At 51.8% G+C, this 57,671-nt stretch carries 57 protein-coding genes and 1 pseudogene (2 of these 58 only partly in view); 34 read left to right on the top strand and 24 right to left on the bottom strand.

All coding sequences use genetic code 11. The annotated features are described in order from the left end of the window. Positions 1-1,684, top strand: partial view of a thiamine pyrophosphate-binding protein gene (locus AMM48_RS07765; protein ID WP_071240262.1) — the 3' portion only. Its footprint begins 107 nt before the window's first position; only the last 1,684 of its 1,791 coding nucleotides appear in the window; the start codon falls outside the window, past its left edge; its stop codon occupies positions 1,682-1,684. A gap of 22 nt (positions 1,685-1,706) precedes the next feature. Then, entirely contained in the window at positions 1,707-2,312 is a 606-nt protein-coding gene (locus AMM48_RS07770; RefSeq protein ID WP_198413509.1) for a MarR family transcriptional regulator, read from the top strand. Between the two features lie 9 nt (positions 2,313-2,321). Here AMM48_RS07770 and AMM48_RS07775 read toward each other — a convergent pair whose 3' ends face one another. Genes AMM48_RS07775 through AMM48_RS07795 form a run of 5 tightly spaced genes read right to left on the bottom strand, consistent with a single transcriptional unit; the run spans position 2,322 to position 6,791 of the window. Continuing rightward, positions 2,322-2,762 carry a hypothetical protein gene (locus AMM48_RS07775; protein WP_071240260.1) on the bottom strand — a complete coding sequence of 147 codons (441 nt, stop codon included), beginning with the start codon at positions 2,760-2,762 and terminating at the stop codon, positions 2,322-2,324. Between the two features lie 4 nt (positions 2,763-2,766). After that, the gene (gene nadC / locus AMM48_RS07780) at positions 2,767-3,615 is read right to left on the bottom strand and encodes a carboxylating nicotinate-nucleotide diphosphorylase (RefSeq protein WP_198413514.1); all 849 of its coding nucleotides are present in this window, start codon (positions 3,613-3,615) and stop codon (positions 2,767-2,769) included. A gap of 29 nt (positions 3,616-3,644) precedes the next feature. After that, positions 3,645-4,637, bottom strand: coding sequence for an ABC transporter substrate-binding protein (locus tag AMM48_RS07785; protein WP_175484487.1), 993 nt, complete (start codon positions 4,635-4,637; stop codon positions 3,645-3,647). Next, positions 4,634-5,857: a Gfo/Idh/MocA family oxidoreductase gene (locus AMM48_RS07790; protein ID WP_244271161.1), complete on the bottom strand. Its 1,224-nt coding sequence runs from the start codon at positions 5,855-5,857 to the stop codon at positions 4,634-4,636. The genes AMM48_RS07785 and AMM48_RS07790 overlap by 4 nt, the downstream gene beginning before the upstream one ends. Then, positions 5,841-6,791: a PDR/VanB family oxidoreductase gene (locus AMM48_RS07795; RefSeq protein ID WP_071240258.1), complete on the bottom strand. Its 951-nt coding sequence runs from the start codon at positions 6,789-6,791 to the stop codon at positions 5,841-5,843. Before AMM48_RS07795 ends, AMM48_RS07790 begins: the two co-directional genes overlap by 17 nt. 134 nt (positions 6,792-6,925) lie before the next feature. On the opposite strand from AMM48_RS07795, the gene AMM48_RS07800 reads away from it, so the two are divergent. The 5 genes from AMM48_RS07800 to AMM48_RS07820 all read left to right on the top strand — a co-directional run bounded on the left by AMM48_RS07800 (position 6,926) and on the right by AMM48_RS07820 (position 14,955). Continuing rightward, entirely contained in the window at positions 6,926-8,203 is a 1,278-nt protein-coding gene (locus AMM48_RS07800; protein WP_071240257.1) for a Rieske 2Fe-2S domain-containing protein, read from the top strand. A 183-nt stretch (positions 8,204-8,386) separates the two neighbouring features. Then, positions 8,387-9,865: an aldehyde dehydrogenase family protein gene (locus tag AMM48_RS07805; RefSeq protein WP_071240287.1), complete on the top strand. Its 1,479-nt coding sequence runs from the start codon at positions 8,387-8,389 to the stop codon at positions 9,863-9,865. 88 nt (positions 9,866-9,953) lie between these two features. Further along, positions 9,954-10,937 (top strand): TAXI family TRAP transporter solute-binding subunit, encoded by a 984-nt coding sequence (locus AMM48_RS07810; protein WP_063086240.1) that lies wholly within the window; start codon positions 9,954-9,956, stop codon positions 10,935-10,937. Then, on the top strand, positions 10,934-12,856 hold the full coding sequence (locus AMM48_RS07815; protein WP_071240256.1) for a TRAP transporter fused permease subunit: 1,923 nt from the start codon (positions 10,934-10,936) through the stop codon (positions 12,854-12,856). The genes AMM48_RS07810 and AMM48_RS07815 overlap by 4 nt, the downstream gene beginning before the upstream one ends. Positions 12,857-13,284: 428 nt before the next feature. Then, positions 13,285-14,955 carry a HAMP domain-containing methyl-accepting chemotaxis protein gene (locus AMM48_RS07820; RefSeq protein ID WP_175484486.1) on the top strand — a complete coding sequence of 557 codons (1,671 nt, stop codon included), beginning with the start codon at positions 13,285-13,287 and terminating at the stop codon, positions 14,953-14,955. A gap of 1,133 nt (positions 14,956-16,088) precedes the next feature. Here AMM48_RS07820 and AMM48_RS07825 read toward each other — a convergent pair. From AMM48_RS07825 to AMM48_RS07835, 3 genes are all read right to left on the bottom strand, one after another. Continuing rightward, positions 16,089-18,251: a dynamin family protein gene (locus AMM48_RS07825; protein ID WP_071240255.1), complete on the bottom strand. Its 2,163-nt coding sequence runs from the start codon at positions 18,249-18,251 to the stop codon at positions 16,089-16,091. A gap of 1,248 nt (positions 18,252-19,499) precedes the next feature. Continuing rightward, entirely contained in the window at positions 19,500-19,928 is a 429-nt protein-coding gene (locus tag AMM48_RS07830) for a hypothetical protein (protein WP_071240254.1), read from the bottom strand. A gap of 267 nt (positions 19,929-20,195) precedes the next feature. Next, positions 20,196-20,564 (bottom strand): helix-turn-helix transcriptional regulator, encoded by a 369-nt coding sequence (locus tag AMM48_RS07835; protein WP_071240253.1) that lies wholly within the window; start codon positions 20,562-20,564, stop codon positions 20,196-20,198. A 172-nt stretch (positions 20,565-20,736) separates the two neighbouring features. Here AMM48_RS07835 and AMM48_RS07840 point away from each other — a divergent pair, with 172 nt between their 5' ends. The 6 genes from AMM48_RS07840 to AMM48_RS07865 all read left to right on the top strand — a co-directional run bounded on the left by AMM48_RS07840 (position 20,737) and on the right by AMM48_RS07865 (position 26,244). After that, positions 20,737-21,372: a thermonuclease family protein gene (locus tag AMM48_RS07840; protein ID WP_071240252.1), complete on the top strand. Its 636-nt coding sequence runs from the start codon at positions 20,737-20,739 to the stop codon at positions 21,370-21,372. A 1-nt stretch (position 21,373) separates the two neighbouring features. After that, entirely contained in the window at positions 21,374-22,894 is a 1,521-nt protein-coding gene (gene hxsB / locus AMM48_RS07845) for a His-Xaa-Ser system radical SAM maturase HxsB (RefSeq protein WP_083379361.1), read from the top strand. Beyond that, a complete protein-coding gene (hxsC, locus tag AMM48_RS07850; protein ID WP_071240251.1) occupies positions 22,894-24,084 on the top strand; it encodes a His-Xaa-Ser system radical SAM maturase HxsC in 1,191 nt (396 codons plus the stop codon). The genes hxsB and hxsC overlap by 1 nt, the downstream gene beginning before the upstream one ends. Continuing rightward, positions 24,084-24,692, top strand: coding sequence for a His-Xaa-Ser repeat protein HxsA (hxsA, locus tag AMM48_RS07855; RefSeq protein ID WP_071240250.1), 609 nt, complete (start codon positions 24,084-24,086; stop codon positions 24,690-24,692). The genes hxsC and hxsA overlap by 1 nt, the downstream gene beginning before the upstream one ends. 16 nt (positions 24,693-24,708) lie before the next feature. Next, on the top strand, positions 24,709-25,104 hold the full coding sequence (locus tag AMM48_RS07860; protein WP_071240249.1) for a helix-turn-helix transcriptional regulator: 396 nt from the start codon (positions 24,709-24,711) through the stop codon (positions 25,102-25,104). Between the two features lie 564 nt (positions 25,105-25,668). Then, the gene (locus AMM48_RS07865) at positions 25,669-26,244 is read left to right on the top strand and encodes a hypothetical protein (protein WP_071240248.1); all 576 of its coding nucleotides are present in this window, start codon (positions 25,669-25,671) and stop codon (positions 26,242-26,244) included. 174 nt (positions 26,245-26,418) lie between these two features. On the opposite strand, the pseudogene AMM48_RS07870 reads toward AMM48_RS07865, so the two are convergent. The 4 genes and pseudogenes from AMM48_RS07870 to AMM48_RS07885 all read right to left on the bottom strand — a co-directional run. Then, positions 26,419-27,282, bottom strand: a pseudogene (locus AMM48_RS07870) (ATP-binding protein); the annotation flags it as partial. A gap of 118 nt (positions 27,283-27,400) precedes the next feature. Then, a complete protein-coding gene (locus AMM48_RS07875) occupies positions 27,401-27,808 on the bottom strand; it encodes a VOC family protein (protein ID WP_102783583.1) in 408 nt (135 codons plus the stop codon). Positions 27,809-27,846: 38 nt separating this feature from the next. Continuing rightward, positions 27,847-28,284: an SgcJ/EcaC family oxidoreductase gene (locus AMM48_RS07880; RefSeq protein WP_102783584.1), complete on the bottom strand. Its 438-nt coding sequence runs from the start codon at positions 28,282-28,284 to the stop codon at positions 27,847-27,849. Between the two features lie 39 nt (positions 28,285-28,323). Next, a complete protein-coding gene (locus tag AMM48_RS07885) occupies positions 28,324-28,800 on the bottom strand; it encodes a VOC family protein (protein ID WP_102783585.1) in 477 nt (158 codons plus the stop codon). Between the two features lie 120 nt (positions 28,801-28,920). Here AMM48_RS07885 and AMM48_RS07890 point away from each other — a divergent pair, with 120 nt between their 5' ends. Beyond that, positions 28,921-29,412, top strand: a complete 492-nt coding sequence (locus tag AMM48_RS07890; protein WP_102783586.1) for a MarR family winged helix-turn-helix transcriptional regulator — start codon at positions 28,921-28,923, stop codon at positions 29,410-29,412. Positions 29,413-29,424: 12 nt separating this feature from the next. Here the strand turns inward: AMM48_RS07890 and AMM48_RS07895 are convergent, their stop codons facing one another. The 4 genes from AMM48_RS07895 to AMM48_RS07910 all read right to left on the bottom strand — a co-directional run bounded on the left by AMM48_RS07895 (position 29,425) and on the right by AMM48_RS07910 (position 32,548). Next, positions 29,425-29,919: a GNAT family N-acetyltransferase gene (locus tag AMM48_RS07895; RefSeq protein ID WP_181951558.1), complete on the bottom strand. Its 495-nt coding sequence runs from the start codon at positions 29,917-29,919 to the stop codon at positions 29,425-29,427. A gap of 116 nt (positions 29,920-30,035) precedes the next feature. Then, complete coding sequence (locus AMM48_RS07900) at positions 30,036-30,269, bottom strand: hypothetical protein (protein ID WP_022733669.1); 234 nt, start codon at positions 30,267-30,269, stop codon at positions 30,036-30,038. Between the two features lie 87 nt (positions 30,270-30,356). Continuing rightward, the gene (locus AMM48_RS07905) at positions 30,357-30,998 is read right to left on the bottom strand and encodes a glutathione S-transferase (protein ID WP_102783587.1); all 642 of its coding nucleotides are present in this window, start codon (positions 30,996-30,998) and stop codon (positions 30,357-30,359) included. Positions 30,999-31,042: 44 nt separating this feature from the next. Further along, entirely contained in the window at positions 31,043-32,548 is a 1,506-nt protein-coding gene (locus AMM48_RS07910) for an alkaline phosphatase D family protein (RefSeq protein WP_102783588.1), read from the bottom strand. Between the two features lie 254 nt (positions 32,549-32,802). Between AMM48_RS07910 and AMM48_RS07915 the strand changes: the two genes are divergently transcribed. Continuing rightward, a complete protein-coding gene (locus AMM48_RS07915) occupies positions 32,803-33,108 on the top strand; it encodes a cupin domain-containing protein (RefSeq protein WP_102783589.1) in 306 nt (101 codons plus the stop codon). Between the two features lie 63 nt (positions 33,109-33,171). Here AMM48_RS07915 and gshB read toward each other — a convergent pair whose 3' ends face one another. After that, the gene (gshB, locus tag AMM48_RS07920) at positions 33,172-34,116 is read right to left on the bottom strand and encodes a glutathione synthase (protein ID WP_022733665.1); all 945 of its coding nucleotides are present in this window, start codon (positions 34,114-34,116) and stop codon (positions 33,172-33,174) included. Between the two features lie 237 nt (positions 34,117-34,353). Here gshB and AMM48_RS07925 point away from each other — a divergent pair, with 237 nt between their 5' ends. The 7 genes from AMM48_RS07925 (at position 34,354) to AMM48_RS07955 (ending at position 41,088) form a co-directional block, all read left to right on the top strand. Then, a complete protein-coding gene (locus tag AMM48_RS07925) occupies positions 34,354-35,049 on the top strand; it encodes an outer membrane lipoprotein carrier protein LolA (protein ID WP_102783590.1) in 696 nt (231 codons plus the stop codon). 504 nt (positions 35,050-35,553) lie between these two features. After that, positions 35,554-36,234 (top strand): EI24 domain-containing protein, encoded by a 681-nt coding sequence (locus AMM48_RS07930; RefSeq protein WP_022733663.1) that lies wholly within the window; start codon positions 35,554-35,556, stop codon positions 36,232-36,234. A 310-nt stretch (positions 36,235-36,544) separates the two neighbouring features. Continuing rightward, complete coding sequence (locus tag AMM48_RS07935; protein WP_240626376.1) at positions 36,545-37,042, top strand: polymer-forming cytoskeletal protein; 498 nt, start codon at positions 36,545-36,547, stop codon at positions 37,040-37,042. Between the two features lie 64 nt (positions 37,043-37,106). Beyond that, entirely contained in the window at positions 37,107-37,625 is a 519-nt protein-coding gene (locus AMM48_RS07940; RefSeq protein ID WP_146030392.1) for a hypothetical protein, read from the top strand. 259 nt (positions 37,626-37,884) lie between these two features. Next, positions 37,885-38,448 (top strand): invasion associated locus B family protein, encoded by a 564-nt coding sequence (locus AMM48_RS07945; RefSeq protein ID WP_022733660.1) that lies wholly within the window; start codon positions 37,885-37,887, stop codon positions 38,446-38,448. A 294-nt stretch (positions 38,449-38,742) separates the two neighbouring features. Next, positions 38,743-40,011 (top strand): 23S rRNA (adenine(2503)-C(2))-methyltransferase RlmN, encoded by a 1,269-nt coding sequence (rlmN, locus tag AMM48_RS07950; protein WP_102783593.1) that lies wholly within the window; start codon positions 38,743-38,745, stop codon positions 40,009-40,011. Positions 40,012-40,197: 186 nt separating this feature from the next. Then, positions 40,198-41,088, top strand: a complete 891-nt coding sequence (locus AMM48_RS07955) for an EamA family transporter (protein ID WP_102783594.1) — start codon at positions 40,198-40,200, stop codon at positions 41,086-41,088. A gap of 36 nt (positions 41,089-41,124) precedes the next feature. Here the strand turns inward: AMM48_RS07955 and AMM48_RS07960 are convergent, their stop codons facing one another. From AMM48_RS07960 to AMM48_RS07970, 3 genes are all read right to left on the bottom strand, one after another. Next, positions 41,125-41,502, bottom strand: coding sequence for a Dabb family protein (locus AMM48_RS07960; RefSeq protein WP_102783595.1), 378 nt, complete (start codon positions 41,500-41,502; stop codon positions 41,125-41,127). Positions 41,503-41,526: 24 nt separating this feature from the next. Further along, the gene (locus AMM48_RS07965) at positions 41,527-42,717 is read right to left on the bottom strand and encodes a murein transglycosylase A (protein ID WP_244271162.1); all 1,191 of its coding nucleotides are present in this window, start codon (positions 42,715-42,717) and stop codon (positions 41,527-41,529) included. Between the two features lie 338 nt (positions 42,718-43,055). Next, entirely contained in the window at positions 43,056-43,760 is a 705-nt protein-coding gene (locus tag AMM48_RS07970; protein ID WP_022733654.1) for a Tim44/TimA family putative adaptor protein, read from the bottom strand. A gap of 353 nt (positions 43,761-44,113) precedes the next feature. Here AMM48_RS07970 and AMM48_RS07975 point away from each other — a divergent pair, with 353 nt between their 5' ends. Together AMM48_RS07975 and secB are read left to right on the top strand one after the other, a co-directional pair. After that, the gene (locus tag AMM48_RS07975) at positions 44,114-44,710 is read left to right on the top strand and encodes an FxsA family protein (protein ID WP_102783597.1); all 597 of its coding nucleotides are present in this window, start codon (positions 44,114-44,116) and stop codon (positions 44,708-44,710) included. A gap of 322 nt (positions 44,711-45,032) precedes the next feature. Further along, positions 45,033-45,524 (top strand): protein-export chaperone SecB, encoded by a 492-nt coding sequence (gene secB / locus AMM48_RS07980; RefSeq protein ID WP_022733652.1) that lies wholly within the window; start codon positions 45,033-45,035, stop codon positions 45,522-45,524. Between the two features lie 112 nt (positions 45,525-45,636). On the opposite strand, the gene hemJ is transcribed toward secB, so the two are convergent. The 3 genes from hemJ to hemE form a co-directional block, all read right to left on the bottom strand. Beyond that, entirely contained in the window at positions 45,637-46,065 is a 429-nt protein-coding gene (hemJ, locus tag AMM48_RS07985) for a protoporphyrinogen oxidase HemJ (protein WP_102783598.1), read from the bottom strand. 126 nt (positions 46,066-46,191) lie between these two features. Further along, positions 46,192-47,301 (bottom strand): ferrochelatase, encoded by a 1,110-nt coding sequence (hemH, locus tag AMM48_RS07990; protein ID WP_102783599.1) that lies wholly within the window; start codon positions 47,299-47,301, stop codon positions 46,192-46,194. A 237-nt stretch (positions 47,302-47,538) separates the two neighbouring features. Further along, a complete protein-coding gene (gene hemE, locus AMM48_RS07995; protein ID WP_101301426.1) occupies positions 47,539-48,573 on the bottom strand; it encodes a uroporphyrinogen decarboxylase in 1,035 nt (344 codons plus the stop codon). A 686-nt stretch (positions 48,574-49,259) separates the two neighbouring features. On the opposite strand from hemE, the gene AMM48_RS08000 reads away from it, so the two are divergent. The 9 genes from AMM48_RS08000 (at position 49,260) to rho (ending at position 56,888) form a co-directional block, all read left to right on the top strand. Next, entirely contained in the window at positions 49,260-50,084 is an 825-nt protein-coding gene (locus AMM48_RS08000; RefSeq protein ID WP_022733648.1) for a pyruvate, water dikinase regulatory protein, read from the top strand. Positions 50,085-50,149: 65 nt separating this feature from the next. Next, positions 50,150-50,749, top strand: coding sequence for a Maf family protein (locus tag AMM48_RS08005; protein WP_022733647.1), 600 nt, complete (start codon positions 50,150-50,152; stop codon positions 50,747-50,749). 50 nt (positions 50,750-50,799) lie between these two features. Continuing rightward, positions 50,800-51,666, top strand: a complete 867-nt coding sequence (locus AMM48_RS08010; protein ID WP_102783600.1) for a shikimate dehydrogenase — start codon at positions 50,800-50,802, stop codon at positions 51,664-51,666. Positions 51,667-51,696: 30 nt separating this feature from the next. Beyond that, complete coding sequence (gene coaE / locus AMM48_RS08015) at positions 51,697-52,269, top strand: dephospho-CoA kinase (RefSeq protein ID WP_279627479.1); 573 nt, start codon at positions 51,697-51,699, stop codon at positions 52,267-52,269. 30 nt (positions 52,270-52,299) lie between these two features. Continuing rightward, the gene (gene dnaQ / locus AMM48_RS08020; RefSeq protein ID WP_102783602.1) at positions 52,300-53,004 is read left to right on the top strand and encodes a DNA polymerase III subunit epsilon; all 705 of its coding nucleotides are present in this window, start codon (positions 52,300-52,302) and stop codon (positions 53,002-53,004) included. Position 53,005: 1 nt separating this feature from the next. Next, positions 53,006-53,941 carry a transporter substrate-binding domain-containing protein gene (locus AMM48_RS08025; protein WP_102783603.1) on the top strand — a complete coding sequence of 312 codons (936 nt, stop codon included), beginning with the start codon at positions 53,006-53,008 and terminating at the stop codon, positions 53,939-53,941. A 269-nt stretch (positions 53,942-54,210) separates the two neighbouring features. Continuing rightward, positions 54,211-54,858, top strand: a complete 648-nt coding sequence (locus AMM48_RS08030; protein WP_102783820.1) for a Smr/MutS family protein — start codon at positions 54,211-54,213, stop codon at positions 54,856-54,858. Next, entirely contained in the window at positions 54,855-55,214 is a 360-nt protein-coding gene (locus AMM48_RS08035; protein ID WP_101301437.1) for a helix-turn-helix domain-containing protein, read from the top strand. The genes AMM48_RS08030 and AMM48_RS08035 overlap by 4 nt, the downstream gene beginning before the upstream one ends. A gap of 411 nt (positions 55,215-55,625) precedes the next feature. Further along, entirely contained in the window at positions 55,626-56,888 is a 1,263-nt protein-coding gene (rho, locus tag AMM48_RS08040) for a transcription termination factor Rho (RefSeq protein ID WP_022733640.1), read from the top strand. Positions 56,889-57,107: 219 nt separating this feature from the next. Here rho and AMM48_RS08045 read toward each other — a convergent pair whose 3' ends face one another. Then, positions 57,108-57,413, bottom strand: coding sequence for a hypothetical protein (locus tag AMM48_RS08045; protein ID WP_102783604.1), 306 nt, complete (start codon positions 57,411-57,413; stop codon positions 57,108-57,110). 148 nt (positions 57,414-57,561) lie between these two features. Between AMM48_RS08045 and AMM48_RS08050 the strand changes: the two genes are divergently transcribed. Next, positions 57,562-57,671, top strand: partial view of an HD domain-containing protein gene (locus tag AMM48_RS08050; protein WP_102783605.1) — the start only. It continues 454 nt past the right edge of the window; only the first 110 of its 564 coding nucleotides appear in the window; the start codon lies at positions 57,562-57,564; the stop codon falls past the right edge of the window.

The raw sequence follows: 57,671 nt of genomic DNA on the forward strand, positions 1-57,671 counted from the left end.
TCCCGGATCCAGTTTCCGTGGTTTACATGACAGTCTGGTAAACCATCTGGGCAATAAAGACCCCAGAATGCTTCTTTGTCTGCATGAAGAACACACTGTCGCGATTGCGCACGGATGGGCGAAAGTCACCGGACGTCCGATGGCCGCAATTGTCCATGCCAATGTCGGCTTGATGCATGCAACAATGTCGATCTATAACGCCTGGTGTGATCGCGTCCCCGTGTTGGTGTTTGGCGCAACCGGTCCGGTTGACGCAGCTGAGCGTCGACCATGGATTGACTGGATCCATACATCTCGGGATCAGGCGGCCTTGGTGCGCCCGTATGTTAAATGGGATGATCAGCCCGCCTCCCTTCCTGCCTCGCTTGAAGCCATGATCCGTGGTGCGACAATTGCAAAAACCGCACCGATGGCGCCAGTTTATGTTTGTTTTGATGTCTCGGTTCAGGAAGAAGAAGTCACCGACCCGGTCAAGTTGCCAGATGTCAGTCGCTTTGCACTGCCTGCCCCGACTGTCCCTTCACGCGAAACCTTGGTCGAACTGCACACATTGCTGCAAACCTCAAAATCGCCCGTATTCCTGATGGGGCGGGTGTCACGTTCTGCTGAAGACTGGGCGCGCCGTGTGGCACTGGCCGAAGAATTTAATGCACGCGTTTTGACCGATATTAAACTTGGCGCAGCCTTCCCGACGGACCATGCGCTGCATACTGGCGCGCCGGGTTTCTTTATGTCACCAGATGGCGCGAAGGTTTTGAATGAGGCAGACCTTATTGTCAGTTTTGACTGGGTCGATGTTGCCGGAACGCTCAAACAGGCAGGACCAGTGGCCGAAGCAGCGAAGCTTGTTCAGGTGTCTGTGGACCATCAGCTTCATAACGGTTGGAGTATGGACCATCAGGCCGCTGTGCGGGCCGACTTGCATATCGCATCAGAACCCGATGTTGTGATCAAAGCGCTTTGCGAGGAAACTGGCATAGAGGCTGGGTCCCCCCCGGAAAACCTGCCCGCAAAATGCATTGGCACAGTGTCCGATGAGAGTGCGCCATTGGATGTCGATAGTCTTGCTGCTGCGATGGGTGAGGCCCTGTCAGATGATGTGGTGTCGCTGGTTCGCCTGCCCCTCAGCTGGGGCGGCGATTCGTGGCATTTCCGTCACCCGCTTGATTATCTTGGCTATGACGGCGGTGCTGGCATTGCGTCTGGTCCGGGCATGCTGGTGGGGGCTGCACTTGCGCTGCGTGACACCGACCGACTGCCGGTTGCTGTATTGGGCGATGGCGATTTTTTGATGGGTGTTTCGGCCTTCTGGACTGCGGCACGCTATGGCATTCCGTTCCTTGCGATCATTGCCAACAATCGATCCTTCTATAATGATGAAATCCATCAGGAAAAGGTCGCAATCAGCCGTGATCGGCCGGTCGAAAACAAATGGATCGGGCAGCATATTGGCGGGCCGGATATTGATCTGGCAGCAATGGCACGCGCACAGGGGGTCACTGCATTTGGTCCGGTCAGCACCGCAGCGGAACTGAAATACGTGATCAAAGAAGGGCTGGCAGCGGTCAAGGCCGGTCAGCCTGTTGTCATTGATGCGCGCATAACCCCCGGTTACACAAAGGCAATGTCTGCTGGCATGACGCGCACTGCCGAAGAAACGGCAGAAGCTGACGAAGGTCAATAAGATGTTTGCCGTTTGAGCGTGCTTGGCAGTCATCCTGTCAAGCACGTTTGACTTCGGTCTGGGACGACTGTATCAGTCAATCCGAAAACATTTTCAATTGGCTTTTAAGGGCATCTTTCGATCGATGGCGGATAAAGAAAATAAAGTTCCCAACTCGCGAGAGCGTTTTGCGCACATTATCCGACTTGCAACGCGCGGTTTTAACCGGTCCCTGCAAATTCGGCTGTCATCGCATCATGTCACATTCGGACAGTGGATCTTTTTGCGTATCCTCTGGGATCAGGAAGGTCTGACCCAACGAGAGCTGGCCGAAGAAGCCGGCTTGACCGAGCCAACCACCCACACCGCTCTTCAGCGCTTGGAAAGCCTTGGTTTCCTCGAAAAGCGTACCCTTGCAGGTAACCGCCGCAAACAGCATGTCTTTTTGACCAAACGTGGCAAGGAATTGCGTATTGAGCTTGAGCCGCTTGCAATCGAGGTCAACGAAGTTGCATTGGCCGGGCTCAGCCCTAATGAGTTGGAGATCCTCCGCAAAGGGATGCTGACCATCCTCGAAAACCTTGAGGAAGATGAGAGAAAAGCGGGTGAGGAAGGACGTAAAGTCCCCCCGACCCGCATTCCAACCTAAGATCTTCAATCAGGCTGCTGAGAGCTTTTCGATCAATGTGTCTGCCGTTGTGATTTCGCGCATCGGCATTCCATCGCTCGAGGCATCCGGTTCCGCATCATACCGCAAACCTTCCCCATCCCAGAACCACCAGTAAACAACATTGCCTTGTTTGTCCCGGATAGGAGTTCTAAATGTCGGAAAGGTGCTGTCGGTACTGGGGATTTTCGTGCTGCCGATTTTTTCCCCCGCTAGCGTGCCTTTTTCAATGACAGAGAACAGCGGCAACATGCAGGTGAAGGCCGTTATTCCCGCCGCAAGCTGCGCGATATCATCCGGGCGTTTGTTGTGCCGCCCGGGCAGAGCACGAACGACTTCTGGATAGGCGGGATGGTTATGGGTGACTTGAAGATACCCAAACCCGTTTGGAAGTTTGACTTCGATAATATCGCCTGGTTGAAATTGGTTCATTTTCTTATCCCAGTGTTACGTCGAGGCCGATATCAAGGGTCGGTGCCGATATGGTGATTTTCGAGCTTGAGATATAATCAACCCCGGTTTCAGCAACGTCCTTGATGGTGTCGATATTGATGCCACCGGATGCTTCGATCCGCGCACGGCCGGCATTAAGGGCAACGGCATCTTTCAGACCGTTGATGCCGAAATTATCAACCAGCACCGTTGATGCGCCCGCTGCAAGGGCTTCTTCAAGTTGTGTCAACGTGTCGACTTCGACCTCGATCACGACAAGATGGCCGACATAATTGCGGGCAGCTTCAATTGCCTTGGTGATAGATCCGCAAACGGCAATGTGATTGTCCTTGATCAGGACGGCATCATCGAGACCAAAGCGATGGTTGGCGCCGCCCCCACAGCGCACCGCATATTTTTCAAATGCGCGCAGGCCCGGTGTGGTTTTCCGCGTGCAGCAGATTCGTGCTTTTGTATGAGCAATTAGATCGGCGAACTTTGCGGTTGTCGTTGCGATGCCTGACAGATGGCACAGGTAGTTTAGCGCGACACGTTCCGATGACAGGATGGCCCGCGCATTGCCGGTAACCCGGGCGATTTCATCACCCGGGGTCAGAAAGTCACCATCCTTCTTGAAGACCTCAAACTCCAGCCCCGCACCAGCCATTGCAAATGAACTACGCGCGAAATCCACGCCACACAAGCGTCCGGCTTCACGGGAGACCAAAGATACTTTTGCACTGAGATCCGGACCAATTGTTGCATCTGTGGTCAGGTCACCCGCACGCCCAAGATCCTCCTTAAGGGCGGCGCGAACGCCTTCCTCGATCAGGAGGTGGGGTAATGATGGCATGACTGCAGATGTTTTTGCGATGGTATTGGTCATAGGCTGAAGACCTCACGCGTGGAGGGGTGGAAAAGCTCGTCGATCGAAAGTTTGCGCGGTGAAAGTCCCTGGCGGTAGTGATAGTCAAGGAACGTCTCTATGACTTTGCGGTTTGGCGCAACGCCATATGGCCACAGATCATCACCCAGAAGGTTTTTCGCACGATCAAGTGTATCTTCGACGAACGGCATGGTGACCTTTGTCGCAGATGTATCGCTCAGCGCGTCAAGTGCCATTTTCTTTGACTGCGAGAACGCCTTGAGCAACGCACCGGGAAGCCACGGATGTTGCTCGGTCAAGCTTTTGCGGACACCCAACACATGCATGATCGGGAAGATCGACGTACGTTTGTAGTGGTCTTCTGCCGCAGAGATGCTGTCAGAGAACAAACGCCCGACATGCGGATGGCCTTCATTGAAGCATTTTGGCCAACGCGGGCCAATGAAGCCGTCAATTTCGCCATCTGCCAGCATCTGGTTTAGCGTCGCCCCCTCTGGCGCTTGGGTCATTTTGACATCATCAGGCAGATCAACCTTGATCTTTTCCGGACGGCCCGGCGTATCCATGCCGCCGCGTACCCAGTGGATGTCTGATGGCTTTACCCCATAGTCGTCTTCAAGAATCCCACGCACCCAGACATTGGCCGTCAGCTGATATTCCGCAATACCGATACGGCGTCCCTTGAGGTCTTCGGGGCTTTTGATGCCTTTGTCCGTTCGGATGTAAACTGATGTGTGGCGGAAAGCGCGCGACAGGAAGACCGGAATTGCCACATAGTGGGATTCATCACGCGCGAGCTTTACGCAATAGGACGAAAATGAAAGTTCGCTGACGTCGAAATCTTCGTTACGAAACGCCCGGAAGAACATTTCTTCAGGGGATAGCAGCATTGATACCGGATCCACGCCATCGATTTTGACACGTCCATCAAAAATCGGTCTGGTGCGATCATAGTCTCCGTAGGCGAGGGAAAGTGTCAGGTTACTCACGAGTTTCCTCCAATGTTTGTTTCTTTTGTCTGAATTTGATGGACCAGCTTGACCGGTGAGACGGTTTCTGCGGATTGCATAATGGCGTGGCAGGCTTCAAGCGTAGCAAGCCCCCAACGTCCGGTTTGTGACGGCGATACGTTATGCCGGACGGCGTTGATCAAGGCTGAATTGACACCGGCTCTTGGCCCCATCTCAAGCGGTGCGGGGATGAATTTCTGTTCGAAATGGCCGTACAACCAGACCCCGTTTGGCGTGATCCGAAGATCACCGCCGTCACATGACACAATGATCGGGCCAAAATGTTCGTGGTTTGGTGCTGGTGGTCGCGCCGGGGTTTCGCCATATGTTCGACCGGATTTCAGTGCGGCCTCTTCTTCAGGGTTTGAAACCTTGGCCAAAGCTTTGCGGGATTGGCCATAGTTTTCCGGATCTTTTGGATAGCCAAGTTCACCAACCCAGCCCTGCCAAACATCGGAATCAAAATGCGCGTAGCCCGAATAGGTCAACGAGGCAAAGGCACCGCCTTCAAATGTTGCCAATGCGCTATATGCACCTTCGGTTGGGCGGGCTGGATCCCAGTTTCCGGTTGCAGCAGTAATGGTATTCATCATCCCGCCACCCAGAAGGCGCACAATATCAAGCTGGTGGACAGCCTGACTGAAAATCACTCCGCCACCTTCTGCGGTGACGAGTTCTTCAGGCCGACGCGGGCGATATAAAAAGTCAGTATAGTTCATCGCATGGATCATGCGAACTGCACCGATATCACCGGACTGAATGATCTGATGAGCCAGCATAACCGCCCCATCAAAGCTGTGGCTTGGGCCAACAATCAGTTGCACGCCTGCTTTTTCGCAAACTTCGACCATTTTGACGCCGTCTTCGAAATGGATCGCAAGCGGTTTTTCCACCAAAACATGCTTTCCAGCCTTGGCGGCAATTTCAACGTGATCGACATGCATTTGATGCGGTGTGGCGATATAGACGGCTTCAACGTCCGGGTCGGCACAAATATCCTCGACATGTTGATAGGTGCGCCCGCCGAACTCCTGCTCGAACGCAGTACGTGAACATTCTCGTGGTGCGCATGCCGCGACCAGTTGTATGCGGTCATCGGCATTAAATGTCGGCAGTGTTAGCATGAACCCGCGACCAAGCCCGATCACGCCAAGGCGCAAAGGCTCCTCAAGGTTCGGCTGCTTAGAGTTCGATGACAAGGTTTCCCTCCTTTGCGCGGGAGACGCAAATCATGATCTGGCTGTCTTTTTCCTCATCCATCAGGACCATATCGCGATGATCAACATCACCCTCGATCAGCTTGCAGCGGCATGTGCCACAGGTGCCGCTTTCACACGAACTGACCGTTTTGATGCCATTATCACGAAGCGCTTCAAGAACGGACCGGTCAGCAGGGACGGTAATCGTGGTCTCAAGATTTGCCACCGTTACCTCAAAGGGTTGGTCATCTTCGCGGACGGCATCAACGGCTTTGAAATCTTCGAAATGGACGCGACCTTCTGGCCAATGACCTGAGATCGCTTTGATTTCTTCCATCAAGGGCGATGGGCCGCAGCAATAAACATGCCCCGCGCCGGGTTCCTCGAAGTGATCCCAGAAATCATAAACCTGATTCAGATCGCCATTGTCGTGATGAAACTTAACCCGTGATCCGAAGGCACTTTTGATGTCATCAAGATATGCGGTTTCCTCGGCAGAGCGGGTGCAATAGATCATCTCGAACGGCTTGCCCTGGGCGGACAGGTGATTGGCCATCGCATAAATTGGCGTTACCCCGATGCCCCCGGCAATCAGCAAATATTTCGATGCATTTTTAAGTGCGAACGAGTTTTCCGGCGCCTGTATGGCAATCTCGGTTCCAACTGTCGCCGACTCGTGCATAGAGGATGATCCGCCACGCGATTCCGGTTCGCGTTTTACGGCAATCACGTAATTTTCCGGAAATTCCCCATCATTAACAAGTGAATAGCGGCGCATCGCACCGGATGGCGTTTCGACGGTGATATGCGATCCCGGCGCAAAGGCGGGGAGTTCGATCTCATCCACGGGGGAAAGCGTAAACTCGCAAATATATTGCGTTAGCTCGCGCCGCGCCTCTACACGCATTTTTATGCTTTCTAATTCTGTTGACATTTTTTCCTCCCGAAGTAACTTTGGTGAATAAATTAGATATCTAATAATTCTTGTCAAGTCACTAGACGCCTGTAATGATGTGACATCGATTATTCGATATCTAAGAACAAACGCCAAGGAGGAGAGTTCACGTTATGCTCAGTCATGAAGAGAATGACCTGTTAGCCCGTGTGGAGGGTGATGCACCGATGGGCAAGCTGATGCGTCAGCACTGGACGCCGGTTTGCCTGATTGAGGAAGTCGCAGAAGCAGACGGTAAGCCGTTGCTGGTCGAAGCGATTGGTGGCCGCTATGTGGCCTTTCGTGATTCAGAAGGGAAGCTTGGTCTTCTTGATGAGCTCTGCCCGCACAGACGCGCATCACTGGTTTTTGGACGTAACGAAGATTGTGGTCTGCGTTGCCTGTATCATGGCTGGAAGTTTGATGTTGAAGGTAACTGTGTTGCCATGTCGTCCGAACCCGAAGGCAGCCCGCTTCATGAAAAGGTCAAACACAAGTCCTATAACACGGCCGAGTGGGGGGGCTTTGTCTGGGCATGGCTTGGCGAAGAAGAAGACATGTATCCGTTTTCGCCACCTGCATTTGCCCCGACCGAAGATACCCAGGTTTCAATCCTGAAAATCAGGATTCCGGCCAACTGGGCGCAGATTACCGAAGGGCAGATCGATTCCGCACATTCGTCCAGTTTGCATTCATCGGATATGAAACCGGCCCGCGTTGAAGGCGCTTCCGCGGATGATCAGGCATGGTACCGCCCTTCGACGGATAAATCTCCACGCATGCAGACCCAAACGACCAGCTACGGCTTCCACTATGCTGCGATCCGTAAGCCGATCAAAAATCCTGGTACCCATTACTATCTTCGTATTACCGAGTATATTGCACCCTATACATCTCTGATCCCGCCAAACAACAACTACAATGTTGCCAGCGTAATTGTGCCGATCGACGACGAGACAACGCACTTCCACTTCATTGCTTGGGGGGGGAAGGCGTGTCCAACTACTGAGGAATGGCGAAAATTCAACCACTCCCAGAAGGGTGTCCATCTCGATGAGCGCTGGGTCTCGCAACGTCAACTGCATAACAATTTTTTGCAAGACCGACAGGCGATGAAACTCGGCAGCTTTACCGGGGTTTACGGTATTCCAAATCAGGACATCGTAATGTGGGTTTCCATGGGGGCTATTGTTGATCGTTCCGATGACATTCTGGGCGCCTCGGATCTGGCCATCGTCGAGTTCCGGCGGTTGATGGTTGATGCTGCAAAAAAGGTTGCTGCCGGCGGAGAAGCTATCGGCACAACTGAGCCGCGCGTACCCCATTCTAGTATCGCGTCACGTGAAGGTGTTTACCCTCAAACCCTTGATTGGCGGACGCTTGTCGAAGAAGAAAGTGTCGCTGCAGAGTGACTGAAAGCGGGTGGGCGGGCGAGATGTCCGCCCCTATCGTAAAATAAAACTAAGATATCTAATTTTATGGTTGACTGAGGGCGTAGGCTGCCATTTAATTTAGATATCTTATAAAAAAGAACAGATCGACTTAATCCGTAGACAAAAAAATAAATGCGCGGATTTTCCTGGGAGGAAAACAGCATGAAGTCATCAAAAGCTTCTAGCGTCGAGGACCTGTTGACCGAGGGAGTCCCTAAGGGACTGTATTACGGCGGTGAATGGCACCGCGCTGAAAGCGGTGTCATTACGGTTTCCTCGCCATCAACTGGGGCCGAACTTGCCCAAGTTGGCAGTGCCTCTGCTGCTGATCTGGACCAAGCTGTCAAAGCAGCTACCGCCGGACAAAAGCTTTGGAGGCGGACTACGCCGCGTGAACGCACACTCGCCATGCGTGAAGCTACAAACATTATCCGTGCCAACAAGGAAGAGCTTGCGCGTCTTGATGCGCTTGACAGCGGGAACTCTCTCAAAGGTATGCTGTTCGATGTCGAACTCGCAGCATCCTTGATGGATTTCTTTGCCGGACTTGCCACCGAATTAAAGGGTGAAACCGTTCCGGTAGGTGCAGGTAAAGTGAACTATGTTGTGCGTGAACCTGTTGGCGTTGTCGCGCGCATCGTGCCGTTTAACCACCCGCTGATGTTCGCCTGCGCAAAACTTGCGCCACCAATCATGGCTGGTAACAGCGTGATCATCAAACCATCAGAAGAAACACCGCTCTCAAGCCTTAAAGTTGCCGAATTGATTGGCGGGCTGTTCCCACCGGGCGTTTTGAATGTGCTGAATGGCGGGCCTGATCTGGGGGCGGGACTTTCAACCCATCCCGGTATCGCCAGCGTCAGCGTTGTCGGCAGTGCCGCAACCGGTCGTGCCGTCATGCGTCAGGCTGCCGATACACTTAAACATGTGTCATTGGAACTGGGCGGAAAGAACGCACTCGTCATGTTCCCGGATGCGGATGTTGAAAAGGCTGTTCAAAGCGCGGTCAAGGGCATGAACCTGCCATGGACAGCAGGACAGTCTTGTGGCTCGACCAGTCGGGTGTTCGTTCATGAAAGCCTATATGATTCCGTCGTTGATCAGTTGGCAGCCGCATTTGATGCAGTAAAGCCGGGCGATCCACTCTCACCTGGTACCGAAATGGGCTGTCTCTCGACGCGCGGTCAGTATGACAAGGTCCGCGGTTACATAGAAATAGCGCAGAATGAAGGTGCCAGGATGGTGGCGGGCGGCGATGTACCCGAAGAGCTGTCTCATGGCTTCTTTGTTCGACCGACTGTATTTGCTGACGTCACCCCTGATATGCGCATTGCGCAAGAAGAAGTGTTCGGGCCGGTGCTGAGCGTCCTCAAATGGAGTGACTATGACTCCTTGATCGAAGCGGTAAATGGGGTTGATTACGGACTCACTGCCTCGGTTTGGACGCGCGATATCTCACAAGCTATGCGTGCAGTTGATGACATTTGCGCCGGGTATGTCTGGGTCAACAATTCCAGCGATCATTTCCTTGGCACACCGTATGGCGGGATGAAGCAATCCGGCATCGGACGCGAAGAATGCTTGGGCGAGATGTTGTCTTACACCGAGCAAAAGAACGTCAATATCACTTTTGAGACCTGATGCCGTTCCAGTGGGACCTTTGACGGTCGGCATCCAATAAAAATAACAGAAATTATAAATTGAGATCTTACCCATTAGGGAGGAAAGAATGAGGCTTTTGACTCTTGCCGCGGCTATTGGACTGGCCTTCGGCGTTAACACTGCACAGGCTGAACCGGTAAACCTGACGCTCTCAGGTGGCAATCCGGGTGGCTTGTGGTCCCTTCTCGGCGCAGGTATCGACCGTGCCGTAAAGCAATCAGACCCAAATTCCGTTGTAACATATCAGGCAACTGGTGGTGGATTTGCAAATATTGGTTTGCTGGGAGCAAACCGGACGGATACGGGATTAGTTCACAACGCTGAAGTGAAGATTGCTCTGGCAGGTGAAGAGCCCTTCAAGGCTCCTGTAAACAACATGCGTGCAATTGGTTACATGTATAATTGGGCGCCGATGCATTTCTTCTTGGCGAAGTCGATTGCCGACGAATACAACATCGATAGCCTCGACGATCTTGCAACAGCAAAAGCACCGGTACGTATTGGTGTAAACCGTTCGGGTAACATTACGTCCAACGTAGCGTTGTTCATGCTCGAACAAGCTGGGTTAACCACGGAAGCTGTTGAGGCAAATGGTGGACGCATTGTTCAGGCCGGGGCAAACGACCAGGCAGAACTGCTGAAGGATGGTCGAATCGACATTGTTACCAACGGTGTCTTTGTTCTTCATTCCTCATTCCGCGCAATTGACGAAAACAATGAAGTCATTGTCCTCGACATTCCCCAGAATGTAATTGATGCCACGAATGCCCGTTTCGGGACTCAAACTTATACAATCCCCGGGGGAAGTTATTCCAATCAGCCAAATGATGTCGAAACGTCGGCCCTTGGTGCTCTTCTGGTGGCAACGGATCAGATGGAGGAAGAAACTGCATATGACCTTACCAAGGCTTTGATTGCAAATGTTGACGAGATCAAGGCGGTTCACGGTTCTATGAAGGCGCTGACCCCGGAGCTTATGGCTGATCAGGATGTTTTGCCGTTCCATCCAGGTGCAGAACGGGCATATCGCGAGGCAGGACTTCTCAAATGATGAAGTCACTTGTTAACACAGGCCGCAAACGTAAGTTTGCGGCCTTACCCCACAAAGTTCTGATCAGCTTGGCGGCGCTATTTGCGATCGGGGTTATTTACGGCAACCTCTTCGTTATTTCGGACCCGCTTATAATTGGCATTCTGTTTCTTAGCGCCTTGTTCTCGATGCTCTTCTTGGTGGTTGGTGCAACAACTAATGCACGGGACAAACCGACCATTATTGATTGGGTGTTAAGTGTACTGAGCCTCGCTACCGGAGCGTTTTTCCTTGTGAATGCAAGTGTGATTTCAAGCCGGATTACTTTGCTTGAAGAGCTTACACCTGCTCAACTTTTCTTCGGGTCGTCACTTCTATTCTTGTCACTTGAAGCGACGCGTCGCACGACGGGTGCAGGTCTTACGATCGTTGTTCTCGGTTTTATGGCCTACAACCTGTTCGGTCACTTGCTGCCCCCGCCCTTTGGGCACGGAGTGATCGAATACACCTACCTGCTGGATGCGCTAATCTTTACAACGGACGGTGTCTTTGGTGTTCCGATCCAGGTTGTCGCTAGCTATGTTTTCCTATTTGTTCTGTTCGGGACGTTACTGTCATTTGCTGGCGGAGGGGACTTCTTCTTTAACCTTGCTGCCTCGCTGACCGGAAAGAGCCCCGGTGGTCCGGCAAAGGTCGCTGTTATCTCATCAGGCATGTATGGAACGATTTCAGGCAGTCCCGTATCTGATGTCGTCGCGACGGGCTCGATAACGATCCCAATCATGAAGCGCCTTGGCTATTCATCGCGTTTCGCCGGCGCAGTTGAAGTTGCTGCATCCACAGGTGGCAGCGCCATGCCGCCTATCATGGGCTCAGCCGCGTTCATTCTTGCTGAGTACACAGGGTTTGCGTATCGCGAAGTCGTCTACGCCGCGATTATTCCAGCGATCCTTTACTATCTTGGTGTTTTCTCACAGGTTCACTTGCGCGCGGTCAAACGCGATCTGCGCTCCTATCCAGATGATGTCCCTACGCTTAAGGCAACCCTCATTAATGGCTGGATGTTTATTGTCCCGATCGCGGTGATCATTCTCGCACTGTCGCTTGGTTATTCGCCAACCATGACGGCAGGCTTGGGAGCTGCTTCTGTCGTCATTGCAGCGGCTTGCTCTGCGCGAACCCGCATGAGCGTTTGGCGTGTAGTTGAAGGCCTTGGTGAAACCACACTGCGCATCCTCCCCGTTGCTGGCGCGTGCGCGGCTGCGGGACTTGTAATCGGAGGTCTGTCTATGACGGGCCTTGGCATGAAAGCGGCGAACGTGATCATGACAATCAGTGGTGCAGATCCGGTGATCACCTTGATGATTTCCGCTGTGGTGACCATCATTCTCGGTTTAGGGATGCCAACACCAAGTGCTTACATTCTTGCAGCAGTTCTCGTTGGGCCAGCGCTTTCAAAGTTGGGATATCCGCTTCTTGAGTCTCATATGTTCTTGCTTTACTACGCGATCCTGTCGGCCTTGACGCCACCGATTGCGGTTGCGGCGCTGGCGGCAGCGGCCATTGCAGAAGAGGACCCATTCAAGATTGCATTTGATGCAGTTAAACTTGCCGCAGTCGGCTTTCTGCTGCCATTCGTCTTTATTTGGAATCCTGCTATCATCGGTTCCGGTTCATCCATTGAGATTGGGCTTGCCGTGATCGGCGGTGTTATCGGAACGATTTCACTGGCGGCTGCAATAGAGGGCTATATGAATGGCACTCTGTCGCGGCTAATGAGAAGCTTGTTCATTTGCGTCGCTGTTGGCAGTGTTGCGCCGTACATGCTCGTATCTTTGGGTGCGATTGTTGTGGGCGGTGCACTACTTGCACGAAACTACTTCTCAACGTCACCCTCCTCGGCGAAAGAGGCGAAGGATCAAAAAGTTCCTGGAGCTTGATGCGTTCCAGTTGTGCAAGGGAGGTGTGCGCATATGCTTCATGCCTCCCTTTTTTTTCGCGATGTCATAGGGCTGTTTGATATTGCATTTTCCCAAGATTGGACTTTTTACCGGCAGCTTTATGCTGCGGAGCTCATGGTCACTACATTTTACCGGTCCCGTTTCGTCTATAGTTATCCCAGTGCTGCATCGCGACTGTCGATTAGGGTAAGCGTCGCGGTTAGTTTTGTGCGTAGCGGATTACTCGCGTGCGCATGTCTATTTTCAGCCTCAGGAGATGTTTATCCTGGCTGACGCGACTTCATTTACTGAAATAAAACGACATAACATCTTCGATCTCTAATAATAAAGGGGCCAGTGACACAACTGCGCTTAGAATAACAATTGGAAGCAGCAACCAGCGAATGCTGGCCGTTCGGAGGAAAGCGATGACTCACCTAATGCGTAACTTAAAAATCTCGACAAAAGTTTTCGGAGGCTTTGCGCTCATCTTGTTGCTTTTGGCAACCGTTGCCGTGTTGGGTGTCGTTTCCATGAGTAGTGTGGGAACAGACTTTACGCGTTACAGAGAAGTTGTTCTCCAATCAAATCAAGCGGTCCGTGTGCAGGAAAAGCTGTTGGAGGCACGGGTGGCAGTTAAAGATTATCTATTAAGCAATAGTCCTGAAGATGCCCAAATAGTACTTGATATGCTCGATACGACTAAGCTGTTGAATCAAGAACTAGGGTCTTTACTGTCCGAAGGAAACCGAAAAGAGGCCTCGAGAGTTGTTTCAGATAACTTGACAGCATATTCTGAAGCTTTTGAAGAAATCGTTTCGCTCTCGGTTTTTGATCCAGTACGTGGCGATTTGGTTTCCAATGAGTTAGAGCGTATCGGGCCGATTGTTGCCAGTGAGTTAGAAGACCTCAAGCTTGATGTGAAAGCAGAGCAAGATGAGATCGGCCCGCGCGCTGCTGCTGCATCTAAAAGATCTGTTTTGATCAGCGAGATACTAGCGGGTGCTGCAATCATCATTGGTGTAATTTTCGCGTGGTTAACTGGGAGGGGCATCTCTCAACCTATCGTGCAAATTACTGAAGTGATGAAAAAGTTAGCTGCGGGGGACAAAGAAGCAACTGTTCCAGGTGAGCATCGTGGAGATGAAATTGGAGAAATGTCTCAAGCAGTATTGGTGTTCAAAGAAAACATGATTCGTGCTGATCAGCTTGCCGCGAAAGAAGCTGAAGCGCTAAAATTAAGAGAAAAACGAGCCGAGAAGATAAGCGAACTTACCGCCGGGTTTGACAGTGAAATGGCTTTTGTACTCAAAGCCCTCGTAACTGCGGCCAAGGAAATGCAATCGACTGCGACTGGAATGACCAATACTGCAGAAGAGACAAGCCGGCAAGCTGGGATAGTTGCGACAGCGGCTGAACAGGCCTCGACTAACGTTCAAACAGTAGCGAGTGCAACTGAAGAGTTAAGCGCTTCGATAAGCGAAATAAATCAACAGGTGGGGCAGTCATCCACGGTTGCAGCTCGAGCTGTTGTAAATGCGGAAGAAACGAATGTCCGGGTACGTGGGTTGGCGGATGCAGCGCAAAAGATTGGTGACGTTGTTGGACTGATTAGCGATATTGCAGAGAAAACTAACCTTCTTGCTCTAAATGCGACGATTGAGGCTGCTCGCGCTGGTGACGCGGGTAAGGGTTTCGCTGTGGTGGCTGCAGAAGTCAAGAACTTGGCGACAGCGACATCAAAAGCAACTGATGAGATTACTGCGCAGGTTTTAAATATCCAAAGTGAGACTGATGGTGCGGTTGAGGCAATCGCTGCAATCTCTTCCACTATCTCGGAGATTAGTGAAGTTTCGGCAGCAATTGCAAGCGCTGTTGAGCAACAGGGAGCTGCTACACTCGAGATCACTCGCAACGTCCAAGAAGCCGCTGGGGGCACCTCTGAAGTTACTAGTAGTGTTGTTAGTGTGAATGAAGCTGCGGTTTCGACTGGTGAGGCCGCTGAACAAGTGTTAGATGCTTCAGGCAGTTTATTACATGAAACCGACAAATTACGTGAGAAAGTGCAAGAATTCCTGAGTTCTGTTCGAGCGGTCTAGCTGTCAAACATCCTTTCGAAGTGTCAGAGTTGAAATAATATTTGTCTTTTTAATATCAGTTGCTTCTGTTTCATTTTTCTCTGAATCTTGGCTTCAATATCACCCGTTGACGCCGATGTGTGACCCGGTTCATGTGCGTGACTTACAAAGACAATCATTGGGCCGCTTTAGCCTAGTCCCGTGGGCAAACCCAGACTGCAATTGAAGTTGGGTTTCCTGCATTGCAGCTTGATCCTTTCAAGCTTGCCAGGGGGGGCGAATAGAACGGGCATGTAGCTGGCTTTCTGAGGTACTAGGTCGCCTCCCCCCTTTGTTAATTCAAGGGCATGACCTAACGGAGTCCGTGAAGTCCAGATCGAGTATGGTCGTGATCAGCGGTTGCCATTGAAGGATACCTGAATCGTAAGCAGAATTAGCTCGCGCTGTGCATGTTGTTGGGCATTGAGGCTGCCTGTGTCGCACCATTTATCTACATCACAATCCCTAGTATCTGCATTGGTGGAGTGCAACTTGTTCACAATTACAACACCTATTTAAGTGCATCAGACAAAATAACAGAGAGTCGAAAAGTTCCTGGAGCACGGTACGGCTATGGTGTGCGAAGAAAGTATGTGCCTGTGTGCCATACCTTCTTTTTTTGACTTGTCGAAAATTGTCAGCTTTTCTGTCAATCATGCAGCTTTTTGTCAGCTTATGTGACAATCTGTGCCAACTTATCTGGCAATCGAAAATGCTAAGGCATTGATTTCCCGTGAAGTCGAATGTCACATTTTGTGGCACCTGACACACCAAAATGGACGGAATTCACTGTCACGAACCAATGTAGGGTTTGGTCGCGTTGTTCAGCTCGGCAAGGGCTTTCTGTTCCTCAGCAACCCCTTAGTCCAATGTATGCCGTAAGTCTGATCGGTGCCGACAAAACTTACGTCGATTGATTGCAACAGCCAAACGTTCGCCTCCATCAAATCAAGCTGAAATACTAGAGGTGGGCCCCAACATAGTTAATTGATGGCATCCGCAAAAACCCTTTGCTATCCAATGGATTCGGCCACAAGACAGCAAAGGGTTGAAGGCATTCCACTACGCCTGATTAGTGTCTAAATGCGATATATCGTCGGTCCGACACGGGAAACCTAGATGGTCTTTCTCCACGGAATTCCGCCGAAAAAATCCCGCATTTCGTCTAAGGAGCCGATCATTCGGCTTAGTTCCTTAGGGTCGGTTTCGTTTACAAGGCTGCGAAGACTTTTTAGCCTACTCTTGTAGGCACTCTCCGTCTCCTTGATTCCCTCGTCGAATCCGCTTCTCGTCTCTTCCCAGAATTCGTCGGACTGTCGGACCAACGCCCCGATGAAATCTCTCTGGCTCAACTCTTTAGCAATTTTTTTTGCCAGTCGTCTTTGCCAAGATGCTCCGAACAACGCATAGCCCGCTAGTCCTGCCAAAAGCCCTAATCCAACCATTATTGTAATTGGCCCGCCAATAGATGCGACAAAACTGACTGCGGTTGCTGTACCGCCAACACTAATGCCAATACTGGATAGAAAGCTCACAACGCTTGGAACCAAAAGGTATCCACCAAGGTTACTACCGGCAGTCACGGCTGCAACCCAAGCGGATAGAGCACCGTATGTTCCCACACTAGCTAAAGCTCCTAAGAAAACACCTTGCGCATTAAACGGCAACGCTATTTTTCCAACCCCCAGTTCTGTCGACGAATAAGTTGCAAGTACTTCATTTACTTCCGCCGCAAGTTCTCGAGACCGGATATTCAAAACTTCGTGAAACTTACCTTTGACATGGTCAATTAGATAGGTCCCAGCCAACTCTTGAGCTTCCTTGCGATCCTCGTAGCGTTTGCAAATAACGTCTTCGATGTTCTTAGCCGTTATCAGTGACGCCAACTCTGTCGTAACGTAGTCACGGGTAGCCCGCTTGCTCAGATCAATCACGCTGTGTATACGCTTGATCTGCCCTTGAATTCGTTTCTGTCGCTCAGGTTCTGCCGACTCCAGTTTAAGAAGATCGCTTTGCGCCGCCTCCCGGTGCTCCAAAGCGTCCGTTAATTTTTTCAGCCAGTCACTGCAGTATGATTTGGCGGAAGTCTTCAAGTCTAGAACCCAGTTATCCATGCGACTGTAGACATAGTTTGGAAAAGTGCTACCGAGCAACTCGGAGAGATCTCCCTCGAAACCTTCCCTACGAGAAGGCTGCTCAACCAAATAGGAGAAAAACCTCTCTCGAAACTCATCCAAGGTTGGCGCTTGCCTACCCATTGAAGCTGCTCGTTTCTCCAGTGCTTCAAAAAGGTGCTTAAAAGCACGTCCTGATGACTTCCTAATGATTTCCGCAACTTCTTTCGGCGCTTGATGCGCCCAGGTTGCGAGAAAATACATGTTCTGTAAGGTTGAAGCTGAGTCATTCTCTTGCTGTACGGGGGGGAGCTGCTCGAGCAAAGCGCTTATATAGTGCAGATCATTCTGATCCAAAAACCCCTGGGCCGTCGAGACATAAACCAAAATGTCAGCAATACTGTGCGCGATCTCTGCGTTGTTGTGGTCATCCTGCGAGTTTCCATAACCTGGTAAATCAATAAGGTCACAACCCAAAAGGAAAGGAGTATCGATATAGACCAATGCAACCGAGCACTTTTCCACGTCTTTTTTTGGGTTCTCGCGGTGAGTGCCATAATCTCTCAGAGTATCGAAGCTACCGGCAACCAGCCGATGTTTGAAGCAATGCTCCTGATCATCCGCAAGATTCAGATCAAAGCCCTTCTTCATTATCCAAACGTCTTCTTTGAACCAAGTAGGACGATCGTTGATGTGACGGATCAAGTACAACATCGATGTAACGGGCTGATAGCCAGTGTGTAGGTAATCTCCTCCCATTAAGGTATTAGCTAACCTGGACTTTCCTTGGTCGAAACGCCCGCAAAACGCTAGACGAGGCTTCCGGCCAATCGCACGAGCTTGGGCGATCAACACATCAGGGTTAGGAGCATCATAGAATTTTGCTTCGTCCAACCGGTTAGGTGCTGATTGAGCATAGCGGCTCATCAGCTGAATCTGCGTGGTCAGGCTATCGTATGGATTACCATATTCCACAGGAATCTTCGAAGAGGTCTGACCACAAACCTTAATCCAAGCTAGATAAATGGATAGGGGAACGTTGTCCTGATCTTGCTCAAAGCGAGATACTGCGCTTTGCGAAATCCCGAGTTTTTCGGCGAGTTCTCCTTGGCTAAGTCCTGCGCTATTTCGAATGTTAAATAGATTGATTACTTCACCGTCCATCATCTGCTCCCTTTAAACTCAAGAACGCTCATAGCACCATGAGGGCTAACCTGACACAGGACCTTGATTATATCAACTTGATTTATGCATTATTCGGGTAAATATGTTAAAAAAATTCAGAATTTGTTTTTTTACCGTTTTATGCAGGCCGCTAGTTCATAAAACTGCATGTTGGATGCTCCGCATAAACCTCATCAGCGAGGATGAGGTTGATCTATATTTAAGTATTATTCGCAGATGACTAGAGTGGTGTTCGCACATTTAATTACCCATTCGCATATTAAAGTATACTTTACATCAATATGACCCAAGCGCACATCCAAGCCGATTGTTTTCATATAAGTATAAAATGTTTACCAGTTCTTTTGGGACACTTCTTCATAATGGCTCCAGATCGTATCGCATTCATCGCAAAGCTTGAGAATTTTTCCAGTCTTCTTCACGCGAACCAGAATCACATGCCCCTGGCCATTACATTTAGGACATTCAAGAATTTTCACTCTCACTTTACCGGATACGCAGTGGTTATATTTCGTGTCAATTGACCAGTACTTTTATCGAAATCGACAACAACTCTGACAGTCGTTTCACCATTGTGCCAATGATACGCCCCATCGGAACATCGAATGCCCCGAGATCATTAGGAATTAAAGAAAAAGTCGACTTCCCCCTTTTTCTGCTCAGATGCAGGTATCATGCGTCATAGATGATAATCGCCTTGTAGCTCTCCCAAATGGTGAGCAAGGCTTCCTCAATACATCGCAAAATACAATATATAGTATTTTGAAACCACATAAACACTATATGTTGAATTGCATGTAACCTCGCTGTCATGTTTGAGAGCTTCTCAACAAAACATTTTGCGATATATCCCCGCCATCACATCCACACCCAAGGTTGTGTGCTGTGCTGATCTGGGCATATCGCCCGTTTCGCTTCAATGGAGGGAAAATGTGATGCACAACCAATCTGATCTAGAGACACTTCTCAAGCAAGCCCTTAAACAGGCTCTCAAAGACCGCCGATACTTCTATGTTTCCTGTTATCTGAAACCTGCGCTTGAAACACTGCAAGAGCAGAAAGAAGCGAAAAAGGCGTCCTGATACAAGGTTGTGACATCGAGCAAACACGGACTGCCCGGCACACTGCCGGGCAGTTGCTATGAGGGATGATCATCCCCAAACACTAACGCATCAAACTTGATATATTAAATGGTGTTCTCGGGTTTAACGCGTCAACTTTGATATATTACGTTGCGCGTTTAGTTGCAGACTGGCCGCCCACAGACTCATTGTCAGATATTTTGTCATCCAACAGATTCCGCAAAACCTGGTCGCTCAGATGCAGCACGTTGGTATTTGCCTTAAGGAAGTCTTGCCACTCATTTATAGAGATGCCGTGATGAGTGATGAAACTCTGTATCAGCGATTTAGACAATTCTCCTGCAAAGCGCTGCAAGTGACCAACATACCTGTCGGGAATGGTCTGTTGGCGGATGATGGAAACAAGCCCATCTGAAGTTAGAATATTAGGGAACGGCCCGTTCATGGTTGCTTGGATTACCCGATTAATATTCGATCGTGTTGGGCGCCGAACGGCAATTGGCTCACGTTTTACCGCAGCAAAACGCGCCATCACCTCACTTATTGAAGTTGGGGTCGACTTATAAAAGCTCATCGTTCCGCCGCCCAATGACCAAACAGAAGCAATCACTGCTCATTTGCGCGCATATTATACCATTTCGGGCAGAATCACACCACGTCTCCGGCGATAACTGAACCACAAAGCGAGCTTCAGGTTTGTGGAAACAAACTGCGCCTGTTGGCAATCGCATTGTCGGATGGTGGGGCTATTGCTTTCGCTGAGAGGCATTGGAACGAGCAGGCTCGCAAGAGTATCAATTTCTGATCCATTCAGGATTCTGGTTATAGCGTCCGTTCACCATCACTTATCATCAAATACCGGGCCCGTATCACTAAAGCCTGTCCAAACAGGCACTTCAGTTTTGGCACGAACACGCTGACGATCTGCAATCGGTTTCGCGCGCCGCGGCGACAAGGGGCTGTCGCGCGGTTCTGGAATATAGGCTGCCATCGCATCGGTCAATTTCATAGCATTGAGAACGCGCAGGAATGTGTCGAGCGTCGCTCCCTTGCCGTTGAGCAATCGACTGAGGGTTGGGACAGATATGCCTGCCTCGTCGGCCAGTTCCTGCTGGGTGAGTTCCAGATGAATGCGATATCGATTCAAACGATCTGTAATATCCTGATTAATCTGATGAATAGAGGCGATCTGATAGTCCAGTTCAGACATGATCCGGTTTCCTGTGTCAGTTTGATCACGCACCAGCATAGGACATAATGTGGTATCCATCCCTCGAACGCTATTCAAAGGTATATAACCCTTCTCTTCCGAGTATCTTTCTAAAATCAAATTTCTTTCATATACTGAAATTTCGGCAAAGAAATCGTCGGGGGGAAGAGTCATGCCGTACTGGATGCGGAGCGCCTTGATTTGCTCAACCCTTTCCGTTGCCAGCTGCCAAACAATTGATGATGTCAGCCACCAAATGGAAGGTTTTCTGGTTTTGCTTACCGGCCAGAAGCAAGCTGAGGGTCCGGTTGATCAAAGTCCTCAGGTTTCTGGTTTCTCACCTGCGCCAAATAATCCGGGAAAACTTACAGGCAGGCTCATCGCCAACGACATTCACAGTGGCGACAGCTTTACACTGGAAGGCATCAAGATTGCTTTGTTTGGAATTGACGCTCTTGAGTCGATGCAGAGCTGTAGCAAAGGGCATGAAACGATCGCTTGCGGTGAAATTGCCCGAAACGCCCTGATTGGGTTCACGGCCGGCGAACCGATAACCTGTCTTCCTGACTATTTTGTATCATCGGCAACAACATGGGTCAGTCAGTGCGCTATTCGTAACTTCAGCCTGTCTCTGGCCATGGTTAAAGTCGGGCTTGCGACAACATCTGTCGATCAAAACCAGATTTTGACGGATTGGCAAGAAACCGCCCGGCAAGAGAAGCGGGGAATGTGGGGAATGGGCGCCGAGACACCCGCGACCTGGCGCTCAATGCATCCGACAGCGGTCTTTTCTCCGGGTGGGAGCTAAAATGTCACTTCAGAAAAGGGCCGTTGAATTTTCCCCCGAAAGTGCGTTCAGCTCACAAACACCTGGTTACGAGTTGCTGCCGTTTCGCACACGAAAGCTCTCGCAAAATGGGCATATCCTAATCACCTCCAGCGTTGGCGATTACCAGCTCGTATCGCCAGTTGAATATGCCTCGCTCGTCAATCATGAGCTCCCGAAAGACTCAGAGCTTTTCAAAAACCTGCGTAGCCGTCACATCGTGTGCGACAGCAATCATGGTCCGCTCTTTGATGCCATTGAAGCTCAGACACGGACACGCAAACACCACGTAACTCAGGCCCCCGAACTCCACATCTTTGTTCTCACTCTGAGATGCGACCATCGGTGTCTTTATTGTCAAATCACGCCTCAGAAACTATCGGCCTGCGGGTTTGATATGAGTTGGTCAACAGCGCGTCTGGCATTGGATCGGGTTTTTGAAAGCACCGCAAATGTACTGACCATCGAATTTCAAGGTGGCGAGGCAGCACTTAGCTTTGACTTGTTGTGCCGGATCGTCCATGCGGCAGAAGAACGGAGCGAACGCGAACAGCGCGCAGTCCGTTTCGTCATGACGACCACGCTTCATCTGCTGGATACAAAGCAGTTGGACTTTTGTCGCGCTCACAGCATTGAGCTCTCGACATCGCTCGATGGCCCGGACTTCGTGCATAATGCCAACCGCCCCAATGCAACCCGTGACTCCTGGCGGCGCACAATTGATGCCATTAAAAATGCCGGGGAAATCTGTGGCCAAGAACATATTTCTGCCCTGACAACGGTCAGTCGGTTCAGTTTGCCCCATGCCCGGGCGATTATTGACACCTATGTCGAAGCGGGCCTTGAGACCATTTCACTACGCCCAATCAGTCCATTTGGTTTTGCGGTCAAATCGGCCAGCAAGCTCGGCTACAGCACAACCGAATTCATGAAGTTCTACAGGGAAGCTATTGCGTATCTGATTGAACTCAACCTTCAGGGTGTTCGACTGGAAGAAACCTATGCTTCCTTGCTTCTCACACGCATTTTGACACCGTTTCCAACCAGCTATGTCGACTTGCAGTCACCAGCAGCCGCTGGGCGTAACGTCTTGGTCTATAACTATGATGGCGGGGTCTATGTGTCGGATGAAGCTCGCATGCTCGCTGAAATGGGTGATGATCGGTTCCGCATGGGAGACGTAAATCAGGAACTCGCACGCCTGCAGAAATCACCAGCGATGCAGATCATAAATAACCATGGCGTTGCCGAGGAACTCTCAGGATGCTGCGACTGCGCATTTGTTCCCTATTGTGGTGCAGACCCTGTGTTTCATGTGGCGACACAGGGCGATCCGGAAGGAGACCGAACAACCAGCGAATTCTGTCAGCGACAAACGGCCTATTTTGAACTGTTCTTTGATTATATTTCACAGAATGACCCTGACATCATGTCCGTATTTATGTCCTGGATTACTCGCAAGCCACTCTCCGACCTCGTGTCAACTCGGCAAGAGGCAGGTTAATGCTGCCTCTTTACACACAAGCCAACATTAACCACCTGCGCGGCGCGCGGGTTTTAAAGATCGTTGATATTGAGGAAGCACGCCAGGCAAGGTTTCCTGCGGAAAAGTCACTCATTTGGCTCGATCAACCAGTCACAGACCTTGCGCTCGAGCAGTTTGCGGGTGCGGTTATCGCAACTTCACGCCCGGTTCAGGATATTTCTGGAATCACCATTGAAAACCCCAAGACCGAAGATGTGATTGCCCCAGGTGATGTGATCAGGGTCCAGGAGGGTAGCTCTCGCATCTCCGTCTTCTATCGACGGGGTTCGAACAGCAATACTCTGATGGCAACAGAACGCTGCAACAGCTTTTGTGTGATGTGCTCGCAGCCACCACGTGAAGTCGATGATCACTGGTTTGTCCAGCAGATGCTCGACACCATCCCACTGATTGATCAGAGCGAGAAAATGCTCGGTCTGAGTGGCGGTGAACCGACATTGCTGGGCGATGATCTCGCCGTCGTTTTGCACCAGGCACGCAGTCACTTACCAGAAACAGTGCTGCATATTCTGAGCAATGGGCGTCGATTTTCTGATCCCGTATTCTGTCGGATGATTGCCGCTGTAAACCATCCCCATATTCAATGGGGTATCCCGCTGTATTCCGATGATCCTGGTCAACATGATTACATTGTTCAGTCCCACGGCGCCTGGCATGAGACCGTTGAAGGGCTCTATAATCTCGCACGTGCCAATGCGAGCATCGAAATACGGGTCGTCGTGCAGAAAAGTAACGTAGATCGACTATCCGAGCTTGCGCGTTTTATTTTTCACAATCTGAGTTTTGTCGATCATATAGCATTCATGGCGCTGGAGCCTATGGGGTTTGCGCGCACCAACCACAATGATGTGTGGATTGATCCGATTGATTGTCAGGAGCAGCTATTCGAAGCCGTTTCTTATCTCGCAGACCGCGGGATGAATCCCAGTCTTTACAACTTTCCATTATGCACAGTCTCACCTGCATTATGGGACTTTTCACGGCAAAGCATTTCAGACTGGAAGAACGTGTATCTTCCTGAGTGCGAAGAGTGCGCGGAGAAGAGTAATTGTTGCGGATTTTTCCGGACGATTGATCCAGGTTGGACCAGTAGATCCATCCACCCAATCGAAAAGTCACCTCACCCCGAGTTTGAGGAAGCCGAATAATGTCCAAATGGCAAAAGAAACTGACTGCAATTCTCTCCTGGCCATCCGTTGTCGCTGGTAGTGCATTCTCCGGATCAACTGCCGGTGCAGCAGTCATCGATAATGACTATTGGTCCAATCAAGATGTGAACAGAAAGCCTGTTTTACTGCCCAATACCTTGAACAGTACCTCGCAAGATCTGTTTGCCGGACACCGAAGCCATCGTTCTCACTCAAGTCACCGCAGTCATAGTTCTCATTCCAGTCACCGATCCAGTTCAGGATATCGCTACACACCGCCAGCCACTACGGCACCCAGTTATTCAGCACCGGCCCCGTCCTATGTTGCACCAACGCCAACTGCTCCAAGTGCTCGGAGTTCGACCCTCGTCCCACCAAATACAGGTTCATCAATCATTTCAAAGCCATCTTCTCAAGAGCTCTCGATGATGGTTGTCCGTGTTCAGGCAGCACTGATGCGCCTTGGATACTACAATGGAGATATTGATGGACTTCTTGGCCCAATGACACGTGAAGCGATCACAAACTTTCAATCGGATCGTTCACTTGGAAAAACTGGTCGCATGGATATTGATACCCTTACCGCACTCGGAATCTCGGTACAATAACCCCATGATTCGCCGGATGGGAAGTTTTGACGGACCACATATTATTGATTTACATGTGGCGCAACGTGTCAAAATGTTACGCATTGTCTTGGGGATCAAACAAGCCGAATTAGCGGCTGCTTTAAACGTGTCCCCCCAACAAATGCAGAAATATGAAACCGGAAGCGACCGGCTCAAGTCTGGCCATTTGCTGTCACTTTCAAATATTCTCGGCGTGGAAATTGACTTCTTTTTCGAGGATATTCCTCAAATAGTCAGCGACATGTCTAGATTGGAGCGAGCACAATCAATACCAACTGAGCTGAAATCGCATGATGGTGCCAGCTCCAATGCTATGTTCATGTTTGCGCATGCCATAGCGAAACTCGACGCTGACGCGATCAAAAAATTGCTCCGGCAATCAATTTCCTAATATGACTAATTTCATTCAAAGCTCATAACATCGTCATAAATTTAAATCAAAACGATGCGGTACCCTTGGCCATGGATTACACCTTCAGAAATAATAAATAATGTTTGTCGAATGCTGGCGCGTGAGCATGGCTCCCACTTAAGCCTTCGGCAGGTCGAGGTGGAAGCTCGTGCAAGGACAGGCCGATCCCGGAGAAATACTCTGTATGCAACTTTTACCGAGAGACTAGGATAGTTTGGAAATACTCGGGAACCCGGCAGTAAAACTAGCCCTTGGAGCCTAAGTCAAAGCTGGATACGTAAAATCTATAAAACTGAATGTTCAAAATACGTGAAAAAACAAGCGTTCCTGTGGTGTCTTGATTCCTAAAGAATTTGAAATCAGGAAAAAATTCCTAACCAATTACCTGCTAGTTCTTATTCCGAACACCTTACCCTCCATAATAAAATTCTATACTATGTCGGTTGCTCTTTGACAATTTTTCAGAGGGCATTTTGCTAAGACGACACACACGAAGTCCTTACTCGTGCCTGAAGGCATGTGCCAAACGTGGGTGTTACTCTGATGCAAATTAAAAACTTATCCATCAAGTTACTAGCAGCATCGCATGCACACGCGCGACCGCGGTTTGCAACGCAGATCGCTATTGCCTTGATCTCCTTAGCTGATAATGACGGTGTGGTCAGGGCTACACGTCACGAAATAGCGGCACTAGTTGACCGCAGTGATTACAATTTAAAACTCAACGGTAAGCGGCGCCTTACGAAAATTTCGAGCGACTACAGAAAACTCGAAATGTTGATCGCCAAAGCCAACAAGGCTTATCTCTCAGGAACAATCAGCGGATCGCAACTTGAAGTATTAATTGAACTACTCAATCGTCAGTTTTTCAAGGCAGCAAGATCTCCGACACTTGCTAACGTATCACACGTCATTTCTTACTTCAGAGAATGTGGTTTAGTGGAGATACAGTACCGCGACAAAGGAGGGGTCTTACATGACACCACCTCTCGTGGCAGAGTTGCGCAGTACAAGCTGATTGATCCTCCCAAAACTGACGAAGACCAATCTGTAAGAGACTATCTTGACTTAAAAGATAGTAACCTCTTGAAAGCAATTTTCGATGCTAACGACGATTGAAGCAGCGAGAAGGGATTTCATAAAAAAAGTACAGGGAGTCTCATAATCAAAAAATATTATACTCTACATCAAACCCTAAATGTGTTTTTTAAAACACTCAGGCACTTGATTTATCTGTGATAAGTAAGAGAGCACTCGCTAATAATCTGAGTCTCATTTCTAAAGAATTTTCCCACCGGGTTTGACCCGATGGCCACCACCAACCAGTGCAGGCATCGATGCAGAATGGTGTGGTTGCCTGAACGGCCGTGTGCGGATCAACCCACCTTCGGGCAGCAATCCCGAAACCGAATGAATGACCGTGGTTTCAAGTGCTTGTCTTGCATCCAGATCGGGTAAAATACCCGGAAGACGCGCGGCGAGCATGGATTTCCCCGATCCGGGCGGACCACTCATCAATAAATTATGGCCCCCGGCAGCGGCGATTTCGAGTGCGCGTTTGGCACTTTCCTGTCCCTTGATGTCACGCAGGTCCGAAACCGGACCAGCCGGGGCGACATTGGCAATGGCGCGCGGCCGGGCCAGAATTTGTGTGCCTTTGAAATGATTGATCAGGCTGACAAGGCTCTTGGGCGCAAGTATCTCAAGATCACCGGCCCAAAGCGCCTCTGCCCCGTTATCACACGGGCAGATCACGCCAAATTCCTGCATGCTGGCTTCCATGGCGGCCGGCAAAACCCCGCCGACACTGGTGATGCTGCCATCAAGGCCAAGCTCGCCGAGGGCTAAAAACCGGGCGATATCCTCATGGCCGATGACATCCATCTCAGCCAGAAGCCCCAATGCAATCGGAAGATCGAAATGCGACCCTTCTTTGAGCAAATCGGCCGGGGCGAGGTTAATCGTGATGCGCTTGGGTGGTAAGGCTAGCCCCATGCTTGATAAGGCGGATCGCACCCGTTCGCGGGCCTCGGACACGGCTTTATCAGGCAATCCAACAACCGAAAACGCCGGCAGGCCACTTGCCATTTGCACCTGAACATCAACAGCAATCGTTTCAATCCCGGCAAAGGCAACCGTTGTAACCCGCGCTGTCATGTTGGCTGATCCCCATAACCCCTAGTTGCATCACTGTGACGGGAAATGGGGATCAAGGCAACATATCGTTGGGTGACAGGGGCTTAATGGTCAACTTACCCCCGAAACTTACGACCGACTATTCTGGCGCGTAGTCGGTATTAACCATCCATGGTGTGCCGAATTTGTCATTCACCAGTCCAAACCCCTTTGACCAGAAGGTTTCCTCGAACGGCATAACGATGGTGCCACCCTCGGCCAGCTTGTCAAAAAGCTGTTTGCCCTCCGCCGCATCGGGGAAATGCACGGAAATATTCATGCCCTGCATCGCGGTAAAATGCTCCGGCGGGCAATCGGATGCCATGATGTGCCAGCCATCCCCCATCAAACAGGCATGGGCAATTTTATCGGCAAAATCGGGCATGTCCTTGCTCATCGGCGTATCGCCAAACGGCATGGCGATCAGTTCGCCACCCAGAACGGATTTGTAAAACTCCATCGCCGGGCGGCAATTTCCATCAAAGTTGAGGTAGCTGATAACTTTCATTGGGGCATTCCTTTGTTACATCAATTGGCGGCGTTAAATTATGGTTCCAACCCGAACTGGGCGGCACCGTTGTCAAAATCAAAAGGCACGGAAAAATGTTCATGGGCGATGCGCCATTGGTTAGCCTGCTTTTCAAGGTGGTAGCTGGCCCGCATCCAGCTTGCCTGCTCGGTCCCGTCCTCTTGGCGCATGCCACAGCGGATCAAAAACCGGGCAACACCCAGATGGCCTGACACCCGGATGACCGGTGTTTGCATTTCAACGACCATTTCTGCGTCCTTGGGCAGGCATTTTTCCCAATGGGCGCGGTATTCCGTCATCCCGTTAAATTGCAACGGCCCGACCGCGTCATAGGAACAGAGATCGGGGCTATAAAGTGCCAAGATCGCATCAATATCCTTGGTGCGGTTGGCCTCTGCCCAGCGGGCAAAGACATCGGCGATGGCGGCTTGGTCCTGTGATTGTTTGTCAGTCATCGGACATATCCTTCAATTGGTGGCACGAGGGATCGGCAATCAGCCTGCCTGAACAGCCCGTTCCAACGCCGCGATATCAATCTTTTGCATGGTCATCATTGCTGTCGCCGCCCGTGCAGCAACATCCGGGTCAGAATCGGTCATCAACTCGATCAGGCGGGTTGGGGTAATCTGCCAGAAAACGCCAAAACGGTCCCTGATCCAGCCGCAATCGCGCGGCTCCCCGCCTTCGGACAAACAGTCCCAGTAATAATCGACCTCTGCCTGATCCTTGCAATCGACCACAAAGGAAACGGCTTCGGTGAATTTGAAGTCGGTTGGGAAATTAAACGCGGTAAATTTCCGACCAAAAAGTTCAAAACCAATGGTCAGAACACTGCCTTCCGGGCCGGGACCCGCTTTGCTTGCGCGCATGGTCTTGCCAATCGTTGCCTCGGCAAACACAGACGTATAAAAATTGACGGCATCTTCGGCACAGCCATTAAACCATAGAAACGGACTAATTTTTTGCTGCATGGGGCATCCTCCTTGCCACAGAACAAATGGCACCTGATCAAAACGGTCAAACCGGCTGGTTGATGAGTGTTTTATTGTATTCCCGTTTGACAAATACGTTGATATCAACATAATAATCTCATGTCAAAAAAAGATTTCAACCGCAGCGATAGACCCGTACCATTTGCCGATACCTTGATGGTGCGGGACTCGTGCCTGTGCCTGCATGTGCGCCGGGCGGCACGCACCATTGCACGTCGATTTGACGATGCGTTTCGCCCGTTTGACCTGACCAGCGGGCAATATTCGCTGTTGATGTCGTTGAACCGGCCATATCCACCGCATATGAAGGATGTCGCCGACCTTCTGGCGATGGATCGCACCACATTGACCGCCAACCTCAAACCGCTTGAACGGCGCGGTCTGGTGGCAATTAATCCCGACCCAAAAGATAAAAGGGGCCGTTTGCTAACACTGACCGAGGATGGCTTGGCCCTTCTCGCACGTGCCTTTCCCGTCTGGGAAAAAACCCAGCGAGACCTTGAAGGACTGGTGGCCCATTCCGATCCAAAACAACTGTTGGCGGATCTGATCAGTCTGTCTCAGGAACCAAAGCAGGAATTGGAAAAATAGGTTTCCACCGTCTTACGCGGTTTCAAGCCGATATTTAAGGAACGCTTTCCCGTCGTGGTCCACCGGACCAACAAAACGGGCACCAATGCGCCGCAAGGCTCCCAGTTTCGTGCGCGATGGCGGCAGCAGAAAGGTGACAAAGGGAATGCGCGGGTCGGACCGGGCAAAGGCAAGCGCCTTGCGCGTAATCACCATGCCCAGCCCAAAGCAACCAGGCCGCAGCACCAATCCGAAATCCCATTCATCGCCTTCTTTTTGAAACCCGCCCCATCCGGCGTAATTCCCGTCATGCAGGATCGCCCAATGACCCAGCCCGTCGCGCTGCCAACACGCATCCTTGGCAGACCTGAACCGGACGTAATCATCATCACCCCACACCCCGGTCAAAAGCGGCATGTGAACACCCATCCGGGGATCAGACATATGGGAAATCACCACATCAGGGGCGATATCACCAAGCGATACAAAGTCAATCGCATCGCCTGAAATCGCAGATCGGCGCATCATGGGGCTGGTCCAGTCAATCATCAAAAAAGGCGCAAAAGACACCTGCCTATTGCGCCGTTCCCTGATTGATCTGTCAATTGTCCGAACGATCACGCCCGATCACAATCGGTCAGACCCTATTCGTCCGATGTGCTACCATCACGCGGCGGCAGGAATTCCTTGCGGCACGGAACAGCTTCTTCGTTGACCACGGTCCAGCCGAAATTGCGAAACTTGCCAAAGCTTTCTTTTTTCATCGTGATGCCGCTTTCCTTGTGCTTACGCACTTCGCGGGGATCTTCGCCGTCAATCTTGTCGGCACGGATCCAGGCCCGTTCACGCATTCCTTTGGTGATCGTCGGTTCGGTCATACAGGCTCTTTTCATCAATTAAGTTGGCAAACCACATCATAACGCAATTTGGCTTGGTTCGCGATGGCTTTAACCGATGCGCAGGCGTCAATCAATTGACTTCGGGTCGGTGTCATGGAGCAGGTGAAAAACAGTCTCGGTAAACGCTTCACGTTCGGACATGATCGCCATCCAGTCGCGTACCCGCACCGGAATGTCAAACCGCCGGTCCGGCCAGCGGAAATCAATATAATACAGCCCCACCAGAACCGAATAGGTGCCCAGATGCGCATCTTCGGTCCGCAAAGACGCCAACCCGTCTAAAATCGCATCAATGCTGCTTTGAATAGCCTGCGCCTGTCGCTCCATTACGAATTCGGAACGATCATCTTCGGGGCGCTGGGCATCAGCAAACAACCGTCCCGTCGCCGCCATCATGCCATCGGCAAGTCCTTGCCATTTCAATGCATTCAGCCGGGCGATACCGTCCTGCGGGATGATGCCATCCGACGCCCCAGAAGCACGCGCAACCTGATCAAGGTAATCACAAATCACCGCAGACTCATAAACCGCCATGCCATCGGGCAGGATCAACGTCGGGACCTTGGCCAAAGGATTGTGTGCGCGAAGCGCATCATCGGTCCATGGATCAATCAGGATTTCACGCACCTGTTTTTCCAGACCCAATTCACGCAAAGCCACGCGCACCTTGCGCGAAAACGGTGATGTTGGCGCATAATAAAGCTGCATCGTCAAAGCCCCTTGCCGTGATCTGCCCTGATTCGGGCGTCCTCCTAGACCTTAAGGTCCGGTGTCCAGCCAATCCCTTCGAGATGCCATTTCGCACCCCAGTTTTTATCTTTGCGGGTCAGTGTAAGGTAATTTCGCGCCGCACAATAGACACCTTTACGATCGGGCAGCGGTTTTAACTTTGTCGGGCGTTCGGGCAACGGATGATCACCGATCCAGGCCAGCAATCCCAATGCGCGCGCAAAGGCCTTGGGCGGGGCGGTATGGGAAATGCCCGATGCCACCAGTTGATGGATGGTTTTGCCCATGGTTTCAAAAGTGCCCCGCGTGGCGACATGAATTTCACCCGACACGATCGTGATCTCGTGATCATGATCGTTGGCAATACGTTCAAGCAGTTCAAGGAACCGGCACCATTCGCGGCGATGCCAACGGCTTTGCCACTGATCACGCAGGTCATCTTCGTATTTCTGGGCACTGGGCATCATATGCAGGAAAAATTCCACCAGCGACAAACGCGGACCAATCACCGGCACACTCGACATCAGCAAAATGCGATTGCCTTCGGGAATGCTTTCAAGGGCCGGGGCAATATCGCGCCAGCCATGATCGCCCATGATGACTTCCGGGGTCCGTTCAGACCGCAAATCTGGCGCGATCACGGTCATCCCGGGGAAATCAACCTTCCACGCAAGGCTTTTGCCCGACCGGTCAAGCACCATGTCGGGCAGGCGATCGGGCTCGGTGTCGGGCAGACCATCAGACAGGCCATCTGGCCGTCCATCGGCACTGGTGCCAAGCTGCATCAAACAAAATGCCTCACGTGCGCAGGCAAACATACCGCGCGCCACCGCTGCCCCTTGGAACCATTTCTTGTGACTGCCCCAGCCATCAAAAATGTCATGGTCATCCCACATCATAAGCGACGGTACTCGGGCCAGCATGTGGCTGATCTGCGGCTGATCATAGATCGTCAGATAATAATCAAGATAGAATTTCAAGACCGCATCGCGCATCTCGTCGGAAAAGGCGGTTTTAAGCTTTTGCCCACGCCGCGCTTTTTTCCATGCCCGGATATCGGCGTGGCATTGCCAAACCCCATCGGCATAAATCTGATCCCCACCATGCAGCAAAAGCGAAAAGGGCCGCTTTGCATGCTGATCGGCAAGGTCACTCCAAAGCGCATTGCGATCTTCAAGCGGGCGGTCAAGATCACCGTCTTCCTGCCCGTTACACGACACAAAACCAATGTGTAAATCCGCCGTCATATCCGCGCAAACAGGGTATGTTTCGTTCTCGAAACTATAGTGAGCATCGGATGTCGCCGGCACGTCAAAATCAAACCGCCAATAAGTCCGGCCAAACAGGGTTGCCAGTTTTTCCGGCGTGACCAAGTCACGCCCCATCGCACGCAATTCCGGTACCTTGGCCCCCTCGGGCGCGACGATCAGGGCCGCGATCCGGGTTGTTGTACCATCGCTGCCACGCGCAAACAAAAACGGGCCAAACAGACCGTCACGGGAAGGTGTGGAAACCTGATTTTCTGTCATGCGGTCCTGTTACCTTGGCCAAAGATGCTCATAAATCATACGCTTGATACGGGTTTTGGTTCCAGCGTTGCCTTTTGGATGATGCAATCACACCAGAACAACATGCACAAAAAAGGGCAAGCGACCTTGATCACGTCGCCCAAAACTCGCTTCACGGATGGGCATTCTCAAATTCAGTGATTGAGCTGCAAGGGCAATCGTTTACGCTACGAACATCAAGATACCAACTGGCCGTGACATTGAGGAGAACGCCCTTGGCTTCACAACGCCCCAAAGCAATCCCAACCGTTCAGGTCGATGACGATACCGTTCGCGTGACCGAATGGCATTTTCCCCCGGGTGCGGAAACCGGCGGTCACATCCATGAAATGGACTATGTCGTTGTCCCGATGACCACCGGTGATTTGACCATTGAAATGCACGACGGCACCATCGTCACATCGCCGCTGACTGCTGGGAAATCTTATGCCCGTAAAACCGGCGTTGCCCATAATGTCATTAACGACAACACGTTTGCCTTCACCTTTGTCGAAGTCGAAATCAAACCTGCCGCCAAATAACCAAAAAAGGGCAGGTACCAACTGCACCTGCCCTCCATAAATAGCGTCGCCTGCGGGCTGAACCTACGCCAGCCGGCTGTCAATCGCATCCCAGATCAGGCTTTCAAGCTTTGATCCGTCAAAACGGTTCACTTCCTGCAACCCGGTTGGCGAGGTGACATTGATTTCCGTCATGTAATCGCCAATCACGTCAATCCCGACAAAGATCAGATCGCGCTTTTTAAGTTCCGGGCCGATCCGCTCGCAAATTTCGCGTTCACGGTCGGTCAGCATCGATTTTACCGCCACACCACCAACATGCATGTTTGATCGTGCTTCGCCCTCGGCCGGAACCCGGTTGATCGCGCCAACCGCCTTGCCATCGACCAGAATGATGCGTTTGTCACCTTTGCGCACATCAGGTAAATAGGCCTGCACCATCAGCGGTTCACGCGACTGGGCGGCAAAAATCTCCAGCAGGGAATTTAAGTTTTCATCACCGGGTTTAAGGTGGAACACACCCGCCCCGCCATTGCCAAACAGCGGCTTGACGATGATGTCCTTGTATTCTTCGCGGAAATCCCTGATCCGGGCGGCGGAGCGCGTGATCATGGTCGGCGGCATCAGATCGGGAAACTCGGTGACAAAAATCTTTTCCGGTGCATTGCGCACATGCCCCGGATGGTTGACCACGAAGGTTTCCGGATGGATCGATTCCAGCAAATGGGTTGCTGTGATGTAATTCATGTCAAACGGCGGATCCTGGCGCATCAGGATAACATCGGTTTCCTTTGCCAGGTTAATGATCCTGGCATCGCCCAGCTCATAATGATTGCCCGCTTCATAACGCAAGGTCATCGGTCGGACTTCGGCCAGAACCCGGCCCCGGTCATAAAACATGTCGTCGGGATGATAATGCAAAAGATCATATCCGCGTGACTGGGCCTCAAGGCCCATCACAAAGGTCGAATCGCCTTTGATATCAATGGATTCAATCGGATCCATCTGGATGGCAACGATACGGCTCATGAAATGCGTTCTCCTCTTCACCGGTTTGTATCAGCCATGTCGCAAATACGGCACAAAGCCGCCAATTGTGATCATTTGCGGGCACAGCTTGACCCGGCTGGCCTTCCCGGCCAAATGATGCGATATGTTATTCGCTCTTGTGGGTATTCATTTGGCAGGATTTTTATCATCTGCCATTCATGTTCCGCAATCGCGTTAAGATATTTGTTCCGAAGATCAGGCAGGCAAGACAGGCATATGACGTTTTTCTCCAAATTCTCGCAGACCGCTTTTCATACGTTCGGTAAGAAATCCCGTTCGTTGATGGCCGCCTCCGTGCTGAGTGCCGCGATCGGTCTTGGCGCGATCACAAGTCTTACCTTGCTGCCAAATGCCGCCCATGCGCAGTCTGCTGATATCAGCCCGGAAATGATCAAAAAGATCGAAACCTATATGGGCGATATCACCACTCTTCGGGCTGATTTTGTTCAGATTTCATCGGATGGCGGGGCTGCCGAGGGCAAGCTTTACATGCAACGTCCGGGCAAAATGCGGTTTGAATATAACCCGCCAGCCCAGATATTGCTGGTCTCGACCGGGCATGATTTCATTTACTATGACAAGGAAATCAACGCCCCGACCTATTTCGATATCGATGAAACCCCCGCCGGGATCATTCTGGCTGAAAACATTTCCCTGACCGACAAGGTTAAAATCGTTGATTACCGCCACACGGCCGAAACCATTCGTGTCGAACTGGTGCGTAAATCCGATCCGGGGGCGGGCAGTGTGACCCTGGTGTTTGCCGAAAGCCCCATGCAGTTGCGCCAGTGGATCGTCACCGACCCGACAGGGATCGAAACCACCGTGACCCTTTTCAACACCGAAGAGCACGTTTCTCTTGATCCCGAGCTGTTCAAATTTGATCGCATCTGGCCAAATCAGCGCAACTGACCCGAAAATTTCCATCACCTGACGATCACGATCTGATGAGCGCAAAACCGCTGGTCAAACCGTAAAATGATGCGATTCAAACCCTTGCAGACATTGGGGTTTCGTAACGATCTGCCTATCCCGATCAAATCGTTGCAAACGGCAAAAAATCTTGTGTTTGGGCGCGTGTGATATCTGGCAGAAACCGGCTCTGATCCCTATATGAAAGACTGTCACAAGGTTCCTGATAAATGAATGGAACCCGGTGTGAGGATAAGGTCTCCCCTACCTGTCCTCACGCTCCAGATTAACGGAGCGCTGGCGTTCGGTCTTCCCCCTGGCCGGACGCCTTTTTTTTGCCCAACCCGAACGATATGACGGTTTGCGCATAAAAATGGCCAAAGAAATTCCCCACACAGGCAATAGATTTCACGCGCTGTTAATTTTCATTGCCTACTATTTTAAGGCATGATTCCCTCGTGGCGAGATTTACCGCCAACTGAAGACACAGGACCGACACGTTCGATGATCAATGACTTTATGAAATCCGTCGCGCAATTCTCCGACCCGCGTTTCCGCAAGGTCGTGCTGATCGGTGTTGCTGGCGCGCTGGCAACCATTGTCGGTCTTTGGCTTCTGATCTGGTTCGGACTGAGTTCGATCACCTTCTTTGCCGATGGTGGCTGGCTTGAAAGTGCCGCCGACTGGATTCTTGGCATTGGCCTTGCCGTGCTTGTGGTGCTGTTGTTTCCCGCAGCCACGGTCCTGATCTCGAGCCTTCTGCTCGATCAGATTGCCGATGCGGTCGAAGACAAACATTATCCGACCCTGCCCGAAACCCGCCCGCAACCCATCAGCGAGGCCCTGATCAGCGGTCTGAAATTTGCCGCAACCGCACTGGCCCTTAACATTTTGATATTGCCGCTGCTTTTGGCGGGACCGGTCTATATCATCGCCTTTTACGGCATGAACGGCTATCTTCTGTCGCGTGAATATTTTGAACTGGTCGCCATACGCCGTTATGATGCGCGCACGGTTGAGGCCATCCGCAAAAGCCGCCAGAAAAAGCTATGGCTTGCCGGTGTCGGCCTGACCTTTTTAATGACCATTCCGCTGGTCAATCTGGTCGCACCGATTATCGCCACGGCCTTTATGGTTCATTACTCTGTTCGCCTGGGAACATATGTCCCGGAAACTGCGGTCTAACGCTCTGCAAATTGCTGTCAGACCGCGCGCCCGAATACCGACCCAAATACCGAAACAAATGCTCAAAGGATCTGGTCATCCAATGTTTGGAAAGAAAAAAGCCAACAAAACAGTCGACAGCCGTCCGGCTTCGTCAGATACATCTCCCTCAGGAGAGTCAGGTGCTCTTTCCGCGGCAAACAACGAGACCAAGATCGAGTCTTCTGGCGTCGCCAACAAAAATAGCGTCAATACCGGCCCTGCCGTAAAAACAGAAAAACGTACTGAGCCGCAGCTTTTCAGCAAGCCGCGTACAAAGGATGAACCACAAATGTCCAGTAAACCGCACTCCACCAGCTTCCGCCCGGAAATCCCAAAACGCCCGCTTGAGATTCCAACCCGCGGCAGCTCAGGACGCCCTGCCAGCGCCAGTCACAATTCCGACGGCAAAAAGCTGACAGTTGGTCGTGATATCCGTCTGGCTGGCGAAATCGGTTCTTGCGACGTTTTGGTCGTCGAAGGACACGTTGAAGCCCAGATCAAGGATTGCGCACGTTTGGAAATTTCCAACGGCGGCACCTTTGTCGGTTCAGCCCAGGTTGACGAAGCCGAAATCAGCGGAAAATTTGACGGTGATTTGAACGCCCGCCGCGTTGTGATCATTGGTTCGGCTGAAATCAGCGGCAAAATCACCTACGGTGCACTTCAGATCGAAAATGGCGCACGCATCAAGGGCAGCCTTGATTACGTCGAAAGCAGCGATGATGGCACGTCGCGCAGCGGCAACAGTGCGGCAATCACCATTCCGCGCAAATCGGACGATTCCTGATCCCGTGTTCGCCGTGCGATCAAATATAACCCAGCCCCGAACGCATGCCTGGCGTGCCTTCGGGGTGGTGTTTCTTCTGGCTGTGATCGGCGCAGCGCTCACCGCGTGTGGCGGAAATGCGGTGCCACCGGGCACTACCAATACCAGTTACGGCAAGACAGCAACCAGCACTGTATCTGGTCCCAAAACGGGGACCGTGGCCGGCAGATCGACAAAATCGATCACACAAGACGTCCCGCGCCGTAGCCAAACGCAAAAACCCAAAACCACTCCGAAAAAAACAGCCGCCATTCCGTTTAAACCCATCGCGGCCGAAACGCTTACCGGGTTGTCGGAAAAGGCTGTTTTGGAAAAAGTCGGCGAACCGGAACTGATGCGCGGCGAAGGTGACATCCGCGTCTGGCAATATCGGTCTGATGAATGTTCGTTTGATATGTTCTTTTCGCCCGCTGCACAGTCAGATGCCAAAACCGATGACCGCGAATTGCATCATATGCTGGCCCGAATGCGCCGCGGGAACGAAAAAATCTCCATCCAGGACTGTCTTGATCAGGTGCGGAAACAACGTCTTTCGCGCGGATAACATCTTGGTTTTAGGGTTTGAACCCAATTGAATGCCGATTTCGCCGATACGATCTGATTTCCTTGGTTGAATATTTACCTTTTGTTGGCAGGGTCGATAAGCAACCTCATAAATTCGCCACATCAGGCGACTTTATTCGTCCAGTCATGGTCCTTTAGGGTCTGTACGCAATTGAATGGCTAAACACGTTTTAGAACAGTCCATTGCGTACAGACCCTAAGGGCCCGTCCCGAAACTTCTAGACACGATACGCGACCTCATGAAAAAACACGCCCATCGTCTCGTCAGAACTTCGCTGGCTGCTGCCTTTATCGCGCTGATAAGCACTTTCTGCGTGGCAGTCCCTGTCACCAGCGCACAGGCTCAAAACACTCCCAAGCTGATTGATGTCTTCGGCAAATGGGAAGCCTATACCTATTCCGAGAAAGGCCAAAAAGTCTGCTATATGGGCAGTCAGCCAACCTCGGCAAAAGGTGATTATACCCAACGTGGACGGATTTACGCGATGGTCACCCATCGTCCGTCGCTTAAGCTTCTCAACGAAGTCAGCTTCATCACCGGCTATACCTATAAGTCTGATAGCAAGGTGGATCTCCGAATCGATTCCACATCCTTCAAGCTGTTCACCCATGATGATTCCGCATGGGCCTCGACCAGCGAAGGCGATCAGAAATTGATTAAGGCCATGAAAGCCGGGTCAACGATGGTTGTTGTCGGCTACTCATCGCGTGACACCAAAACCACAGACACCTATTCATTGTCCGGGTTTACTGCCGCCTATAACGCGATTTCAAAGGCTTGCAGCGTCAAGCCGGTGAACTAGGCACAGCTTAGGGGTCAGGCTAGATAAACGCAGGGGTTCACCTTCTGCGATACGCATTACAACCGTGATTGCGCATGCGCGATGGCTGCAATGTGAAATTTATCATTTCTAAATTGGCTCAGCCCCGCTATATGCGGGGCTGAGTTCATTGCATTTGGATTTTGCGTGCCCGCGCACGCGCTCTGATCGATTTTCTGCTATGATCACGAAAACACAAGGTACGTTGTGCGTGATCGGCAAAATCACCAGATAGCAACATGACACACGACCACCAGAACCAAGAGAGAGACCGGGATGACCGACGTCCTGACTGAAAACGCATCCGCACTTCCAGCCGACGCCAGCACCGGCACGTCTGGCACTGGCACGTCCGGCACAAGCGGTCCTTCGCTGTCCGACTTCGTCACGCGCGCCGCCAACGGGCAGGCAGCCGACGGGCGTCGTGATCTGGTGGGCATTCCCCGCGAAGAACTGACCGAACTGATGGCCGCCATGGGCGAAAGCAAGTTCCGCGTCAAACAGCTGTGGAACTGGGTCTATTACCGTGGTGTCACCGACATCGAGGACATGACCAACATTTCCAAGAAACTGCGTGACCGTCTGGCACAAGATTTCTATGTCGGGCGTCCGGTCCTTACTGCCGATCAGAAAAGTACGGATGACACCCATAAATGGCTGATGAAGTTCCATGACGGGAATGAAGCCGAAACTGTCTATATCCCGGACCGGAATGAGGACCGCGGTGCGGTGTGCATTTCATCGCAAGTCGGCTGCACGCTGACCTGTAAGTTCTGCCACACCGGTACCCAGCTTCTGGTGCGCAACCTGACACCGGGTGAAATCGTCAGTCAGTTCATGATTGCGCGTGATAGTTACGGCGAATGGCCAACCCCGTCGAATGGCATCCGCCGTCTGTCAAACATCGTGATGATGGGCATGGGCGAACCACTATTTAACTATGAAAACGTCCGCGATGCGCTGCGCATTGCCATGGACGGCGAAGGCATTTCGATCTCGCGCCGCCGTGTGACGCTGTCGACATCCGGTGTGGTGCCTGAAATCGTGCGCTGTGGCGAAGAACTTGGTGTTGGTCTGGCAATTTCACTACATGCGCCCGAAGACGACCTGCGCAATGAAATCATGCCGATCAACAAGAAATACCCGCTCAAGGAATTGATGGATGCCTGCCGTCATTATCCTGGCATGTCCAATTCGCGGCCGATCACCATGGAATACGTGATGCTCAAGGGCATTAATGACAAGCCCGAGCATGCCCGTGCACTGGCCAAACTGGTCAAAGGCGTTCACTGCAAGTTCAACCTGATCCCGTTCAACAAATGGCCGGGATCGGATTACGAATGCACGCCGACCAATGACATCAAGAAGTTCGCCCAGATTCTGCTTGATAACGGCTATGAAGCCCCAATCCGCTGGCCGCGCGGGCGCGATATTCTCGCCGCCTGTGGTCAGCTTAAATCCGAAAGCCAGCGTCAGCGCAAATCACGCGTTGGTGGCTGTGCCAAACCGGATGCTGGCAATGACGGTGTGGTTGCTGCGCAATAAGCCGCCCTCCGACAAAACTCTCAGACAGATCAACACCGGATGGCCCCGCTATCCGGTGTTTTTATATGGTGGGTCCTTTTCACATCCTTGCGCAAAAGTGTCACCCTGACATTGTTTTGATTGTCGAACCTCTCTGGGCAACATAGCGTGATCTTCCCCACGAAATGGTCACAAGGTTTCAGACACATGTCGTTCGGTCAGTTTTTTGCTCTCCTTCTGGTTGTCACCATCTGGGGTGCGAATTTCACCGTCATCAAACTGGGTCTTGGCGAAATGCCGCCCATTTTGCTGTCATCCCTGCGCTTTGCCTTTGCTGCCTTACCGGCCGTATTTTTCCTGCCCAAACCCAAATGCCACTGGAAATATGTGGTTGGCTTTGGCGTGGTGCTGGGCTGTATCAAGTTTTCATTGCTGTTTCTGGGCATGGATCTTGGGCTATCGGCAGGGATTTCGTCGCTGGTTTTACAGCTTCAGGCGTTCTTTACCGTCATCCTTGGCTTTTTCGTGCTCGGCGAAAAAATCGGTCCCCATCGCATCGTTGCGATGGTCGTTGCCTTTTGCGGTGTTTGCGTGTTGCTGCTGGTCTCGGACGGCTCCATCACCGCCATTGGTCTGACCCTTGTGATTGCCGCCGCAGCCGCCTGGGGGGTCGCCAACATCATTATGAAACAGGCCGGACCGATCAAGATGCTGTCTTTTGTCGTCTGGGCCAGTCTGGTGCCACCCATCCCGCTTGCGATCCTGTCATTCCTGACCGAAGACCGCGCCAGCCTTGCCCTGTTTACCGACCAGATCAGCTGGATTGGGGTTGGGTCGGTTCTGTATCTGGCCTATCCGGTGACATTGTTGGGCTTTGCCATCTGGGGCCGGTTGCTCTCGACCCTGCCGGTCGGGCTGGTCGCACCGTTTAGCCTGCTGGTGCCGATTGTCGGCATGGCAACATCGGCCCTTGTTCTGGGCGAGGATTTCGGACCAATCAAGATCGTCTCGGCCATTCTGGTCATGACCGGTTTGTTGATTAACGTTTTTGGGGCAAGGCTGATGGCGCTATTTCCGGCCAGAAACACAACTTTTTAGCTACACAGGATCATTTATATGATTCTATTTTGAAAATTAAACCCAGCGCAACTGTGGCTTTTTATTCCGGTCTTTTAAGGGTTCCACCCCCGGTGTTCGAATATCTCTGACATCAACGTTCATCACCAAAATCCCGCCAAGCCCACCCACGGTAATATCGGAAAGGCGGCGACCAACATGGTCGCGATCAAGCTCCGCCAAATAGGTATCACGTGATTTTTCATCACAAAAATCAATGGTGTAGCCATGGGTAAAGCCCTGACTCATGCCGCTGCCGGGTTTTTTCGGCCCACCGCCAAAGGCAATTGCGCCGGGCACGGCCAGCGCAGCTTTTTCCATCTGGCTGATGATCAGGTCAACACTGGCCAGATCAACATCGCTGGCAACCTGCAACAGAACAATATGGCGTAACATTACAACGCTTTTTCCATCCAAACCCTACTGATCCGGCCACTGAGCAGAATCAATTACTTTGGGCAGTAAAATGAATTTCTGACCGGTTCTATTCATATGTCCGGCAAACAGGGCCGCGTCTTCCCCCGGGCCAAAGAATATATCCCCGCGCACCGGCCCACGAATGGCCCCGCCGGTGTCTTGTGCCACCATCAAACGATGAAACGTGCGATCCGCATTCATCGGATCAGACGTTTCCAGCCACACCGGAACGCCCATCGCATGGAACCGGCGATCCACCGCCAACGACCGGCCAGGTTCAAGTGCCACCCCTTGCGATCCCAGCGGCCCGGCATCGGGATCATCGGGATCGGTTTTAAGCGGCTGGAAAAAGACAAAGGATGCATTGGTGTTCATCACCGCATCGGCCTCATCAGGATTGTCATGCAGCCATTTGCGGATCGTCTGAAGCGACACGGTTTCCCGCGTTAACGCCCCACGGTCGATCAACTCACGGCCAATCGCGTAATAGGCCTGCCCATTGGTCGCGGCATAACCCACCCGCAATACGCTGTCATCGGGTAAAACCACGCGCCCCGATCCCTGAATTTGCAGGAAAAACGCATCGACCGCATCATCAACCCAAACCATTTCAAGATCACGCCCCGAAAGCGCACCACCTTCGATTTCAGCCCGGTCGTAATAGGGTTTCAAACTGCTGCCCGACAGGCGCCCGACCAGCTTTTTGCCTTTAAGCTCGTCACTAAACTCGCCGAGATCGACCGACACCATGTCATCGGGTTTAAGATAGATCGCTGTCTGATATTTGCCGTCCCGCGTCAGGTTGCCGCGCAGTTCCGGCTCATAATATCCGGTAAACAGCCCCTCGGATGTTTTGCCATTGCCGACAAGATACGGGGTGAAATCACTTTGGAAGAACGCGCGTGCATCGTCTTTACGCAGGGTATCAGCATCCAGTGCAAGCGCGGTATCACATACCCCGCGCCACTGGCCAATCGTCCCCATACGGGCATCTGGACCAACCCCACGGTCATCAGAACGTCGGACCATCGCCCGGCATGACCGCTGAAACGCACGGACCGATCCGCGCATGTCATCGCGTTGCCAGCCATCAAGTTGGCCATACGGCACCGCGCGCAGGGTCAATTCTTCTTTTTGTGGGGCCGGTTCCTTCGTCGTTTCTGTGATCAACCCGCTAATATCGGGCCAAAACATCCACACAAGGGCACATATTGCCCCAATGAAAATCGACAAAAAAGAAAGGCTGCGCGACAGAACCAAACGTCTTTTCAAGATGGAACCCGTTAAATGCAAAGGCCAAAAATACGAAACCCGCGCTGTCGCAAACACACAACATCACGCCAGTCGGATTTTCCAGAAACATGTTTAACAAGCCGATAATCTTGAACCGCTGTTTTGCCGTCAAACCGCAATAAAAAGCTGATTTCCACGTGGCTCATTAAAAGTGGCCCATTAAAAAAGGCGACCCGTCTGATGCGGGTCGCCTGATATCGTGTGTTTGGATGGAACCGGTTACGCGACGGTGCGTCAGATTACTCCGACGGTTCGTCTTCCGGGGTTTCGGTTGCCACCAGCTGCCAATTCGGATCATTGTTTTGCGTATTGCGCGCAAACGTCCAAAGATCTTCGGCTTCAACCACTTGATTGGGATCGCCCGAAACAACATCGCCTTCGGCATTGCGAATGACCGAGACTTCTTCGGAAACAAATTTGACCGTCACATACGCCGTACGCTCTTCAAAGCTGGCATCATGGATCGTCGCACTTTTAATTCCGACCAGTGTCGTTTCCTCGTGCTCACCCTTTTCAGAGCGCGCATCGATCGCCGCAGAGAAATTCTTGTAAACCTCGGCCGACAGAAGCGGGTTAAGCGCGTCCTTGTCGCCCTTGGCGAAATACTCAACAATCATTTCAAACGCCATGCGCGCACCATTAAGAAAATCTTGCTGGGTAAAGCTCGGATCAGCCTTTTGAATTTTCTGCAACGTTGCGAACGTGCCAGATGGAACATCTGACTGCGCATCTGCGTTTTCAGAATCCGGCAGGCGATAAACGTTATCGGTCTGCGGCGCAGCGCCATTCTGGGCGGTGCTGCCATTGTCTTCGTGCTTTTGACGGCCAAAGACATCGGACTGGTTCTGTTTCTCGTTACCGGTACGACGGCCAAGAACACCGCGCAAACGCAGCACGAGAAAAACAGCGATCAGAGCGAAAAGAAAAATATCGAAATATTGCAAGATCCGGACTCTTGATCTTTGAGGTTTCAAAAAAGGTCGCGTTTAACAAAACGACCGTGGACGAGAAATGGTATGAACCCAACCAAATGCAAGGGCAACCAATCATCACACCTTAAATGTGATCATCTTCACCCTCGAAGATGTCTGTTGCAGACAAACTGCCGTAATTTCGTCGCGTTATATATTTAATTGTTCGACAATTAGTTATCTACAGAGCATAGCAGATTAATCGGAAATAACTGAAATCCAAGTTGTTTTCTGTAATAATTATTCAGATGAACGTGATCTGGCGGTGACATCCGCCGCAAATGTCGAACCAACAAGCGGGTCATTCCCCAAATATCGGAGCAATAATGGGCGTGTATTTTCTGGCCATCTTTGTCGCCATGCCGATCATTGAGATCGCCGTATTTATTCAAGCAGGCGAAGTCATCGGTCTGTGGCCGACCATTGGTGTGGTTATTCTGACCGCAATTCTTGGCACCACGCTGATGCGTGCCCAGGGATTGCAAACACTGGCCAAAGCACAAAGCCAGATGGATCAGGGTGAAATGCCCATCGGCGCGATGTTTGACGGGATTTGCATTCTGGTGGCTGGCGTGTTGCTGCTAACCCCGGGCTTTGTCACCGATACCATGGGCTTCCTGCTTCTGATCCCGCCGCTCCGTCAGGTTGTCGGCGCAAAACTGATCATGAAGCTGGTCCAGTCGGGCAATATCCGTACGAACTTTGGCGGCGGGGCCGGTGGCGCGGGTCATCCAGGTGGTCCGGGTGGTCCAGGTCGCACTGGCGGCGGTCAAAACTCCCGTCGTCCGGGCAGCGGACCGATCATTGATGGCGACTTCGAAGATGTCAGCCCCGATGATAAGCCGTCATCAGCAAATGACGACAAAAAGGACAGCAACGATCCTGATCAGGGCCCGCGCAATTTGCCCCCGCACAATTCATAAGAAAATCACACGACCAAGCCCATCAGAACATGTTGCCTGTCATTTCCGGGTCATCGCCCGGTTTTGACATGGCAGCATTGATGATTGCCCGGTAGAACCGCAGAACCGTGGGCTTTACACGGCATCTGATTGGCTTGCCCGCATGGTTAAGACATGCTACCCCAGATCATCTGCCGCAGGGTTGCGGCGTCAGAAACAAGCATTTCAGCCGGTATTGTTCAATATCGAACGCCACATTTACACAAATTTGCGGTGTGCTCTGTCCTTCGGGCCTGAATGGCTTATTTCTGATCAAGACCGACTTTAATGGGAGCGAAACTTAATGGCCGAGAATACCACTGGTGCAGAGCAGGGCGGCGAACAGAAGCCCGCGGCAAATCCGATTACGATCCATACCCAGTACATCAAGGATCTTTCGTTTGAAAATCCGAATGCACCGGAAAGCGTTGCGCTTCAGCAGCAGCCAAAGATCAACATCGATGTCGATGTCGAAGCCCGCACCACCCAGGATCAGAAGCTTCATGAAGTGACCCTTAAAATCAACGTCAAAGCCGACGTTGCCGATAAGGTCGCCTTCATTGCCGAACTTCAGTATGGCGCTGTTGTGACGCTGAATGTCGAAGAACAGCACCGCCTGCCAGTTCTGATGATCGAAGTGCCGCGTCTTCTGTTCCCCTATGTGCGCAAAATCGTATCAGACCTGACCGCCGATGGTGGCTTCCCGCCGCTGATGATGCAGCAGATTGATTTTGCTGATCTTTTCCGTAAGAAATTCGCCAAGCAGATGGACGGCCAGCCTGCGGGCAACGCCTGATCCTCTATTTGGTACGATACCAAAACGAAGGCCGCCAATCTGGCGGCCTTTTTATTTTAATATCGTAATAAATAATCACTACTGACCGAAAGTACCGGGTCCAAAAGCGTGATCAGAACGGACGTGCGATCACCATAAAGACGATGATAACCATCAGGATCGTCGGGACTTCGTTGAAAATCCTGAAGAATTTCTGGGATTTGGTATTGGCATCGGCCTCAAACGCCCGGCGATAGCGCGCCAGCATCATGTGCGATACCGTCATCAGAACCACACACAGCAATTTGACGTGGAACCAGCCTTCGGTCATCACACCGGCTGCATGGATCAAATAACCGCCAAAAATCCATGACGCGATCATCGCCGGATTCATGATGGCGCGCAACAAACGCCGTTCCATCACCTTGAATTTCTCACTGGCTTCCGAGCCGGGTGCGACCTCGCAGTGATAGACATAAAGACGCGGCAAATAAAGCAGCCCCGCCATCCAGGCAATAATGCTGATGACATGCAGGGATTTGATAACGCTGTAACTGTCCATCTCTCTCTTCTCTGAATGACGTTTGCGGATGGGATGGTTGTCGTAATCTTCGCGATACCAAAACCATATCAGCAAACAGGCCGGTTCCTAAGCGGTAACCGGCCTTATTTTTAACGATGTCTTTGCTTATGCGCCGCCAGGTTGCTTGGCAACCGCACAGGAATGTTCATCCGGGCACCACCAACCGCGCGTTTCAACCGTGTAATCATCCGATCCGTTTTGATCGAGTTCAACTTGCGTTTGTTTCACAACCGAAACCAAACCGTTAATGAACTTCGGATGTGAGCACACGGTGCGGACCCGTTCATAGATCGGCACGTTTTTCTCATGCGCCAGCTCGCCGTATTCGATATCAAGCTCAACCAGCGTTTCGGAATGTTCGGTGACAAAGGCAATCGGCACAATCACGAGCCCGACACCTTCTTTGCCGGCTCGCTCGATCTCGGTTTCGGTCGAAGGACCAATCCATTCCATCGGCCCAACCCGGCTTTGATAGCAAACCTTCCAGTCAAGCCCTTCAATTGCGAGTTTCTCAACAACCGCGGCAGAGGTTTTTTCAATCTGCGACTGATAGGGATCACCGCGCTTGGTGATCACCGCCTTGGGCACACCGTGGGCTGAGAACAACAACCGTGGAGCGGCAATACCAAGTTCTTTGGCCTTTGCCACTGCCGTATCATATCCCGTTTTGATCATCTCGGCCGAGGCATCGATAAAGCCCGGATTGGTCGGATAGCAGCATGCGGTTTTAATCGGCGCGCTTAGCCCCACCTTATGGCACGCCCGTTTCCAATCCTTGACTGACGATCCGCTGGTGGTGGTTGAAAATTGCGGATACAGCGGAAGCAGAATTTGTTCATCCGCGCCCCATGCCTTGACCTCAGCAGCCGTCTGATCGGCAAACGGCTTCCAATAGCGCATGGCGATGAAACAGCGGTTTTCGTACTTGGTATCATCCTCATCGGCATTCAACGCCGCCTGAAGGGCATCTGCCTGTTCTTGCGTTAATTCCAGAAGTGGTGATTTACCCCCGATATGGGCATAGATTTCCTGTGCGACCGGTGCACGGCGATGTGAAATCAATTTGGCCAGCAAATATCGAAACGGGTTCGGCAGGCTAATAATCGCCGGGTCATTGAATAGATTGAACAAAAACGGCTCGACCGCTTCCGGGCTGTCCGGCCCACCGAGATTGAAAAGAACAATAGCGCGTTTCTTACGCATCGTTTCGGACATTTGGCGTATCCTTCATGGCGTTTTGACCAGTTCCCGACAAACCGGAAGTCAATTGATGGATAAAACCCGCTCCGCTCCGGACCTATTCTGGTCAAACAAGTCGCGGACGCAACGGAATTAACCCACTATACGCATTGAATTTTCCAATCGATTTGATTGATTTCAAAAATCACAAAATAAAACGCAGTTATTTCAGTTCATTCATCGCCGGACGGCTGAAATAACTGCGTGCAGGTCTTATTGGCTGCGGATGAATTTCACCAGCTTATCGACATTATCGGGCGAGGTTTCAGGGGTAATGCCATGGCCAAGATTGAAAATAAACGGCCCGTTTTTCAGCGTTTCAAGGATACGGCGCGTTTCATCGATCATTTCATCACCACCAGTGATCAAATACATCGGATCAAGGTTGCCCTGTACGGGGCCAAGCTTCTGAAGGTTTTCTGCGACCCATTTCAACGGGACACCACTATCAAGCCCGACCGCAGTCACACCTGTTTGTTGCTTAAAATCAATCATGTGCAATCCGGCACCACGCGGAAAGCCAATGATCGGCAAATCCGGGTGGACGGCGCGCAAACTGGCAACAATCTTTTTGGTCGGCTCAATCACCCAGCGTTTAAAGCCGTTTTCCGACAAAACGCCACCCCAGGTTTCAAACAGCTGGATGCATTCCGCCCCGGCCTCAACCTGTTTGAGCAAATATTGCGTTGTCGCCTCAACCACAATATCAATCAGCTGATCGAACCCTTTGGGGTCGCCATAGGCAAACCGACGGATATTGGCAAAATCCTTACTGCCTTTGCCTTCGACCATATAGGTCGCCACAGTCCACGGACCTCCTGCGAACCCAATGAGGGCGGTATGGTCGGGAATGGCGTCAGACAGCTTTGAAACGGTCTCATAGATGGGTCCAAGCGATGCATGGATGCCATCAATCGACAATCTGCCAAGGCCTGAAGCATCTCGGATGGGCTCAAGCTGTGGGCCTTCACCCTGCTTGAAGGCCAAATGCTGTCCAAGTGCCTTCGGAATAACGAGGATATCGGAGAACAGAATTGCCGCATCGAAGTCATAGCGCCGAAGCGGCTGCAAGGTGACTTCGCAGGCAAGATCAGGATTGTAGCAAAGATCAAGGAACGACCCTGCCTCGGCACGTGTCGCTCGGTATTCCGGAAGATAGCGACCGGCTTGGCGCATCAGCCAGATGGGTGGCACCGGCAGTGTTTCACCATTCAGGGCACGCAAGAAAGTCTTATTCGAATTGGGCATCTGGTTTCCTGTTTCTCTGTCCCGATCGGTTTTTATCGCTGACCAATGCCTGACCCCCGTGCTCAGTGCCCGTGGCTCAGAATTTGATCTTCTGATCCCGTTAATTTTGTCCTGTGGCCTTGGCCGGGACGTTTTCCACGTTCTGCCTACCAAACCCTTATTTAATTAAAAAGGATGTTGTTTGTAGGTGGATACCTGTGGATAACAGGGATTAAATTTAACGCACAGTTTATTCACAATTCGACTCGGGAAAAATGATCCATCTCAAGCGGTCTTGGGGAAAACTGGGGACGACTCCGAACGACTCCCAGACTCTGCCTTGGGATAAGCCCGTTTTGAAGAGTGGGGATAACGTGGATAAAGCTGGTTTTTGCCTCTTTATCCCTGCTATTACGGGAAAAAATAATCAGTTATCCCGCTCGGGACAGAGGGTATGAGAAACTTTGTATGACGGGGAGGATAAATCCTGTGGAAAAAATGGACCCGGAGTCGCACCCGTTATCCACATTAATCCACAGGGGCGACTCCGCACCCCTAACCCCGGGTTGGACTAATATACCTTATCCATCCGTCTAGTGATCGAAATATCGAACACCTAAAATAAAAGGTGCAAAAATCGCTTGGGCGGCAAAAAGTGGATAACTACGTGCTTGCATCGCTAAAAATCGCCAAAAGACGGATGGGCCATGGCTGAAACAGATAAAATTTTCCACCTTCATCTGGTTTCCGATTCCACCGGCGAGACGGTTGACGGGGTGGCACGGGCCTGTATTGCCCAGTTTCCTGATGTCCGGGCCCATGAACATGTCTGGTCGCTGATCAGAACCGACGCCCAGCTGGCGCGCGTCTTGGCCGATATTGAACGCAATCCGGGCATTGTCCTTTACACCGTGTTTGACAGCGAAATCCGCCGCAAACTCGAAGAAGGCTGTCGCCGGTTACAAGTTCCGCACAGCCACGTTCTTGATAATACCGTGACCATGATGGCCGGTTATTTGGGGCAGCAATCGCGTGGCCGCACGGGTGCGCTTCATAAAATGGACGAGGAATATTTCAGCCGGATCGAGGCCATTGATTACACCCTGTCGCATGATGACGGGCAGTCTGGCTGGGATCTGGAAGAAGCCGATGTGGTGATTGTTGGTGTTTCGCGCACGTCAAAAACCCCGACTTCGGTCTATCTGGCCAATCGCGGGATTAAAACCGCCAATATTCCGTTTGTGCCGGGCTGTCCGCTGCCGCCCGATCTTGATCAGCTTAAAAAGCCGCTGATTGTTGGTTTGATCAAGGATGTCGATCAGCTGGTTTCGATCCGTAAAAACCGCCTGCGCCAAATCGACCGCGGCGAGGGCGGGGATTATGTCGACCCGGTTGCCGTGCGTGACGAAGTTCATCAGGCGCGACGCTATTTTACCGATCGCAGTTGGAAGATTATCAATGTCACCCGCCGCTCCATCGAAGAAACGGCGGCCATGATCATGGCCACCATGTATGACCGGCGTGGTCATTAGGGCCGCAGTTACACATGCACACATATATAGTGTGACGCAAAATTCTTGAATTTGGGAAGTACCGCATGAACCACCGCCTCATTCTGGCCTCCAGCAGCAAAACCCGCCACGCCATGCTTAAAAATGCCGGGGTCGATTGCGATGCCATTGCCTCGATGATTGACGAGGAAGGCTATAAACAATCAATGAAGGCCGAGGGTGCCAATGCGGCCGAAGCCGCCGAAACCCTGGCGGAAATGAAGGCGCTGCGCATGTATCGCCAGCAACCCGACGGTATTGTGATTGCTGCCGATCAGATGCTCGAATGCAATGGCATCTGGTTTGATAAGCCCAAAGACCGCGACAATACCCGCGCACAGCTTCTGGCCCTGCGCGGTAAAACCCATCAATTGGTCTCAGCCGCTGTTATATATAAAGAAGGCTCACGCATATGGGGCACGATTGATACCGCCCATCTGACCATGCGCAATTTCACCGAAGAATGGCTTGATTGGTATCTTGATGCCGCGGGCGAGGACATCTTTGACTGTGTCGGCGGTTATCAGCTTGAAGGTATCGGTGCCCAGCTGTTTACCGAGGTGCGCGGTGATTACTTTACCGTTCTGGGCTTGCCACTCTTGCCCCTGATCGGTTTTTTGCGTGATCATGGTGTGCTGAAAGCTTAATAATAGCAGTGGCATAGAACCAAAAACCAACTGGCAGGAACTCCACGCTCATGACATCACGCATTCCTTATCGCACCCTTTCGGGCAACTCGCGGCTGGCCGGTGTCATGGGCTGGCCCGTCTCGCATTCCAAATCGCCGCGTTTGCATGGCTACTGGCTGGCGAAATACGGCATTGATGGCAGCTATATGCCGCTGCCGGTTGAGCCGAAAAACTTTCAGGCCGCGTTGAACTCCTTGCGCAATCTTGGCTTTTCCGGGGTCAATGTCACCATTCCGCAAAAGGAAATGGCGATGCCTGAATGTGATGAATTGTCTGAACGTGCCCGGCGCATCGGCGCGGTCAATACCGTCACCTTTGCCAAGGATGGCCGGATGCTGGGTGATAATACCGACGGGTTCGGTTTTATCGAAAACCTGCGTCAGGAAGCGCCCGATATCGCATTTTGTTCTGGCCCGGCGGTGGTGCTGGGGGCAGGTGGGGCGTCGCGGGCGGTTTTGGTCGCCTTGCTTGATGAAGGTAGCCCGGAAATCCGGATTGCCAACCGGACCCGCAAACGCGCTGATGATTTGGCCGCGGAAATCAACGATCCGCGCATTACCGTGATTGACTGGCCGGTCGCGCCGACCGCATTGGAAAACGCATCGCTTGTCGTCAATACCACAAGCCTTGGCATGGTGGGCCAACCTGCCCTTGAAATTGATCTGACCGGATTGCCGCCATCCGCGCTTGTCACCGATATCGTCTATGCGCCGCTGATGACCGATTTGCTGATGCAGGCCAAAAAACGCGGCAACCCGATTGTCGATGGTCTTGGCATGTTGCTGCATCAGGCCCGGCCGGGCTTTCATCGCTGGTTTGGCATTGATCCTGAAGTCACACAAGAACTGCGCGACTTTGTATTATCGCCTGATTAAGCATTCAAGGGTAATCTTATTATGATAATAATGGGACTTACCGGATCCATCGGGATGGGGAAGTCGACCGCGGCCGGGATGTTTCGCTATCTCGGTGTGCCGGTCCATGACGCCGATGCCACCAGCCATGATTTGATGGCGCCAAAGGGTGCGGCTTTTGATCTGATTGCCCAAACCTTTCCCGATATCATCACCAATGGCCAAATCGACCGAAAGCTCCTCAGCAAAAAGGCCTTTGCCGATCCCGGTGTTTTGCGAACACTGGAAAAAATCCTTCATCCCCTGATCCGGGCGGCCGAAACCCGGTTTTTGCATCAACAACGATCCCTTGGCCGCCATCTTGTGGTGCTTGATATCCCGCTTCTGTTTGAAACCGGCGGTGAAAAGCGCTGTGATATCGTTGCGGTGGTATCGGCTCCGGCATTCATTCAACGCCAACGTGTAATGCGTCGAGAAGGGATGACGCCGAGCAAATTTTCCGCCATCCTGTCAAAACAGATGCCCGACCATGACAAACGACAGCGCGCTGATTTTATCATCCCGACAGGGCTGGGGCGCGCGGTGGCCTTTGATCATATTTGTGCGATTTGTGCCCAATTTTAGTGACCCTTTATGACCATCGGACCCTGATACATGCGTGAAATTGTCCTCGATACCGAAACCACTGGTCTTGATCCGTATTCCGACCATCGTTTGGTGGAAATTGGCTGTATCGAACTGATCAATCACATGCCCACCGGGCGTCAGTATCACCAATACATCAACCCGCAACGCCCGATGCCCAAAGAGGCGTTTGACGTGCACGGGCTTGGTGATGATTTCCTGAAAGATCAGCCGGTCTTTGCCGAGGTTGCCGATGATTTCATCGAGTTCATTGGCGATGATTCGGTCCTGGTCATTCACAATGCGCCCTTTGACATGAAGTTCCTCAATGCGGAACTTGGCTGGCTGAACAAACCGACAATTCCCATGGACCGCGCCCTTGATACCGTGCAAATGGCGCGCAAGAAATTCCCCGGCTCCCCGGTCAGCCTTGATGCGCTGTGTCGCCGGTTCAAGATTGATAACTCCAACCGGACCCTGCACGGCGCCCTGCTTGATTCCGATCTTCTGGCGGTGGTCTATCTTGAACTTCTGGGCGGGCGTCAGCACGGCCTGTCGCTTGATCCCAATGCACGCGGCGATGACGAAGACGGCGTAGAACGCGTTCTGGGGCCAAAGGAAAATCGTCTGGAACCACGCCCCCATGTCATCAGTGACACTGAACTTGCCGCCCATCAGGCCTATATTGAAAGCAAGGTCATAGATGCGGTTTGGCTAAAAACAAAAGAGGCGTGATGTGATTAATCGCTTTTCACGGTGGGCAACCCGGTCGAACGGATGGTGTCGGCATCGTGTAAAGGCTGGTTTTACGTCTCTGTGTGTTCTGGCGGTTTTAAATCCCGCCATCGCCACCGCCGAAGATGATCCGCTCGGCAGTCCGGTGTCGGGATTTGACGAAACCTATAAAATCCATCTGTCCGAAAACCCCAAAATCAGATCATCAGGCCGTCCCGAACCCGGCTATTTTGACAATCTTGTTATTGAAGTTTTCAAGAAAGCTGGGATTCCCGCCCAGCAGGTCGCGCAAGTCCCGTGGAAACGGGTGATGGAATTGGCGACCAAAGAACCCGGTCACGTCATTTATCCCACCACACGCACAGAATCACGCGAAGACGCCTTTAACTGGGTCGGCCCGATCAGCCGGACAATCTGGAACTTATACGGGATTTCCACCGAAAACTGGGGCGAGCACGGGTTTGAACAGGTTTTGAATGAGGCCCGGATCGGTGTGTTGTTGGGATCAGCCCGGCAAGGATATCTGCAGCAACGCGGTGCGGCGCAATTGATCATGGTCCCGCGTGAAGAATTACTGTTGCCAATGTTGCTGGCTGATCGTGTTGATCTGATTGCCATCGGTGGCAATATTTTACGTCATTACATTAATGCCATCGACATCAGTGATACGCCCGGAAAACTGCCAAAGATTGACGGGGCTTTGGCCTATCGCAGTTGCTATCTCTACGCCGCCATCAGTGGTGATGTCCCAGACAGTGATATTCAAAAGCTGCAACAACAGCTTGATGATTTCAAACGCGGTGGATTTTTCGTTGAAAACCGCCGCAATCACGGCCTGTCGACCAATCAGTCAGGATCGTTCCTAAGTGCCATGCTCGATCTCGATAATAACGGTGTCAGCTGTGTCGATCTGAACGGCGACGACGAAGACGACTAGACCGCCAATTTGGGGCGTTCTGTTTGACTAAAAATCTTCAAACAGGCGTGGTATCAGCACGCGAAAGGCTTTATGCCTTTGCAAACTGATACCGGCTCTGAGGCGGTTTTCAATTCAAACCCCTTTGGCTCACGGCTCCTTATCCTGTAACAGGCAGCGTATTTTCTTGAAAACCATGGGGTTTTTGCGGGAAAATTGCGCCGGGCGCAGGAATGGGCACAGCAATGGGCCGCAGCAGAGCGCGCACTAAGGTTAATCGATCTGGTCCGATGACACAGAAAAAGACGCAGAAACGACGCCGTGCCGTCAATGAGGAGGAAAAGGCCCTGTGGGAGGTCTTTACCCGTGACGTCAAACCCTTGCGCAGTAAAAAGCGCAAAGGCGGCGATGCCGTGTTTGATCCTGATGACGACGGCCATATGAGCGATACCGCCATCCCGTTGCCCGACACTCTTGCCGACAATCTTGAACGGTCCGAAGAAAGCCGGGCGGTGCGCAATTTGCCCTCGGCGCGCAATGCTGATCGCGGCCCGCAGGTTAAAAACCGTAAGCTCGAAGATCTTAAACCCGGTGTAACCGACGGGATTGACCGCTCCACCGCCAATAAGTTCCAAAAAGGCAAAATGAGCATCGATGGCCGCATCGATCTGCATGGCATGACGCAGGAAGTCGCCCATAATGCGCTCAATTCCTTTATCGAAGACAGCTGGCGGGCGGGAAAACGCTGTGTGCTGGTGATCACCGGCAAGGGATCGCGCCCCGATGAATATGGCCGCACCGGGCTTTTGCGGTCACGTACCCCGCAATGGCTGAGCGCCCCGCGCTTGCGCACCCGCATTCTTGCCATCCATCAAGCCCAGATTCAGCATGGCGGGGCCGGGGCCTTTTATGTTTTGTTGAAACGGAGACGCCCGTGACACCTTTTGGCAACCGCATCAGGGAATTACGGGCCCGCAACGATGTCACCCTGACCGATATGGCAAGCGCATTGCAGCTGTCCCCAGCCTATTTGTCCGCCCTTGAACACGGCCATCGCGGCCGACCCAGCCCCGGTCTGGTGCAACAGATTTGCGGCTATTTCAATCTGGTCTGGGATGAAGTCGACGATATCAAACGGCTGGCCCAGCTATCGCACCCGAAAATCACCGTCGATACCGCCGGGCTGGAACCCGAAGCCACCGAACTTGCCAATCTTTTATCTGAACGGATCGCAGGATTAAGTGACGATCAGTTGTCGCGCATGCTCGACATTGTCCGCGAACGACCATCCTAAGGGCTTTAGGGCAGGCAAACCCAAACCAATCCGATGCCGGATCAAATGCATGACCAAATGCCAGATCAACTGTCGGACAAATTTACTGTTCTGGTTGAGGGGTTTTGACACGTTTTATGACCCTAAAACCGCAAGTTGGTTACAGAATCGTGTTTTTTGTGCATCAGAGGCCCTAAAATAGCAACATGGCGCGAAACACGGTTTGACTATTGTGATTATCGCGGTTATCAATCGGGGGTGTTTCGATCCAGAAACATGAAAAAACCCTGCCTTTATGCAACTACAAGGTTTCGAACCGTCCGCACGCCCCAGCATTTGCCTGAGTGCCTTGCCCGACGGTCAACCGCACATCCTATCCTATCCCATTGACGTCTTCGCCCTTCCGGCAACCACAGATCATTAAACGCACATATGCATCTTCAAGACCTTAAAAAGAAATCACCGACCGAGCTGCTTGCTCTGTCCGATGAACTTGAAATCGAAAATGCCAGCACACTCCGTAAACAGGAGTTGATGTTCGCCATTCTCAAACAGTTGGCCGAGAACGACCACGCCATTTTTGGTCTGGGTGTTCTTGAAGTGCTGCCGGATGGCTTTGGCTTTTTGCGGAGTCCCGAGGCAAACTACCTTGCCGGACCCGACGATATTTACGTCTCCCCCAGTCAGGTGCGCCGCTTTAGCTTGCGCACCGGTGACACGGTGGAAGGCCAGATCCGCTCGCCCAAAGAAGGCGAACGGTATTTCGCGCTGCTCAAAGTCGACAAGGTCAACTTTGACGCGCCCGAAAAAGTCCGTCAGCGCGTTAACTTCGATAACCTGACCCCGCTGTATCCTGACGAGCCGCTCAAGATGGAGCGTAATATCGATCAGGAAGGCAACAAGGACACCACCAACCGGGTGATCGAACTTGTTGCCCCGCTTGGTAAAGGTCAGCGTGCCCTGATCGTGGCACCGCCCCGGACCGGTAAGACCGTGATGCTGCAAAATATTGCGCACGCGATCGAAGAAAACCATCCGGAAGCTTATTTGATCGTTCTTCTGATTGATGAACGACCCGAAGAAGTCACCGACATGGACCGCTCGGTCAAAGGTGAAGTCATCAGCTCGACCTTCGATGAACCGGCACAGCGTCACGTTCAGGTCACCGAAATGGTGCTTGAAAAGGCCAAACGCCTTGTCGAGCACAAGCATGATGTCGTCATTCTGCTCGATTCCATCACCCGTCTGGCGCGTGCGTATAACACCGTCGTGCCAAGCTCGGGCAAGGTGCTGACCGGGGGTGTTGATGCCAACGCGCTGCAACGTCCAAAACGCTTCTTTGGTGCGGCCCGTAACATCGAAGAAGGCGGCTCGCTGACCATCATCGCGACCGCCCTGATCGATACCGGCTCACGCATGGATGAGGTCATCTTTGAAGAATTCAAAGGGACCGGTAACTCCGAGCTTATTCTGGACCGTAAACTGTCTGACAAACGTATCTTCCCGTCGATTGATATCCTTAAATCGGGTACCCGTAAGGAAGAACTGCTGGTCGATAAATCGGTGCTGTCGAAAATGTGGGTTCTGCGCCGTATCCTCAACCCGATGGGGCCACAGGACGCGATGGAATTCCTTTTGGGCAAGCTCAAAACAACCAAAAGCAACGACGATTTCTTCGATTCCATGAACGGATAGGCCAACCCTTTGGTTCTAAACCGTTATGCGACAATCGTCTGATGATTAAACGGGGCCTTTCGGGCCCCGTTTTTTTGTTGGCTGACGCATAGGATGGTCATTGTTTCACATGAAACAGTATGGCCTGTTCGGTGCGGTTTTCGGGGTGATTGGCGGACGTCTTTTGATCGATGGCCTGCGCGATTTGCGCAATTAGGTTCAGATCCTCCTCGACAGGATTTACATCAGCACCAGTGTCACCTCGGCACCATATCCGTCCAGCCGTTGCTGCTCGACCATCGCATCGCCGGGATCAATGCTGAGTTTACCATCGCCCAAACGAATGCCGATATGGTGCGGGCCATAGCACAGGGTAATCGCCAGCTCATCACTGGTTTCAATCATGCAGGTCGCGCTGTCCCCACCGGCTAAATGATGGGGTGGGGCACTGTCCCAGCCAGTTTGGGGCGCCAGACTGGTCAGACTAAGTGCCTGTTTGGTATTGCCATTGCGCAAGGTCAATTTCAGTTGCATGGCATGGGACATGGTGGGCCTCCTTGGTCGGGACGTTGGTGAACCGGGGCACAATCCCTATGTAGGAATTGATTTTCCGATGCGATAGGGGATCAATGCTTGAAACCCGCCAACAGCCATGTGATTCTGATGGTCTTCATTCACGACGGTTGCGAGCTTGATGCAGCTTTTACTCAAATCTGTTGATTTTGCCGCCCGCGCGCACCGCGATCAGCGGCGCAAAGGCCCGGCAGAAGAACCCTATATCAACCACCCTATTGAGGTTTCGCG

Source organism: Thalassospira sp. GB04J01, assembly GCF_000751115.1.
Taxonomy (GTDB): Bacteria; Pseudomonadota; Alphaproteobacteria; order Rhodospirillales; family Thalassospiraceae; genus Thalassospira; species Thalassospira lucentensis.

Excerpts from the sequence above, each read along its gene's own strand:
- AMM48_RS07825 (WP_071240255.1), bottom strand. The coding sequence starts at position 18,251 with ATGGACGGTGAAGTAATCAATCTATTTAACATTCGAAATAGCGCAGGA.
- AMM48_RS07880 (WP_102783584.1), bottom strand. The coding sequence starts at position 28,284 with ATGACTGACAAACAATCACAGGACCAAGCCGCCATCGCCGATGTCTTT.
- secB (WP_022733652.1), top strand. The coding sequence starts at position 45,033 with ATGGCCGAGAATACCACTGGTGCAGAGCAGGGCGGCGAACAGAAGCCC.
- AMM48_RS07955 (WP_102783594.1), top strand. The coding sequence starts at position 40,198 with ATGTCGTTCGGTCAGTTTTTTGCTCTCCTTCTGGTTGTCACCATCTGG.
- AMM48_RS08030 (WP_102783820.1), top strand. The coding sequence starts at position 54,211 with ATGACACAGAAAAAGACGCAGAAACGACGCCGTGCCGTCAATGAGGAG.
- AMM48_RS07900 (WP_022733669.1), bottom strand. The coding sequence starts at position 30,269 with ATGACCGAACCGACGATCACCAAAGGAATGCGTGAACGGGCCTGGATC.
- rho (WP_022733640.1), top strand. The coding sequence starts at position 55,626 with ATGCATCTTCAAGACCTTAAAAAGAAATCACCGACCGAGCTGCTTGCT.
- AMM48_RS07820 (WP_175484486.1), top strand. The coding sequence starts at position 13,285 with ATGACTCACCTAATGCGTAACTTAAAAATCTCGACAAAAGTTTTCGGA.
- AMM48_RS07965 (WP_244271162.1), bottom strand. The coding sequence starts at position 42,717 with ATGTTTTGGCCCGATATTAGCGGGTTGATCACAGAAACGACGAAGGAA.
- AMM48_RS07860 (WP_071240249.1), top strand. The coding sequence starts at position 24,709 with ATGGGAAGTTTTGACGGACCACATATTATTGATTTACATGTGGCGCAA.
- nadC (WP_198413514.1), bottom strand. The coding sequence starts at position 3,615 with ATGCCATCATTACCCCACCTCCTGATCGAGGAAGGCGTTCGCGCCGCC.
- hemJ (WP_102783598.1), bottom strand. The coding sequence starts at position 46,065 with ATGGACAGTTACAGCGTTATCAAATCCCTGCATGTCATCAGCATTATT.
- AMM48_RS07885 (WP_102783585.1), bottom strand. The coding sequence starts at position 28,800 with ATGCAGCAAAAAATTAGTCCGTTTCTATGGTTTAATGGCTGTGCCGAA.
- AMM48_RS07925 (WP_102783590.1), top strand. The coding sequence starts at position 34,354 with ATGACGTTTTTCTCCAAATTCTCGCAGACCGCTTTTCATACGTTCGGT.
- AMM48_RS07905 (WP_102783587.1), bottom strand. The coding sequence starts at position 30,998 with ATGCAGCTTTATTATGCGCCAACATCACCGTTTTCGCGCAAGGTGCGC.
- hxsA (WP_071240250.1), top strand. The coding sequence starts at position 24,084 with ATGTCCAAATGGCAAAAGAAACTGACTGCAATTCTCTCCTGGCCATCC.
- AMM48_RS07830 (WP_071240254.1), bottom strand. The coding sequence starts at position 19,928 with ATGAGCTTTTATAAGTCGACCCCAACTTCAATAAGTGAGGTGATGGCG.
- coaE (WP_279627479.1), top strand. The coding sequence starts at position 51,697 with ATGGGACTTACCGGATCCATCGGGATGGGGAAGTCGACCGCGGCCGGG.
- hemE (WP_101301426.1), bottom strand. The coding sequence starts at position 48,573 with ATGCCCAATTCGAATAAGACTTTCTTGCGTGCCCTGAATGGTGAAACA.
- hxsC (WP_071240251.1), top strand. The coding sequence starts at position 22,894 with ATGCTGCCTCTTTACACACAAGCCAACATTAACCACCTGCGCGGCGCG.
- AMM48_RS07775 (WP_071240260.1), bottom strand. The coding sequence starts at position 2,762 with ATGAACCAATTTCAACCAGGCGATATTATCGAAGTCAAACTTCCAAAC.
- AMM48_RS07910 (WP_102783588.1), bottom strand. The coding sequence starts at position 32,548 with ATGACAGAAAATCAGGTTTCCACACCTTCCCGTGACGGTCTGTTTGGC.
- AMM48_RS08005 (WP_022733647.1), top strand. The coding sequence starts at position 50,150 with ATGAACCACCGCCTCATTCTGGCCTCCAGCAGCAAAACCCGCCACGCC.
- AMM48_RS07975 (WP_102783597.1), top strand. The coding sequence starts at position 44,114 with ATGGGCGTGTATTTTCTGGCCATCTTTGTCGCCATGCCGATCATTGAG.
- AMM48_RS07810 (WP_063086240.1), top strand. The coding sequence starts at position 9,954 with ATGAGGCTTTTGACTCTTGCCGCGGCTATTGGACTGGCCTTCGGCGTT.
- AMM48_RS07815 (WP_071240256.1), top strand. The coding sequence starts at position 10,934 with ATGATGAAGTCACTTGTTAACACAGGCCGCAAACGTAAGTTTGCGGCC.
- hxsB (WP_083379361.1), top strand. The coding sequence starts at position 21,374 with ATGTCACTTCAGAAAAGGGCCGTTGAATTTTCCCCCGAAAGTGCGTTC.
- dnaQ (WP_102783602.1), top strand. The coding sequence starts at position 52,300 with ATGCGTGAAATTGTCCTCGATACCGAAACCACTGGTCTTGATCCGTAT.
- AMM48_RS07835 (WP_071240253.1), bottom strand. The coding sequence starts at position 20,564 with ATGTCTGAACTGGACTATCAGATCGCCTCTATTCATCAGATTAATCAG.
- AMM48_RS07945 (WP_022733660.1), top strand. The coding sequence starts at position 37,885 with ATGAAAAAACACGCCCATCGTCTCGTCAGAACTTCGCTGGCTGCTGCC.
- AMM48_RS07930 (WP_022733663.1), top strand. The coding sequence starts at position 35,554 with ATGATCAATGACTTTATGAAATCCGTCGCGCAATTCTCCGACCCGCGT.
- hemH (WP_102783599.1), bottom strand. The coding sequence starts at position 47,301 with ATGTCCGAAACGATGCGTAAGAAACGCGCTATTGTTCTTTTCAATCTC.
- AMM48_RS07865 (WP_071240248.1), top strand. The coding sequence starts at position 25,669 with ATGCAAATTAAAAACTTATCCATCAAGTTACTAGCAGCATCGCATGCA.
- AMM48_RS07805 (WP_071240287.1), top strand. The coding sequence starts at position 8,387 with ATGAAGTCATCAAAAGCTTCTAGCGTCGAGGACCTGTTGACCGAGGGA.
- AMM48_RS07890 (WP_102783586.1), top strand. The coding sequence starts at position 28,921 with ATGTCAAAAAAAGATTTCAACCGCAGCGATAGACCCGTACCATTTGCC.
- AMM48_RS07895 (WP_181951558.1), bottom strand. The coding sequence starts at position 29,919 with ATGATGCGCCGATCTGCGATTTCAGGCGATGCGATTGACTTTGTATCG.
- AMM48_RS07960 (WP_102783595.1), bottom strand. The coding sequence starts at position 41,502 with ATGTTACGCCATATTGTTCTGTTGCAGGTTGCCAGCGATGTTGATCTG.
- AMM48_RS08010 (WP_102783600.1), top strand. The coding sequence starts at position 50,800 with ATGACATCACGCATTCCTTATCGCACCCTTTCGGGCAACTCGCGGCTG.
- AMM48_RS07800 (WP_071240257.1), top strand. The coding sequence starts at position 6,926 with ATGCTCAGTCATGAAGAGAATGACCTGTTAGCCCGTGTGGAGGGTGAT.
- AMM48_RS07840 (WP_071240252.1), top strand. The coding sequence starts at position 20,737 with ATGCCGTACTGGATGCGGAGCGCCTTGATTTGCTCAACCCTTTCCGTT.
- AMM48_RS08045 (WP_102783604.1), bottom strand. The coding sequence starts at position 57,413 with ATGTCCCATGCCATGCAACTGAAATTGACCTTGCGCAATGGCAATACC.
- AMM48_RS07875 (WP_102783583.1), bottom strand. The coding sequence starts at position 27,808 with ATGAAAGTTATCAGCTACCTCAACTTTGATGGAAATTGCCGCCCGGCG.
- gshB (WP_022733665.1), bottom strand. The coding sequence starts at position 34,116 with ATGAGCCGTATCGTTGCCATCCAGATGGATCCGATTGAATCCATTGAT.
- AMM48_RS08000 (WP_022733648.1), top strand. The coding sequence starts at position 49,260 with ATGGCTGAAACAGATAAAATTTTCCACCTTCATCTGGTTTCCGATTCC.
- AMM48_RS07935 (WP_240626376.1), top strand. The coding sequence starts at position 36,545 with ATGTCCAGTAAACCGCACTCCACCAGCTTCCGCCCGGAAATCCCAAAA.
- rlmN (WP_102783593.1), top strand. The coding sequence starts at position 38,743 with ATGACCGACGTCCTGACTGAAAACGCATCCGCACTTCCAGCCGACGCC.
- AMM48_RS07795 (WP_071240258.1), bottom strand. The coding sequence starts at position 6,791 with ATGTCAACAGAATTAGAAAGCATAAAAATGCGTGTAGAGGCGCGGCGC.